At 45.2% G+C, this 55771-nt stretch carries 68 protein-coding genes and 1 pseudogene (2 of these 69 running past the window's edge); 58 read left to right on the top strand and 11 right to left on the bottom strand.

All coding sequences use genetic code 11. The annotated features are described in order from the left end of the window. Together yjiB and ACZ07B_RS10085 are read left to right on the top strand one after the other, a co-directional pair. On the top strand, positions 1 to 58 hold the final stretch of the coding sequence (gene yjiB / locus ACZ07B_RS10090) for a monooxygenase YjiB (RefSeq protein ID WP_015252307.1). 1133 nt of this gene lie to the left of the window's left edge; the window shows 58 of its 1191 coding nt (coding positions 1134-1191); its start codon lies off the left edge, out of view; its stop codon occupies positions 56 to 58. 22 nt (positions 59 to 80) lie between these two features. Next, positions 81 to 1259: a glycosyltransferase gene (locus ACZ07B_RS10085; protein ID WP_042974217.1), complete on the top strand. Its 1179-nt coding sequence runs from the start codon at positions 81 to 83 to the stop codon at positions 1257 to 1259. A 40-nt stretch (positions 1260 to 1299) separates the two neighbouring features. Here the strand turns inward: ACZ07B_RS10085 and ACZ07B_RS10080 are convergent, their stop codons facing one another. Next, positions 1300 to 1488 (bottom strand): hypothetical protein, encoded by a 189-nt coding sequence (locus tag ACZ07B_RS10080; RefSeq protein WP_003232781.1) that lies wholly within the window; start codon positions 1486 to 1488, stop codon positions 1300 to 1302. Positions 1489 to 1661: 173 nt separating this feature from the next. On the opposite strand from ACZ07B_RS10080, the gene ACZ07B_RS10075 reads away from it, so the two are divergent. Next, positions 1662 to 2477 (top strand): uroporphyrinogen-III synthase, encoded by an 816-nt coding sequence (locus ACZ07B_RS10075; RefSeq protein WP_217019715.1) that lies wholly within the window; start codon positions 1662 to 1664, stop codon positions 2475 to 2477. A 45-nt stretch (positions 2478 to 2522) separates the two neighbouring features. On the opposite strand, the gene ACZ07B_RS10070 is transcribed toward ACZ07B_RS10075, so the two are convergent. The 4 genes and pseudogenes from ACZ07B_RS10070 to ACZ07B_RS10055 all read right to left on the bottom strand — a co-directional run bounded on the left by ACZ07B_RS10070 (position 2523) and on the right by ACZ07B_RS10055 (position 4965). Then, complete coding sequence (locus ACZ07B_RS10070; protein ID WP_042974219.1) at positions 2523 to 3275, bottom strand: ABC transporter permease; 753 nt, start codon at positions 3273 to 3275, stop codon at positions 2523 to 2525. After that, positions 3275 to 4027 (bottom strand): ABC transporter ATP-binding protein, encoded by a 753-nt coding sequence (locus tag ACZ07B_RS10065; protein WP_042974221.1) that lies wholly within the window; start codon positions 4025 to 4027, stop codon positions 3275 to 3277. Before ACZ07B_RS10065 ends, ACZ07B_RS10070 begins: the two co-directional genes overlap by 1 nt. A gap of 119 nt (positions 4028 to 4146) precedes the next feature. Next, on the bottom strand, positions 4147 to 4461 hold the full coding sequence (locus tag ACZ07B_RS10060; protein WP_367949456.1) for a multidrug resistance efflux transporter family protein: 315 nt from the start codon (positions 4459 to 4461) through the stop codon (positions 4147 to 4149). Then, a pseudogene (locus ACZ07B_RS10055) lies at positions 4370 to 4965 on the bottom strand (multidrug resistance efflux transporter family protein). The gene ACZ07B_RS10060 and the pseudogene ACZ07B_RS10055 overlap by 92 nt, the downstream one beginning before the upstream one ends. A 279-nt stretch (positions 4966 to 5244) precedes the next feature. On the opposite strand from ACZ07B_RS10055, the gene ACZ07B_RS10050 reads away from it, so the two are divergent. From ACZ07B_RS10050 to ACZ07B_RS09990, 13 genes are all read left to right on the top strand, one after another. After that, positions 5245 to 5742, top strand: a complete 498-nt coding sequence (locus tag ACZ07B_RS10050; RefSeq protein ID WP_464877155.1) for a cupin domain-containing protein — start codon at positions 5245 to 5247, stop codon at positions 5740 to 5742. Positions 5743 to 6130: 388 nt separating this feature from the next. After that, positions 6131 to 6553 carry a helical membrane plugin domain-containing protein gene (locus ACZ07B_RS10045; RefSeq protein ID WP_003220510.1) on the top strand — a complete coding sequence of 141 codons (423 nt, stop codon included), beginning with the start codon at positions 6131 to 6133 and terminating at the stop codon, positions 6551 to 6553. A gap of 39 nt (positions 6554 to 6592) precedes the next feature. Then, positions 6593 to 7771: an NAD(P)/FAD-dependent oxidoreductase gene (locus ACZ07B_RS10040; RefSeq protein ID WP_015383407.1), complete on the top strand. Its 1179-nt coding sequence runs from the start codon at positions 6593 to 6595 to the stop codon at positions 7769 to 7771. Positions 7772 to 7969: 198 nt separating this feature from the next. Then, positions 7970 to 9391, top strand: a complete 1422-nt coding sequence (gene uxaC / locus ACZ07B_RS10035) for a glucuronate isomerase (RefSeq protein ID WP_212129785.1) — start codon at positions 7970 to 7972, stop codon at positions 9389 to 9391. Positions 9392 to 9458: 67 nt separating this feature from the next. Further along, entirely contained in the window at positions 9459 to 10838 is a 1380-nt protein-coding gene (locus ACZ07B_RS10030; RefSeq protein ID WP_038428817.1) for an MFS transporter, read from the top strand. A gap of 104 nt (positions 10839 to 10942) precedes the next feature. Further along, positions 10943 to 11956, top strand: a complete 1014-nt coding sequence (gene allD / locus ACZ07B_RS10025) for an ureidoglycolate dehydrogenase (RefSeq protein ID WP_217019714.1) — start codon at positions 10943 to 10945, stop codon at positions 11954 to 11956. A 5-nt stretch (positions 11957 to 11961) separates the two neighbouring features. Then, positions 11962 to 12981, top strand: coding sequence for a zinc-binding alcohol dehydrogenase family protein (locus tag ACZ07B_RS10020; RefSeq protein WP_464877154.1), 1020 nt, complete (start codon positions 11962 to 11964; stop codon positions 12979 to 12981). Between the two features lie 24 nt (positions 12982 to 13005). Beyond that, on the top strand, positions 13006 to 14085 hold the full coding sequence (gene uxuA, locus ACZ07B_RS10015) for a mannonate dehydratase (protein ID WP_464877153.1): 1080 nt from the start codon (positions 13006 to 13008) through the stop codon (positions 14083 to 14085). Continuing rightward, positions 14082 to 14918: an SDR family oxidoreductase gene (locus tag ACZ07B_RS10010; RefSeq protein WP_003232752.1), complete on the top strand. Its 837-nt coding sequence runs from the start codon at positions 14082 to 14084 to the stop codon at positions 14916 to 14918. The genes uxuA and ACZ07B_RS10010 overlap by 4 nt, the downstream gene beginning before the upstream one ends. Before the next feature lie 47 nt (positions 14919 to 14965). Beyond that, complete coding sequence (locus tag ACZ07B_RS10005) at positions 14966 to 16234, top strand: MFS transporter (protein ID WP_464877152.1); 1269 nt, start codon at positions 14966 to 14968, stop codon at positions 16232 to 16234. A gap of 87 nt (positions 16235 to 16321) precedes the next feature. Then, positions 16322 to 17323: a LacI family DNA-binding transcriptional regulator gene (locus ACZ07B_RS10000; protein ID WP_015383414.1), complete on the top strand. Its 1002-nt coding sequence runs from the start codon at positions 16322 to 16324 to the stop codon at positions 17321 to 17323. Between the two features lie 74 nt (positions 17324 to 17397). Further along, positions 17398 to 18840: a tagaturonate reductase gene (locus tag ACZ07B_RS09995; RefSeq protein WP_464877151.1), complete on the top strand. Its 1443-nt coding sequence runs from the start codon at positions 17398 to 17400 to the stop codon at positions 18838 to 18840. Then, positions 18837 to 20330 carry a UxaA family hydrolase gene (locus tag ACZ07B_RS09990; protein ID WP_217019711.1) on the top strand — a complete coding sequence of 498 codons (1494 nt, stop codon included), beginning with the start codon at positions 18837 to 18839 and terminating at the stop codon, positions 20328 to 20330. Before ACZ07B_RS09995 ends, ACZ07B_RS09990 begins: the two co-directional genes overlap by 4 nt. Positions 20331 to 20370: 40 nt before the next feature. Here ACZ07B_RS09990 and ACZ07B_RS09985 read toward each other — a convergent pair whose 3' ends face one another. Together ACZ07B_RS09985 and ACZ07B_RS09980 are read right to left on the bottom strand one after the other, a co-directional pair. Then, positions 20371 to 21135 (bottom strand): sulfite exporter TauE/SafE family protein, encoded by a 765-nt coding sequence (locus tag ACZ07B_RS09985; protein ID WP_014476525.1) that lies wholly within the window; start codon positions 21133 to 21135, stop codon positions 20371 to 20373. A 224-nt stretch (positions 21136 to 21359) separates the two neighbouring features. Further along, positions 21360 to 21824, bottom strand: a complete 465-nt coding sequence (locus ACZ07B_RS09980; RefSeq protein ID WP_014479541.1) for a DinB family protein — start codon at positions 21822 to 21824, stop codon at positions 21360 to 21362. Positions 21825 to 21972: 148 nt separating this feature from the next. Here ACZ07B_RS09980 and yjoB point away from each other — a divergent pair, with 148 nt between their 5' ends. The 3 genes from yjoB (at position 21973) to phrA (ending at position 24649) form a co-directional block, all read left to right on the top strand. Next, on the top strand, positions 21973 to 23244 hold the full coding sequence (yjoB, locus tag ACZ07B_RS09975; protein ID WP_076457808.1) for an ATPase YjoB: 1272 nt from the start codon (positions 21973 to 21975) through the stop codon (positions 23242 to 23244). A gap of 144 nt (positions 23245 to 23388) precedes the next feature. Beyond that, entirely contained in the window at positions 23389 to 24525 is a 1137-nt protein-coding gene (rapA, locus tag ACZ07B_RS09970) for a response regulator aspartate phosphatase RapA (protein ID WP_015252291.1), read from the top strand. Continuing rightward, positions 24515 to 24649 (top strand): phosphatase RapA inhibitor PhrA, encoded by a 135-nt coding sequence (phrA, locus tag ACZ07B_RS09965; protein ID WP_003245487.1) that lies wholly within the window; start codon positions 24515 to 24517, stop codon positions 24647 to 24649. Before rapA ends, phrA begins: the two co-directional genes overlap by 11 nt. A gap of 30 nt (positions 24650 to 24679) precedes the next feature. Here the strand turns inward: phrA and ACZ07B_RS09960 are convergent, their stop codons facing one another. Beyond that, entirely contained in the window at positions 24680 to 24937 is a 258-nt protein-coding gene (locus ACZ07B_RS09960) for a YciI family protein (RefSeq protein ID WP_024572656.1), read from the bottom strand. A 120-nt stretch (positions 24938 to 25057) separates the two neighbouring features. Here ACZ07B_RS09960 and ACZ07B_RS09955 point away from each other — a divergent pair, with 120 nt between their 5' ends. Further along, positions 25058 to 26011, top strand: a complete 954-nt coding sequence (locus ACZ07B_RS09955) for an N-acetylmuramoyl-L-alanine amidase (RefSeq protein WP_464877150.1) — start codon at positions 25058 to 25060, stop codon at positions 26009 to 26011. Positions 26012 to 26050: 39 nt separating this feature from the next. On the opposite strand, the gene ACZ07B_RS09950 is transcribed toward ACZ07B_RS09955, so the two are convergent. Further along, a complete protein-coding gene (locus tag ACZ07B_RS09950; RefSeq protein ID WP_464877149.1) occupies positions 26051 to 26428 on the bottom strand; it encodes a PH domain-containing protein in 378 nt (125 codons plus the stop codon). A gap of 104 nt (positions 26429 to 26532) precedes the next feature. Between ACZ07B_RS09950 and ACZ07B_RS09945 the strand changes: the two genes are divergently transcribed. Further along, positions 26533 to 27135 carry a poly-gamma-glutamate hydrolase family protein gene (locus ACZ07B_RS09945; protein WP_464877148.1) on the top strand — a complete coding sequence of 201 codons (603 nt, stop codon included), beginning with the start codon at positions 26533 to 26535 and terminating at the stop codon, positions 27133 to 27135. Between the two features lie 75 nt (positions 27136 to 27210). Continuing rightward, positions 27211 to 28047: a manganese catalase gene (locus ACZ07B_RS09940; RefSeq protein ID WP_003245071.1), complete on the top strand. Its 837-nt coding sequence runs from the start codon at positions 27211 to 27213 to the stop codon at positions 28045 to 28047. Positions 28048 to 28090: 43 nt separating this feature from the next. Here ACZ07B_RS09940 and ACZ07B_RS09935 read toward each other — a convergent pair whose 3' ends face one another. Continuing rightward, complete coding sequence (locus ACZ07B_RS09935; protein WP_015715727.1) at positions 28091 to 28687, bottom strand: ImmA/IrrE family metallo-endopeptidase; 597 nt, start codon at positions 28685 to 28687, stop codon at positions 28091 to 28093. 162 nt (positions 28688 to 28849) lie between these two features. Next, positions 28850 to 29191, bottom strand: coding sequence for an HTH-type transcriptional regulator Xre (xre, locus tag ACZ07B_RS09930; RefSeq protein WP_017695142.1), 342 nt, complete (start codon positions 29189 to 29191; stop codon positions 28850 to 28852). A 177-nt stretch (positions 29192 to 29368) separates the two neighbouring features. Between xre and ACZ07B_RS09925 the strand changes: the two genes are divergently transcribed. From ACZ07B_RS09925 to ACZ07B_RS09750, 36 genes are all read left to right on the top strand, one after another. After that, positions 29369 to 29548, top strand: a complete 180-nt coding sequence (locus tag ACZ07B_RS09925; protein ID WP_015715728.1) for a hypothetical protein — start codon at positions 29369 to 29371, stop codon at positions 29546 to 29548. Further along, complete coding sequence (locus tag ACZ07B_RS09920; protein WP_464877147.1) at positions 29535 to 30371, top strand: phage portal protein; 837 nt, start codon at positions 29535 to 29537, stop codon at positions 30369 to 30371. Before ACZ07B_RS09925 ends, ACZ07B_RS09920 begins: the two co-directional genes overlap by 14 nt. Beyond that, positions 30271 to 31071: an ATP-binding protein gene (locus ACZ07B_RS09915; protein WP_322839560.1), complete on the top strand. Its 801-nt coding sequence runs from the start codon at positions 30271 to 30273 to the stop codon at positions 31069 to 31071. The genes ACZ07B_RS09920 and ACZ07B_RS09915 overlap by 101 nt, the downstream gene beginning before the upstream one ends. Continuing rightward, positions 31071 to 31238 (top strand): hypothetical protein, encoded by a 168-nt coding sequence (locus ACZ07B_RS09910; RefSeq protein WP_003245588.1) that lies wholly within the window; start codon positions 31071 to 31073, stop codon positions 31236 to 31238. Before ACZ07B_RS09915 ends, ACZ07B_RS09910 begins: the two co-directional genes overlap by 1 nt. An 84-nt stretch (positions 31239 to 31322) precedes the next feature. Continuing rightward, the gene (xkdD, locus tag ACZ07B_RS09905) at positions 31323 to 31673 is read left to right on the top strand and encodes a phage-like element PBSX protein XkdD (protein WP_015252286.1); all 351 of its coding nucleotides are present in this window, start codon (positions 31323 to 31325) and stop codon (positions 31671 to 31673) included. Beyond that, positions 31670 to 31876, top strand: coding sequence for a phage-like element PBSX protein XtrA (gene xtrA, locus ACZ07B_RS09900; protein WP_071580556.1), 207 nt, complete (start codon positions 31670 to 31672; stop codon positions 31874 to 31876). The genes xkdD and xtrA overlap by 4 nt, the downstream gene beginning before the upstream one ends. Positions 31877 to 31991: 115 nt before the next feature. After that, positions 31992 to 32501, top strand: coding sequence for a sigma-70 family RNA polymerase sigma factor (locus ACZ07B_RS09895; protein ID WP_024572595.1), 510 nt, complete (start codon positions 31992 to 31994; stop codon positions 32499 to 32501). A 113-nt stretch (positions 32502 to 32614) separates the two neighbouring features. Then, positions 32615 to 33412, top strand: coding sequence for a phage terminase small subunit (xtmA, locus tag ACZ07B_RS09890; RefSeq protein WP_464877146.1), 798 nt, complete (start codon positions 32615 to 32617; stop codon positions 33410 to 33412). After that, entirely contained in the window at positions 33409 to 34710 is a 1302-nt protein-coding gene (locus tag ACZ07B_RS09885; protein ID WP_019712462.1) for a PBSX family phage terminase large subunit, read from the top strand. The genes xtmA and ACZ07B_RS09885 overlap by 4 nt, the downstream gene beginning before the upstream one ends. Positions 34711 to 34713: 3 nt before the next feature. Continuing rightward, the gene (locus tag ACZ07B_RS09880) at positions 34714 to 36201 is read left to right on the top strand and encodes a phage portal protein (RefSeq protein ID WP_029317667.1); all 1488 of its coding nucleotides are present in this window, start codon (positions 34714 to 34716) and stop codon (positions 36199 to 36201) included. A 19-nt stretch (positions 36202 to 36220) separates the two neighbouring features. Continuing rightward, complete coding sequence (locus tag ACZ07B_RS09875) at positions 36221 to 37048, top strand: XkdF-like putative serine protease domain-containing protein (RefSeq protein WP_076457805.1); 828 nt, start codon at positions 36221 to 36223, stop codon at positions 37046 to 37048. Between the two features lie 25 nt (positions 37049 to 37073). Further along, positions 37074 to 38009, top strand: a complete 936-nt coding sequence (locus ACZ07B_RS09870; protein WP_003232690.1) for a phage major capsid protein — start codon at positions 37074 to 37076, stop codon at positions 38007 to 38009. A gap of 21 nt (positions 38010 to 38030) precedes the next feature. Beyond that, on the top strand, positions 38031 to 38414 hold the full coding sequence (gene yqbG, locus ACZ07B_RS09865; protein WP_040083372.1) for a protein YqbG: 384 nt from the start codon (positions 38031 to 38033) through the stop codon (positions 38412 to 38414). Then, complete coding sequence (locus tag ACZ07B_RS09860; protein ID WP_327846487.1) at positions 38411 to 38767, top strand: YqbH/XkdH family protein; 357 nt, start codon at positions 38411 to 38413, stop codon at positions 38765 to 38767. Before yqbG ends, ACZ07B_RS09860 begins: the two co-directional genes overlap by 4 nt. Continuing rightward, the gene (locus ACZ07B_RS09855) at positions 38764 to 39249 is read left to right on the top strand and encodes an HK97 gp10 family phage protein (RefSeq protein ID WP_003245226.1); all 486 of its coding nucleotides are present in this window, start codon (positions 38764 to 38766) and stop codon (positions 39247 to 39249) included. Before ACZ07B_RS09860 ends, ACZ07B_RS09855 begins: the two co-directional genes overlap by 4 nt. 12 nt (positions 39250 to 39261) lie before the next feature. After that, positions 39262 to 39702, top strand: a complete 441-nt coding sequence (locus ACZ07B_RS09850) for a phage portal protein (protein ID WP_326211386.1) — start codon at positions 39262 to 39264, stop codon at positions 39700 to 39702. 3 nt (positions 39703 to 39705) lie between these two features. After that, a complete protein-coding gene (locus ACZ07B_RS09845; protein WP_015383435.1) occupies positions 39706 to 39921 on the top strand; it encodes a hypothetical protein in 216 nt (71 codons plus the stop codon). Further along, positions 39918 to 41318, top strand: a complete 1401-nt coding sequence (locus ACZ07B_RS09840) for a phage tail sheath family protein (RefSeq protein WP_003245369.1) — start codon at positions 39918 to 39920, stop codon at positions 41316 to 41318. The genes ACZ07B_RS09845 and ACZ07B_RS09840 overlap by 4 nt, the downstream gene beginning before the upstream one ends. Position 41319: 1 nt before the next feature. Beyond that, positions 41320 to 41763: a phage tail tube protein gene (locus ACZ07B_RS09835; RefSeq protein ID WP_003239114.1), complete on the top strand. Its 444-nt coding sequence runs from the start codon at positions 41320 to 41322 to the stop codon at positions 41761 to 41763. 84 nt (positions 41764 to 41847) lie between these two features. Beyond that, a complete protein-coding gene (locus ACZ07B_RS09830) occupies positions 41848 to 42294 on the top strand; it encodes a phage tail assembly chaperone (RefSeq protein ID WP_015715734.1) in 447 nt (148 codons plus the stop codon). 41 nt (positions 42295 to 42335) lie between these two features. Further along, the gene (locus ACZ07B_RS09825; protein ID WP_129138065.1) at positions 42336 to 42476 is read left to right on the top strand and encodes a hypothetical protein; all 141 of its coding nucleotides are present in this window, start codon (positions 42336 to 42338) and stop codon (positions 42474 to 42476) included. After that, positions 42477 to 47399, top strand: a complete 4923-nt coding sequence (locus tag ACZ07B_RS09820; protein WP_464877145.1) for a transglycosylase SLT domain-containing protein — start codon at positions 42477 to 42479, stop codon at positions 47397 to 47399. Further along, on the top strand, positions 47392 to 48051 hold the full coding sequence (locus ACZ07B_RS09815) for a LysM peptidoglycan-binding domain-containing protein (RefSeq protein ID WP_464877144.1): 660 nt from the start codon (positions 47392 to 47394) through the stop codon (positions 48049 to 48051). Before ACZ07B_RS09820 ends, ACZ07B_RS09815 begins: the two co-directional genes overlap by 8 nt. A gap of 19 nt (positions 48052 to 48070) precedes the next feature. Then, on the top strand, positions 48071 to 49048 hold the full coding sequence (locus ACZ07B_RS09810; protein ID WP_464877222.1) for an XkdQ/YqbQ family protein: 978 nt from the start codon (positions 48071 to 48073) through the stop codon (positions 49046 to 49048). Beyond that, the gene (locus ACZ07B_RS09805) at positions 49048 to 49314 is read left to right on the top strand and encodes a DUF2577 family protein (RefSeq protein ID WP_003244812.1); all 267 of its coding nucleotides are present in this window, start codon (positions 49048 to 49050) and stop codon (positions 49312 to 49314) included. Before ACZ07B_RS09810 ends, ACZ07B_RS09805 begins: the two co-directional genes overlap by 1 nt. A gap of 57 nt (positions 49315 to 49371) precedes the next feature. After that, the gene (locus ACZ07B_RS09800) at positions 49372 to 49797 is read left to right on the top strand and encodes a DUF2634 domain-containing protein (RefSeq protein WP_464877143.1); all 426 of its coding nucleotides are present in this window, start codon (positions 49372 to 49374) and stop codon (positions 49795 to 49797) included. After that, positions 49790 to 50836, top strand: coding sequence for a baseplate J/gp47 family protein (locus ACZ07B_RS09795; RefSeq protein WP_024573155.1), 1047 nt, complete (start codon positions 49790 to 49792; stop codon positions 50834 to 50836). The genes ACZ07B_RS09800 and ACZ07B_RS09795 overlap by 8 nt, the downstream gene beginning before the upstream one ends. Further along, positions 50820 to 51398: a YmfQ family protein gene (locus ACZ07B_RS09790; protein WP_042974283.1), complete on the top strand. Its 579-nt coding sequence runs from the start codon at positions 50820 to 50822 to the stop codon at positions 51396 to 51398. Before ACZ07B_RS09795 ends, ACZ07B_RS09790 begins: the two co-directional genes overlap by 17 nt. After that, a complete protein-coding gene (locus ACZ07B_RS09785) occupies positions 51395 to 51667 on the top strand; it encodes a hypothetical protein (protein ID WP_003232665.1) in 273 nt (90 codons plus the stop codon). Before ACZ07B_RS09790 ends, ACZ07B_RS09785 begins: the two co-directional genes overlap by 4 nt. Before the next feature lie 2 nt (positions 51668 to 51669). Further along, on the top strand, positions 51670 to 53751 hold the full coding sequence (locus tag ACZ07B_RS09780) for a terminase (protein ID WP_217019698.1): 2082 nt from the start codon (positions 51670 to 51672) through the stop codon (positions 53749 to 53751). Positions 53752 to 53764: 13 nt separating this feature from the next. Further along, complete coding sequence (locus ACZ07B_RS09775) at positions 53765 to 54094, top strand: XkdW family protein (protein WP_217019697.1); 330 nt, start codon at positions 53765 to 53767, stop codon at positions 54092 to 54094. After that, positions 54091 to 54255: an XkdX family protein gene (locus ACZ07B_RS09770; protein ID WP_014479563.1), complete on the top strand. Its 165-nt coding sequence runs from the start codon at positions 54091 to 54093 to the stop codon at positions 54253 to 54255. The genes ACZ07B_RS09775 and ACZ07B_RS09770 overlap by 4 nt, the downstream gene beginning before the upstream one ends. Positions 54256 to 54301: 46 nt before the next feature. Then, positions 54302 to 55141: a phage-like element PBSX protein XepA gene (gene xepA / locus ACZ07B_RS09765; RefSeq protein WP_217019696.1), complete on the top strand. Its 840-nt coding sequence runs from the start codon at positions 54302 to 54304 to the stop codon at positions 55139 to 55141. A gap of 52 nt (positions 55142 to 55193) precedes the next feature. Continuing rightward, a complete protein-coding gene (locus tag ACZ07B_RS09760; protein ID WP_003232655.1) occupies positions 55194 to 55463 on the top strand; it encodes a hemolysin XhlA family protein in 270 nt (89 codons plus the stop codon). 12 nt (positions 55464 to 55475) lie between these two features. After that, complete coding sequence (locus ACZ07B_RS09755; RefSeq protein WP_464877142.1) at positions 55476 to 55739, top strand: phage holin; 264 nt, start codon at positions 55476 to 55478, stop codon at positions 55737 to 55739. A gap of 12 nt (positions 55740 to 55751) precedes the next feature. Beyond that, on the top strand, positions 55752 to 55771 hold the beginning of the coding sequence (locus ACZ07B_RS09750; protein ID WP_217019694.1) for an N-acetylmuramoyl-L-alanine amidase. It continues 874 nt past the right edge of the window; only the first 20 of its 894 coding nucleotides appear in the window; its start codon is at positions 55752 to 55754; its stop codon lies beyond the right edge, outside the window.

Here is a 55771-nt window from a genome sequence, read left to right as displayed (position 1 = left end):
CACTCCGATTGAAAACAGTGTGATATACGGATTAAAGAGCTTCCGTGTGAAAATGTAATAGATAAGGAGACTGGAGATTCATGAAAAAGTACCATATTTCGATGATCAATATCCCGGCGTACGGACATGTCAATCCTACGCTTGCTTTAGTAGAGAAGCTTTGTGAGAAAGGGCACCGTGTCACGTACGCGACGACTGAGGAGTTTGCGCCCGCTGTTCAGCAAGCCGGTGGCGAAGCATTGATCTATCATACATCCTTGAATATTGATCCTAAGCAAATCAGGGAGATGATGGAAAAGAATGACGCGCCCCTCAGCCTTTTGAAAGAATCACTCAGCATTCTGCCGCAGCTTGAGGAGTTATATAAGGATGATCAGCCTGATCTGATCATCTATGACTTTGTTGCGCTGGCTGGTAAATTGTTTGCTGAAAAGCTTAATGTTCCGGTCATTAAGCTCTGTTCGTCATATGCCCAAAATGAATCCTTTCAGTTAGGAAATGAAGACATGCTGAAGAAAATAAAAGAAGCAGAGGCTGAATTTAAAGCCTACTTGGAGCAAGAGAAGTTGCCGGCTGTTTCATTTGAACAGTTAGCTGTGCCGGAAGCATTAAATATTGTCTTTATGCCGAAGTCTTTTCAGATTCAGCATGAGACGTTCGATGACCGTTTCTGTTTTGTCGGCCCCTCTCTCGGAGAACGAAAGGAACAAGAAGGCCTGTTTATTGACAAGGATGATCGCCCGCTTATGCTGATTTCTTTGGGTACGGCGTTTAACGCATGGCCGGAATTTTACAAGATGTGCATCAAGGCATTTCGGGATTCTTCATGGCAAGTGATCATGTCGGTTGGGAAAACGATTGATCCAGAAAGCTTGGAGGATATTCCTGCTAACTTTACCATTCGCCAAAGTGTGCCGCAGCTTGAGGTGTTAGAGAAAGCTGATTTGTTCATCTCTCATGGCGGGATGAACAGTACGATGGAAGCGATGAACGCAGGTGTGCCGCTTGTCGTCATTCCGCAAATGTATGAGCAAGAGCTCACTGCAAATCGGGTTGATGAATTAGGCCTTGGCGTTTATTTGCCGAAAGAGGAAGTGACTGTTTCCAGCCTGCAGGAAGCGGTTCAGGCTGTATCCAGTGATCAAGAGCTGCTCAGCCGCGTCAAGAATATGCAAAAAGATGTAAAAGAAGCTGGCGGAGCGGAGCGTGCGGCAGCTGAGATTGAAGCGTTTATGAAAAAATCCGCTGTCCCGCAGTAAAAACATAAAAACCGAAATCAATTTGATTTCGGTTTTCTGTTTAAATATTTTTTTTCATCCCGCATCTCCGGCATTCTCTAAGAAATTTTCCGCCTTTTACAGAGCTTTTGAACAGTGTGTAATCACAGTTGTCGCAGCGCCCGCTGCGGGCGTCCGGATATTCATTGAATTCGTAAACGATCGATGTATCGTAGCCTTTTGTTTCATATTCTTCTTTTTTTGTTTCCATGTCGATCCTCCGTTACAAGACGTGTCTGCTGTTTATCTTACAGCAAGCTTCCGGCGTATTCAATGGATTTTAGGGGTTTTGGTTTATCTTGATTTCTCCCTTGGTTTGCGCCAAAATAGCTTTATTAAGCTTATATACATAAAAAGCCTATGCAAAGAGGAGAGGAAACGGATATGGGAAAAGGGTTACTTGGAAAACGTGTGGCAATCGGTGGCTCACGAAAAACGGAAGAAATCAGTACAATCATTGAAAAACAGGGCGGAATACCTGTCATCCGGACTCTCCAAGGTACAGTTTACTTAGCAGAGGAGCAGGTGGAGCCGGATTTGCGGACGTTTGTGGAGGGAAAAAAAGCTGACTGGGTCATTTTCACGACAGGCATCGGGCTGGAGACTCTTGTTGATGTGGCAGAGAAAATTGGGCTGAAAGATGAGTTTCTGCAGGCCATTCGCCAAGCGAAAGCGGCATGCAGGGGATACAAAACGCTGTCTGTGTTGAAAAAGCTTGGGATCACACCGGAAGCTTCGGATGAAGACGGGACAACAAGAGGCTTAATCCGTTCTTTGGAGCCTCACGACTTTTCAGGAAAAACAGTCCTGGTGCAGCTTCATGGCGAAAAAGCGCCGGCTCTCATGGCATTTCTTGAAGAAAAAGGCGCGTCTGTCCTGCCGATTCTGCCTTATCAGCACATCCCGCCGGAGGAGGAAACGGTGGAGCGGTTATGCCGAGAGCTGATGAACGGTGAGATCGATGCCGTTTGTTTTACAACGGCCATTCAGGTTCGTTCCCTGTTTGATTTTGCTAAGGGGCGAGGTTATATCAATGAAGTGAAGAAGGTATTCGAAGAACGCGCCATCGCAGCTGCTGTCGGAAAAGTTACTGCTGAAGCACTGCGGGAAGAGGGCATTACGAGACTGCTTGCGCCAGAGATTGAGCGGATGGGTGCGATGATTGTTGAGCTGGCCAAGTATTATGAAGAAAAGGAATAACAAGTACAAAAAGCCGCTTTTCCCTCGGAAAGCGGCTTTTGCCTGTCATTCATTCTGCTTCAGCTGCTGATGAACGGTGAATAATGATGGGTATGTCAGCACGCTTAAGATTACACAAGTCAGCGCGGCTGAGGCCATCGTTGTAAACACGATTAAGAGCTGAAAGCGTACTGCCTGAATCGGGTCCGCGCCGGCTAGAATCTGGCCAGTCATCATGCCGGGAAGCTGGACAAGACCCAGTGTTTTCTGGCTTTCGAGCGTCGGGATCATACTCATTTTCATCGCTGAAGTAAGAATGCGCTGTATGGATTGCTTCGGTGTGCCGCCAAGTGACAATATTAATTGAATTTCTTCTTTGCGAACGCCGACTTCTGAGTTGAGCCGGTTTAGAAACAAACTTGAGAGCACCATCGAATTTCCAATGACCATCCCGCTGATCGGAATGACATATCGTGCCGTAAGCGGAATGATATGAAGAGACAGAAGAATTCCCTGCGTCACAATTTCTACGATTGCTAACGCGGCAAACACCCTCCAAAACGAACCGATTGCATTTTTCTTTCGCTTGATGACATTTTGCGCCGCCACCGCGAGCATTAACATCACCATCAGCAGGATAAAAACAGGATGGTCTCCGCGAAAAATCAGCGACAAAACATAACCGATGATAAGCAGCTGCACCGCGGCCCGGATGGTGGCGATGATCATGTCTTTTTCTACACCTGCTTTAAAGGATTTTGATAAAAACAAGGCGATCAAAACAAAGATCATCGTTAAAGAGAGAGAAAGGTAATCCATTACCTAGTGCCTCCCTTCAAAAATTCTTTCGCTGCTTCATGCTGCGGAGCGGAGAAAAATGTTTCGGTTTCAGCGATTTCAAGCAGCCGGCCATCTGCCATAAACCAAATGGTATCGGCTACTCGTTTTGCCTGCTCCATATTATGAGTGACCCACATGACTGTCCATTTTTTCTCTTGATGCTGACGTTTGATCAGTTCTTCAATCTCAAGAGCAGAAACCGGGTCCAAGGCCGACGTGATTTCGTCCAACAATAGAATGGAGGAAGGATTTGAGAGCGTTCTGGCCAGTGACAGTCTTTGCCGCTGCCCGCCCGATAAGTCTCTGGCGCTTCTGTCTAACAGCTCTGGCGGCAGCCCTGCAAGAGAAGCCAGCTTTTCAGGAGAGTACAGCTGGGATTGATGCAGCCTTTGTACAAGACTTAAATTGTCACGCACTGTCCCGTCGAGCACGGGAGCCGATTGAAACGCGAGGGCTGCCGTTCTCCTCAGTTCATTGACATTCCATTCTCTGACTTCCTTTCCGTATATGTTGACTTCGCCGCTGTCAGGCGTTCTCATTAAATTACACATAGAAAGGAGGGTGCTTTTGCCTGAGCCGGAAGGACCTAAAACGGCTACGAGTGCACCCTGTTGAATGTCACCGGTGACATCCTGCAGCACATCATAGGTTTGTCCATCTTGTTTATAGCTTTTTCTGACTGATCTGAAGGAGATGGCTGGTATGTTTTGTGTTTGATCGTTTGCTTCCATTACAATAATCACCTTTCAATATAAGTAGGCTGACATTATATTTAACTATAACGTGAAACAGATCCCTTTTGATAGCACAAATAAAGGAGAACAGGCTTTCACCCATTCTCCTGCAAATGCTACGCAGTCAGATTTGACTGTGCTTTCTTTTTCGGTTTTCTCGGCTGTGAAACGAAGGTATGTAACATCATCCCTGCTATTATAATGAATAAACCGGCAAATGATAAAAGAGATGGGAAAACGCCTGACAGCAGAACAATTTCACCCAGCAGCGCGAAAATCACTTCACCGGATTGAGTGGCTTCAACAGCTGCGAGTTTTTGAGGATTGTCTCTTACCATATCAGTGGCCCAGAAAAATAAAATCGTCGCAATGATGCCTGAGCTGATGGCAACGATAAGGATTGAACGGTTTGACTTGCTGTGGAAGGCCATCTGACCACCAGCCGTAAGCTGCTAATATAAGCCAGAATGGAAGGCTTGCCAATGTCATTCCAAGCACGCGCTGAAATGTATCAAGCCGGCCTCCGTATTCTTCGAGCATTCTTCGGTTTCCTAACGGATAGGCAAAAGCCGCAATGACAACCGGCAGCACACTGAAAAGCAGCATCCTCCCAGAAAGCGCTTCTGCATGCTGAAGCTGAATCAGAGCCGCTCCAATCAGGATGATCATAGAAGTGCCAAGTGAAACCAGGGAATCTTTTGCCGAACGAGCTGCGGACCGCCCGGCATATCTTGTTTGACATAAAACAAAGGAGATAAGAGCACCCCGGCTACAATTGTAATTTGCCAGGTTCCGGCTATGAGCCACCCCGGACCGTATGCAGCCGCAAATGTAATCGGCGCGTAAAAAAGCACGAAGCCGACGAAGCTCCATTTGATCCAATAAAACGGCTTTTTCCTCATCTCTAGTAAGAGAGGCGTGAATGTCCCTCTCATGATGACAATCAAACATAAAAACGGCACCATAAAAATAAAGCGCAGCGAAGAGCTCCAAAGCTAGCTGCCTCCGGATAACTCCATCGCTCTGTTTAATATAAAGGTAACGGCGAAAAAGAGTGAAGCCAATATTCCAATAACGATAGCTTTCATGATATCCCTCATTCTGGCATTATTTTTTTATACTATTCGGTATCATGCAGATCAATGGAATCATGAGAAAAACATCATGTTTTGCGAACCGCAATGTGTGGAAGACAAAAAAGGGAGGTGAAATTGATGGAAAGAGAGACACAGACATACTTATTTTCGGATGACGGCAGGATTCCGAATCACCCTGATTTTCCGCTCGTGGTGTATCAAAACGCGCTTAAGGACACCGGACTGGCAGAGCGGATCGTCACCCGGCATGGCTGGTCAAACAGCTGGTCAGGGAGTGTTTTTCCATACCATCATTATCACAGCAATACGCATGAAGTCCTGATTGCCCTTAGGGGAGAAGCTGTGATTCAGTTTGGGGGAGAAAAAGGGGCTGCCATCCCTTTCAAATCAGGCGACGCAGTCGTGATTCCAGCCGGAGTCGGACATAAAAAGCTCAGCTCAAGCCCCGATTTTACTGTCCTTGGCGCCTATCCCGGAGGCGTTCAGTATGATATGAAGACGGGGAAGCCGAATGAGCGGGAGGAAGCGGTCAAACAGATTAAGCAGGCGGCGTTGCCGGCGAATGATCCGATCACAGGAAAAAGAGATCCTCTATTGGAAATATGGGTAAAGTGAAGGGGAGAAATTGCTGGATTGTCAATAACTAGTGCCGCAGAAACGTTATGACATGAGCTCCATATAAATTAATTTCATAATCGAAGCAATTCACGTTCAAATTTTGTTCAAAAAGTGTTATCATATAGAAGGTAATCGAATTGGAGTTTTTTGTGTTTGCTATTTTCAGAGAGAGTAAAGGATTTTGACTTATTCAATTGTTTATTTTTAGATAAAAATAATACTGAATATGGCAAGATGAAAAACTGGGTAGTAAACATTTATTTTTGTAAATGATTGTGCACGAATTCACAATCCTTATTCTTATGCCTTAAAAGCGTGAGACAGGGAGAGGCACTACCCTTTCCAAAAAAATCAGCAAACTGCTTATAGTAAAGGAGAATTGGATATGCCAGAAACAATCGATCAAACAAATGCGTCTGTCAGCCAAAGCCAGCAAGATCTTATTGATCAGCTATTAAAGCCAGAAGTTCAAGAATCATTGACTGTTTTAGTTGACCAGCTTCCGAAGCTGACTGAGTTAGTGAATATTTTAACGAAGTCTTATGATTTCGCTCAGTCTGTAGCGACTGACGAAGTGTTAAAGAGCGACACAGTCGGTGCGATCACTGAAATTCTCGAGCCTGTAAAAGAAACAGCGAAAGAAGTAGCTGCGACTGCGATCGAAGCAAAAGACCGCGCGGAAGCAAGCAACGAAACAATTGGACTTTTCGGCCTTCTTCGCATGCTGAAAGATCCTCAAGCTCAAAAGCTGTTCCGTTTTGCTAACAGCTACCTTGAAGTCATGAACGAACGCGAAAACCAAAAATAATCTCAGATTCAAATTGATATAAAGGACGGAGGATATACGATGTCAAAACATATTGTCATTCTAGGCGCTGGTTATGGCGGAGTTCTTTCTGCTCTAACAGTTCGCAAACATTACACAAAAGAACAAGCACGCGTGACAGTGGTAAACAAATACCCTACTCACCAAATCATTACGGAATTACACCGCCTTGCTGCAGGCAACGTGTCTGAAAAAGCGGTTGCAATGCCATTAGAAAAACTTTTCAAAGGCAAAGACATTGATCTTAAAATTGCGGAAGTAAGCTCTTTCTCTGTTGATAAAAAAGAAGTTGCGCTTGCTGACGGTTCTACATTAACTTACGATGCGCTTGTTGTAGGTCTTGGTTCTGTAACGGCTTACTTCGGCATCCCAGGTCTTGAAGAAAACAGCATGGTATTGAAATCTGCTGCTGATGCGAACAAAGTCTTTCAACATGTTGAAGATCGTGTGCGCGAGTACTCTAAAACGAAAAACGAAGCAGATGCAACAATCCTTATCGGCGGCGGCGGCTTAACAGGTGTTGAGCTTGTTGGTGAGCTTGCTGACATCATGCCGAACCTTGCGAAAAAATACGGCGTAGACCATAAAGAAATCAAATTGAAACTTGTTGAAGCAGGTCCGAAAATCCTTCCTGTTCTTCCGGATGATCTTATCGAGCGTGCGACTGCAAGCCTTGAAAAACGCGGCGTTGAGTTCTTAACAGGTCTTCCTGTTACAAATGTAGAAGGAAACGTAATTGATCTGAAAGACGGATCTAAAGTTGTTGCCAACACATTTGTTTGGACTGGCGGCGTACAAGGTAACCCATTAGTCGGTGAATCAGGTCTAGAAGTGAACCGCGGACGCGCGACTGTAAATGACTTCCTGCAATCTACATCTCATGAAGATGTATTCGTTGCTGGAGACAGCGCAGTTTACTTCGGTGCAGACGGCCGTCCATACCCGCCAACTGCACAAATCGCATGGCAAATGGGTGAGCTGATCGGTTACAACCTATTCGCTTACCTGGAAGGCAAAACGCTTGAAACATTCAAGCCAGTAAACTCTGGTACACTTGCAAGCCTTGGACGCAAAGACGCGGTTGCCATCATTGGTGCAAATTCTACACCGCTTAAAGGTCTTCCTGCTTCCTTGATGAAAGAAGCAAGTAACGTACGCTACTTAACACACATTAAAGGACTTTTCAGCCTGGCTTACTAATCCTTTTTATGAATTTGACATTGCCAAAAGCGTTCCTTTCCGGGTGCTTTCTGGCAATGTCTTTTTTTTGTTTATATGCTAACGTTAACATTTCATTTTCAAAAAAGAGATTGATCCCAGAGGAATATAAAGGTAAAATAGATACAAATCAAAATGTTAACGTTAACATTTTGAAATAGAATGAAAGACGGTGAGGACATGGAACCCTTCATGGGCGAAAACTTTTTATTGAAAAATGAAACCGCTGTCAGCCTCTATCATAATTATGCGAAAGACATGCCAATTATTGATTACCACTGCCACTTAAGTCCGAAAGAAATCTATGAAAATAAGACATTTCAAAACATCACGGAAGCCTGGCTGTATGGTGACCATTATAAATGGCGCATCATGAGAGCCAATGGAATCGAGGAGACATACATCACCGGAGACGCGCCTGATGAGGAGAAATTTATGGCTTGGGCGAAAACCGTGCCGATGGCGATTGGCAATCCACTCTACAATTGGACTCACTTAGAATTGCAGCGTTTTTTTGGCATTTATGAGATTTTAAACGAGAAGTCCGGGCCGGCTATATGGAAACGGACAAATGAACTGCTCCAAGGGGATGGCTTCGGGGCAAGGGATTTAATCGTGAAATCAAATGTAAAGGTCGTGTGTACAACGGATGACCCTGTCGATTCTCTTGAATACCATTTATTATTAAAAGAAGACAAAGACTTTCCTGTCAGCGTGCTGCCCGGATTTCGGCCGGATAAAGGACTTGAGATCAATCGTGAAGGCTTTCCTGAGTGGGTGCAGGCGCTTGAAGATGCCGCCGCCATATCCATTACAACCTATGATGCGTTTTTAAAGGCGTTGGAAAAACGAGTGCGATTCTTCCACTCAGCCGGCGGCAGAGTTTCTGATCACGCGATAGATTCAATGGTATTTGCCGAAACAACAAAAGAAGAAGCTGGACGGATTTTTTCTGACAGATTACAAGGAACAGAGGTTTCTTATGAAGATGAGAAGAAATTTAAGACATATACGCTTCAGTTTCTTTGCGGTTTGTATGCGGAGCTCGATTGGGCGATGCAGTTTCATATCAACGCTTTAAGAAACACAAATACAAAAATGATGAAAAGGCTCGGACCTGATACAGGCTATGATTCAATGAACGATGAAGAAATTGCCAAGCCTTTATACAAGCTGCTGAACTCAGTTGAGATGAAGAACCAGCTGCCGAAAACGATTTTATATTCACTGAATCCAAATGATAACTATGTCATCGCCAGCATGATCAACAGTTTTCAGGACGGTATTACCCCGGGAAAAATACAATTCGGCACAGCCTGGTGGTTTAACGATACTAAAGACGGGATGCTCGACCAAATGAAAGCGTTATCAAATGTTGGCCTTTTCAGCCGTTTTATCGGCATGCTCACCGATTCCAGAAGCTTTCTTTCGTATACGCGCCACGAATATTTCAGGCGGATCGTCTGCAATTTGATTGGAGAATGGGTGGAAAACGGCGAAGTGCCGCGCGATATGGAACTTCTGGGAAGCATCGTTCAGGGGATTTGCTATGACAATGCGAAACACTACTTTCAATTTCAAGAAGAGAAAGCAAACGTGTAACAAAGTGTCCGCTCAGTATCGCTGAGCGGACCACTATCCGAAAATTCTTAAGGCACAGAGGTGGAACATGCGAACTGAACTGGCAAATAAGGTTGTGTCGGTCGAAACGGAAAAAAGGCTTTCATTGAAAGAGAAAATGTCCTATGGTTTTGGTGATTTTGGCAATGGTTTTATGTTTGATCTCGGCCAGATTTATTTATTGAAGTATTTCACTGATGTAGCGGGAATCCCCGCTGCGATGGCCGGCGGCATTTTTTTAGTCAGTAAGCTGTTTGCGGCGATAACAGATCCAATTGTCGGCTCATCAATCGATTATCGCAAAAATATCGGCAAACGGGGGAAATTCAGGCCTTATCTATTAATCGGCAGCATCGTGCTTGCGGTGCTTACTGTTCTTATTTTTCTGTCTCCCAATGTATCAACGACCGGAAAACTGATTTATGCATATGCATCCTATATGATTTGGGGCATCGGCTATTCGTTTGTGAATATTCCGTACGGCTCATTAGGGGCAGCGATGACTCAAAATTCTGAGGACCGGACCTCCATTTCGACGTTCCGCCAAATCGGATCACTTGGCGCCTTGTTTATCACAAGTGTTGCCGTGATGCCGCTGCTCATCAAGTTTGATAATCCGAAGGTCGGCTACCCGGTGGTCATGGGCTTGTTCGCCGCACTCGGTGTGCTTTGGTTTTATATTTGCTACCGCAACTGCAAAGAGCGCATTGTCATATCGGAAGCACCCAAAGAAAAATTAACACTCTCATCTGTCGTCAAAACATTTATTACAAATAAACCGCTGTTAACCCTTGTCCTGATGACGATTTTTTCAATTTCCGCATACAACATTAAATCCGCCATGCTCGTCTATTTCGCACAATATAACCTGGGCAATGTTGAATTAATGGCTTATATGAACTTTATAATTATCGGTTCTTCCTTTTTGGGCGTCGTATTCCTTCCAAAGCTCGTCAAGATGTTTGGAAAGAAACGAACGGCAATGATCGGCTTCGGCATCAGTGTGGCCGCGGATCTGATCAACTTTATGCTTCCATCTAACGTTTATGTGTTTACAATTCTCGCCAGTATCGCCTTTATTGGAATCAGTATCCCAAATGGCATCACGTGGGCTCTTGTCTCCGATATTATCGACTATGGCGAATGGAAATCCGGTGAACGGAAGGAAGCAACGACATATTCACTTTTCAATTTCTCCAGAAAGCTTGCTCAATCTTTGTCTGGCTTTCTCTCGGGGATCGGTTTGGGGATTATCGGCTATGTGCCGAATGCAGTCCAGACAGCACAGGCGCTGATTGGCATCAAAGCGCTGCTTCTTCTGTATCCGGCCATTGCTTTGGCATTAGCGATGATCATTATCGGCTTTCTTTATAAACTCACAGACCAGCAGCATGCTCAGATCGTTCAGGATCTTCATCAAAAGAACTGACAATATAATATAAAGAATATTTAAAATAATTTGTAAATAAAATGTGTTTGTAGGGGTTTCGCTAGGGGAGTGCCCAAAAAACTGAAAAGGAAGGAGGCACTTGTTTGAAAACGATAACAATTGCAGCTGAAGAAGCAAAGGGACTCGTTCGGCAAAAGCTGGCCGGTGCCGGTTTGAATGAACGAGATGCTGAAAAAGTAGCAGATGTTCTCGTGCACGCTGATTTGCGCAATGTACATTCGCATGGCGTGCTGCGCACAGAACACTATGTGAACAGGCTTTTAGCGGGAGGGATCAATCCTGGGGCACAGCCTGTTTTTAAAGAGACGGGGCCTGTGACCGGGGTGCTTGACGGAGACGATGGTTTCGGTCATGTGAATTGCGACATGGCGATGGACCATGCAATTGACATGGCGAAGAAAAACGGAGTCGGCATGGTCACGGCCGTAAACAGCAGTCATTGCGGAGCGCTAAGCTATTTTGTGCAAAAAGCGGCTGACGAAAAGCTGCTCGGAATGGCAATGACGCATACAGACAGTGTCGTTGTCCCATTTGGGGGGAGGACTCCTTTTTTAGGGACAAATCCGATTGCTTACGGTGTTCCGGCTAAGCATAAAAAACCGTTTATCTTAGATATGGCGACATCCAAAGTGGCTTTTGGGAAGATTCTGCAGGCCCGTGAAGAGGGCAAAGAAATTCCTGAAGGATGGGGAGTCGATGAAAACGGAGAAGCAGTAACTGATCCTGACAAGGTCGTCTCACTTTCAACATTCGGCGGCCCGAAAGGCTATGGACTATCGATTGTAGTGGATGTGTTTTCCGGATTGCTGGCGGGCGCGGCTTTTGGCCCTCATATTGCCAAAATGTACAGCGGCCTTGATCAAAAAAGAAAGCTGGGGCATTACGTTTGCGCGATCAATCCAGCCTTTTTTACTGACTGGGATACGTTTTTAGAGCAGATGGATGACATGATTGATGAACTGCAGCAATCACCGCCGGCTGTTGGATTCGAAAGAGTGTATGTGCCCGGCGAGATCGAGCAGCTGCATGAAGAAAGAAATAAGAAAAACGGAATTTCTATCGCCCGGAGCGTGTATGAATTCTTAAAAAGCAGGTGAGAAAAATGAAAGCGGTTCAAGTGCGAAAAGCGTATGATCTGGTGACAGCGGTGGTGAAGAAGCCAGTTCTTTCAAAGGATGATGAAGTGCTCGTGAAAGTTAAGCGAGTCGGCATTTGCGGTTCAGACATGCACATTTATCATGGAACGAATCCGCTTGCTACCCTCCCGAGAGTCATCGGACACGAGGTAACGGGACAAGTGGAGGAAGTTGGTGCGAAAGTACAGAGCCTAAAACCCGGTGATCATGTGGTAATTGAGCCGATTTCTTATTGCGGATCGTGCTATGCCTGCCGCAAAGGGCGGCCGAATGTTTGCGCCAAGCTTTCTGTATTTGGCGTACATGAGGACGGAGGCATGCGGGAATATATTGTGCTTCCGGAAAGGCAGCTTCACGCGGTCTCAAAGGACTTGCCTTGGGAGGAAGCAGTCATGGCCGAGCCTTATACGATAGGCGCCCAGGCGGTGTGGAGAGGCCAGGTGGAAAAAGGTGATACCGTCCTGATCCAGGGAGCGGGGCCCATCGGGATCTGTGTGTTGAAAATGGCAAAGCTGGCGGGCGCTGCTGTCATGATGACTGACTTGAACGACGAGCGGCTGGCATTTGCGAAAGAAAACGGCGCCGATGCTGTTGTAAATGTCCAAGCAGAAAATGTTGCCGAGCGGGTCCATGAATGGACTGGGAATGAAGGAGCAAACGTGGTCATTGATGCTGTTTGCCTGCCGGAGACTTTTGCACTTTCAATTGAGGCTGTGTCACCGGCGGGACATGTGGTTGTGCTTGGATTTGATGAAAGAGCGGCTCAGATTTCTCAGCTGCCGATTACAAAAAAAGAAGTCACGATAACCGGATCGCGATTGCAGACCAATCAGTTTCCAAAAGTGGTAGAGCTTTTGAATAGAGGCCAGTTAGTGCATAACGGGCTGGTGACCCATACATTTTCAGTTGATGACGTTCATCATGCATTTCAGTTTATTAAGGAGCATCCAGATCAGGTGCGAAAAGCCGTCATCACGTTTGATTAAATGACTGAATCCGGAGGTGCGAGCATGAATATGACATTCCGATGGTATGGAAGAGGCAACGATACAGTCACACTTGAACACGTGAAGCAAATTCCCGGTGTCAAAGGCATCGTTTGGGCTCTCCATCAAAAGCCTGTCGGCGACGTGTGGGAAAAAGAAGAAATCAGAGCCGAGACCGAATATATTCAATCCTATGGTTTTCATGCTGAAGTTGTAGAAAGCGTGAATGTTCACGAAGCAATTAAACTTGGGAACGAAGAACGCGGCCGGTATATTGAAAACTACAAGCAAACGATCCGCAACCTTGCCGGATTTGGCGTGAAAGTGATTTGCTATAATTTTATGCCGGTTTTTGACTGGACACGCACGGACATGTTCCGGCCGCTAGAAGATGGATCGACCGCTCTGTTTTTTGAAAAGGCCAAGGTGGAAAGCCTTGATCCTCAAGAGCTGATTCGGACGGTGGAGGATGCATCTGACATGACACTGCCGGGGTGGGAGCCCGAAAAATTAGCTCGGATCAAAGAGCTTTTTGCTGCCTACAGAACGGTCGATGAAGAAAAGCTATGGGACAATTTATCATTCTTTTTGCAGGAAATTCTTCCTGTTGCTGAGGCCTATGGTGTTCAAATGGCCATTCATCCGGATGACCCGCCGTGGTCGATTTTCGGACTGCCGCGCATTATCACAGGAGAGGCAAGCTATAAGAAGCTGCGGGCGATATCAGATTCACCGTCTAATTGTATCACCCTTTGTACAGGTTCAATGGGAGCCAATCCCGCTAACGACATGGTGGAGATCGCTAAAACGTATGCCGGCATCGCTCCATTTTCACATATTCGCAATGTGAAAATTTATGAGAATGGTGATTTTATTGAAACATCTCATTTAACAAAGGATGGTTCGATCAACATTCAAGGCGTGATGGAAGAACTGCATAATCAGGATTACGAAGGATATGTCAGACCGGATCATGGGCGCCATCTTTGGGGCGAGCAATGCCGCCCGGGATATGGCTTATACGATCGGGCACTTGGCATCATGTATTTGAACGGGCTGTGGGACGCCTATGAAGCAATGGCAAAAAAAGAGGTGGACGTATGATCCCGCTGCATGAGAACCTGACTGGTAAAACGGCTGTCATCACTGGCGGCAGCGGCGTGCTTTGCTCTGCGATGGCACGGGAGCTAGCCCGTCATGGCATGAAGGTGGCGATATTGAATCGGACGGCTGAAAAAGGCCAAGCGGTCGTGAAGGAGATAACGGCGGCTGGCGGCACAGCGTGCGCTGTTGCTGCGGATGTGCTGGACAGGATGTCACTGGAGCGGGCAAAGGAAGACATCCTTGGCCAATTTGGCGCTGTTGATCTGTTAATTAACGGGGCTGGCGGCAATCATCCTGACGCGATAACCGATGTGGAGACATATGAAGAAGCGGGAGAAGGCCAATCCTTTTTTGATATGGATGAGAGGGGCTTTCTAACTGTATTCTCCACCAATTTCACCGGTGCGTTTCTGGCCTCGCAAGTGTTTGGAAAAGAGCTGCTGAAAGCCGATTCACCGGCGATCATCAACCTTTCTTCCATGAGTGCTTATTCACCTATGACGAAGGTTCCGGCATACAGTGCCGCGAAAGCATCCATCAATAATTTTACGATGTGGATGGCTGTTCATTTTGCCGAAACCGGGCTGCGGGTCAATGCGATTGCCCCAGGCTTCTTTCTGACAAAACAAAATCATGATCTGCTGATCAACCAAGACGGAACGTTCACCAGCCGATCTCACAAAATTATTGCGGGAACACCGATGAAGCGCTTCGGAAAACCCGAGGATTTGCTCGGTACGCTTCTTTGGCTGGCGGATGAATCCTATTCCGGTTTTGTCACTGGGATCACCGTTCCTGTCGATGGAGGATTTATGGCTTATTCAGGTGTGTAACGAAAGCGGTGCAACAGAAACTGAACCAACATAGGGGTGAGGTTGAGATGTTTTCAAAAGATAAGCTTCCCGTTATCCTTTTTTTGTTCCTGGCAGGGGTGATTAATTACCTGGATCGCTCGGCGCTTTCCATTGCAGCTCCTTTTATTCAGGATGATCTCACATTGTCTGCCACGCAAATGGGCTTGATTTTCAGCAGTTTTTCGATTGGTTATGCGATTTTTAACTTTCTTGGGGGCGTGGCATCCGACCGCTATGGGGCAAAGCTGACCTTGTTTGTCGCGATGGTTGTTTGGTCGCTGTTTAGCGGAGCAGTCGCCCTCGCTTTTGGCTTTGTCAGTCTGCTGATTATACGCATTCTCTTCGGAATGGGAGAAGGCCCGCTTTCGGCGACCATCAACAAGATGGTGAACAACTGGTTTCCGCCGACCCAGCGGGCGTCTGTTATCGGTGTAACCAACAGCGGCACGCCGCTCGGGGGAGCCATTTCCGGCCCGATAGTCGGCATGATCGCAGTGGCGTTCAGCTGGAAGGTATCCTTCGTTCTCATTATGATTATTGGATTGATATGGGCAGTGCTCTGGTTCAAGTTTGTCAAAGAAAAGCCGCAAGAGACGATCAAGGAAGCACCGGCAATAAAAGCAGAAACGTCTCCCAGAGAAAAAATTCCGCTCACCTTTTATCTGAAGCAAAAAACGGTCCTGTTCACGGCGTTCGCTTTTTTCGCTTACAACTACATCCTCTTCTTCTTTTTGACGTGGTTTCCGAGCTATCTTGTCGACGAGCGGGGATTAAGTGTTGAATCGATGAGTGTCATCACGGTCATACCGTGGATTTTAGGCTTTATCGGGCTGGCTGCAGGGGGATTTGTTTCTGACTATGTGTACAAAAAAACGGCCCGAAAAGGTGTGCTGTTCTCGCGCAAGGTTGTGCTTGTCACGTGTTTGTTTTCATCAGCTGTCCTGATTGGTTTTGCCGGGCTTGTGGCAACGACTGCGGGGGCTGTCACTCTTGTCGCTCTGTCAGTGTTCTTTCTTTATTTGACCGGTGCTATCTATTGGGCTGTCATTCAAGATGTGGTTGATCAAAACAATGTCGGTTCTGTTGGCGGCTTCATGCATTTCCTCGCCAACACGGCAGGAATTATCGGCCCGGCTTTAACCGGATTTATTGTTGACCAAACAGGCACGTTTTCTGGAGCATTTTTGCTTGCCGGAGGGCTGGCTGTCTTCGCTTCACTTGCTGTGATTCGTTTTGTCCGTCCAATCATCGGCAAGACAGCGGGAACAGAAGCGGAAAACCCTGTGTCTTATTAATCTGGAAATACAGTGGGAGAGGCGGTATGTTTGATGATACAATATACAGTAAATAATCGCAGCCGGTATGATAAGGAAGGGAATTAGATGGTAACCATAAAAGATATCGCAAAACTCGCAAACGTATCCCACACTACTGTTTCCAGAGCACTCAACAACAGCCCTTACATCAAAGAACATACGAAGAAAAAAATATTAGAGCTAGCAGAGCAGCTCAACTATACACCAAATGTAAATGCGAAAAGTCTCGCGATGCAAAAGTCGCATACGATCGGGCTTTTCTTTACAAGCATTACAAACGGAACCTCACACAGCTTCTTTGCAGACACAATTAAAGGCGTCAATCAAGCCATAAGTGAGGATTACAATCTGTATGTGCGCGGCATTGATGATCTGAAAAACTATGACTCCGTTACACCGATGAGATATGACGGCATCATTTTAATGAGCCAAAGTGACATTGATAATTCTTTTATTTACCATATTCGCGAAAAAAACATTCCGCTTGTCGTGCTGAATCGTGATATTGATGATCGTACCATCACGAATATTTTGTCCAATGACAAGGAAGGCTCTCAAGAAGCTGTAGAATACTTCATTCAGTCCGGACATCAAGACATCGCCATCATCGAGGGGATCGAAGGCTTTAAATCCTCCCAGCAGCGAAAGGAAGGCTACTTATCTGCACTGATTCAACATCATATTCCGATCAAGCATGAATACAGTGTCAAAGGACAGTACGATATGGAAAGCGGCTTTCAAGCGATGGAGCGGTTGCTGGCACTGCCGAATCCTCCAACCGCTGTTTTTTGTTCGAATGATGACATGGCAATCGGAGCGATGAATGCGATATTCGCAAAGGGCCTGCGCGTCCCTGATGATATTTCGGTGATCGGGTTTGATGATATTGGTTTTTCACAGTACATCACGCCAAGGCTTTCAACAGTAAAGCGCCCAGTGGAGAAAATCAGCGTGCTTGGCGCGCAAAAACTCTTGTCTCTGATCAGCAAGCCCGAAACAAAAGCAGAAAAAATCTTGGAAAACACAGAATTTATGGTGCGTGATTCAGTCAGACGATTGACGACGTGATGTCCCGTTTTTCAGCGGGCATTCTTTATACAGAAAAATGTTAACGTGTGCATAAAAAGAGGGAGGGAATAAGGGTGCAGAAGCTGAATAAAAATGTGTACGATCACTATACTCAGTATCCAGAAAAAATTCTCCAATTCGGAGAAGGAAACTTTCTTCGGGGATTTATCGATTGGCAGATTGATCAATTGAATCAACACACTGATTTTAATGGGAGTGTGGCGGTTGTTCAGCCAAGGGGTTCAGAAAAAATCAAACGATTAAATGAGCAAGATGGATTATATACGCTTTTTTTACAAGGAATGAAAGATGGAGAAGCGGTAAACGAGCATATGATTATCAACTCAATCAGCCGGGGAATTGACCTGTTTTCTGATTATGAAGCATACAAAGAATTGGCATCAAGCGAAAGGCTTCGGTTTATCATCTCCAACACCACTGAGGCTGGGATTGTATGTGATGAAAAAGATCGTTTAGAGGATAGGCCGCAAAAAACATTCCCTGGGAAATTAACTGCATTTCTCTACTTCCGCTATCAGGCTTTTAAAGGAGATCAGACAAAAGGGTGTGTCCTACTCCCATGTGAGCTGATTGAGAACAACGGTGAAAAGCTGAAGGAAACGGTTCTTCATTATGCAGGTCTGTGGAAGCTTGAGGAAGGATTTACACAGTGGATTCATGAGGCCAATACGTTTTGTAATAGTTTAGTAGACCGGATTGTTCCGGGTTTTCCCGTCGACAGCATTGATGAGATCACGGCAGATCTTGGCTATCAGGATGATTTGATAGTTGTGGGAGAGCAATATTATTTATGGGTTATCGAGGGGCCTGATTGGATTGGAAAAGAACTTCCCTTTGCGGCTGCAGGGCTGCATACAAAGATCGTCAGCGACCTCACCCCATACCGGACTAAAAAAGTAAGAATTTTAAATGGCGCTCATACAGCAATGACGCCAGTGGCTTTATTATACGGCTTGAAGACTGTTAGGGATGCAGTCGAGCATCCGGAAGTGGGGCGATTTATAAGAGAGCTGATTGATGACGAAATTCTTCCTGTTTTAAAAATGGAAGGTCTTTCTCAGTATGCTGACGATGTGCTGAACCGTTTTAAAAACCCGTATATTAAGCATTACCTGGAAAGCATTGCATTGAACTCCGTTTCCAAATTCAAAACGAGAAATCTGCCGACTCTTAAGGAATATGCTGAACAAAAGGGACAGCTTCCTGAACGCTTGGTGTTTTCTTTCAGCGCTCTTCTGTATTTTTATCATGATAATGAGACATTGCAGGATGATCCGGCAGTGCTTCAATTTTTCAAAGAGGTTTGGTGTCAGGAGGATGGCGACATGCTTCGGATTGCATCAAGAGTGTTAGGCGAACAGCGGCTGTGGGGGGCAGATCTCAATGAGATACCGAAGCTGACTGATAGAATCGCTGTTTACTTGAATCATATTCATGAGCTGGGCATGCAGCGGGCTCTTGAACAATACTGCATACAAGGGGGAGAGGTACGTTGAAGTCGTTTATAAAGATTCATAAGCAAGATAATGTCCTTCTTGCTCTGCGGGATATTCAAAAGGGAGAGAGGCTGCATGCGGACGGTGTGTCGGTTGAAGTAAAGGATGATATAAAAAGAGGCCACAAGATTGCATTGCAGCCTATTAAAGAAAATGACAGCATCATCAAGTACGGGTTTCCAATCGGTCATGCATCACAAGATATCTCGATCGGAGAGCATATTCATGTCCATAATACGAAAACAAACCTGTCTGATATCCAATCATACAGCTATACACCGAGATTTGATGAAAATCCGTATTCTAATGAGAACCGGACGTTTAAAGGTTTTAGAAGAGAAAACGGAGATGCGGGTGTACGGAATGAATTGTGGATTGTCCCAACTGTCGGCTGTGTCAATGGAATAGCAGAAAAAATGCTGCAGCGTTTTGTCAGAGAAACAGGGGATATCGCTCCATTTGATAACGTACTGGTGTTAAAGCATCAATACGGATGCTCGCAGCTTGGCGACGATCATGAAAATACGAAGCAAATCCTGCTGAATGCCATTCGCCATCCAAATGCCGGCGGCGTCTTGGTGTTAGGGCTTGGCTGTGAAAACAATGAGCTGGCAAGAATGAAGGAAGCACTGCAAGATGTGAACCTGGAGCGGGTGAAGTTTCTGGAATCCCAGTCGGTGACCGACGAAATGGAGGCAGGTGTTGCTTTGCTGAAGGAAATTCATGAAGCGGCCAAAGGAGATAAGAGAGAAGACATTCCGCTGTCTGAACTGAAGATCGGGCTGAAATGCGGAGGTTCGGACGGTTTTTCCGGCATAACCGCAAACCCGCTGCTTGGACGTTTTTCAGATTATCTCATTGCACAGGGAGGGAGTACTGTGCTGACGGAAGTACCGGAAATGTTCGGCGCAGAAACCATCCTGATGCAGCGGGCTGCCAATGAAGAAGTGTTTCATAAGATAGTCGATTTAATCAATGATTTCAAACAATACTTTATTAAACATGATCAGCCGGTGTACGAAAATCCTTCACCGGGCAACAAAGCGGGCGGCATTTCTACACTTGAGGATAAATCGCTGGGCTGTACGCAAAAAGCGGGGATTTCTCCTGTCACGGATGTCTTGAAATACGGGGAAGTGCTCAAGACAAAAGGGCTGACGCTTTTGAGCGCGCCAGGCAATGATTTGATCGCCTCCTCCGCATTGGCGGCTGCCGGCTGCCAAATTGTCCTCTTTACAACGGGAAGAGGCACGCCGTTTGGCACCTTTGTCCCGACGGTGAAAGTAGCGACAAACACCGAGCTGTATGAGGCGAAGCCGCATTGGATTGATTTTAACGCAGGCCTTTTAGCAGAGGATGATGTTCATGAGGAATATGTGCTGCGTGAGTTTATCCACTATATGATTGAGGTGGCAAGCGGCCGGCTTGTGAACCATGAAAAAAATGATTTCAGAGAACTCGCCATTTTTAAATCGGGTGTGACGCTATAATAAGAAAAGGCTATCCTTCAAGCGCGGATAGCCTTTTTCATTAAATCAATTTTAAACCGCTGACTAAAATAATGGACGCCATAATAAATTGCAGTGGACGCGGGGAGAATCGAGGCGAAAGATGGCTTCCGATCAGCACGCCGGGAATTGAACCAATGAGCAGATTAGCTGCCAGCATGTAATCCACGCTTCCGAAGCTTGCGTTCAAAATGCCTGCTGCCGTAACAAGAAGAAATGCATGCGCGATATCGGTTCCGACAATCTGTGACGCTTTCATGTTAAATAAGTAAATCATGGCGATTGCAAATAATGAGCCGGAACCGATTGATGTTAATCCGACGATAAACCCAAACACCACACCAATAAGAATTGTCAGCGCCCTCTTATTTTCAAGCGGCATCAGCTGCCAGCGGTTGGGGCGAAGTTTTCTATCCAAAAACAAACGAACGATGATTGAAATGGCAACCAGCGTTAACACATATCCTAGAGCATGCTTAATAATTTCTTCCTGATGCTGGTGAAAGGCGGGGAACAAATGCAATATGCCAATGGCTAGCGAAGCACTCGGAATACTGCCGATGGCTAAGTATTTTACCAATTTAAAGTTAATCGTTTTCTGCCGCCAATGGGAGGCAACGCCAAACAGCTTTGTGATCGAGTTATATACAAGATCCGTACCGACCGCGATGGAAGGATTAATTCCAAGCACAATTAAAAGGGGAGTTAATAAGGCCGCTCCACCCACTCCCGTCAATCCGACTAAGGCTCCGACAAACAAACCCATCAATATGATGCTTACACTCATGATAAAGGCCTCCTGAAAACCCGACTATTTTTATCAGATTATATATGATTAGGACGCGTTAATCAATTAAATTTTTTGAATTTTTGCACGTCAGCTGCTTGGAATTTTGGTATGCTCAATATCTCTATTCATTTGCCCTATAATGAGTGTCTGGACGAAATCGAGAAGTACTAAAGGCGCAAAAAAAAGATACCTCTTAACAGGTATCTTTTTTCTTGTTTACGCTACATGCGCTGCTGATAGAAAGGAAGCTCAGTGTGGCCCATTTCTCGCACATACACGAACAGGTTGCCTTTATGGTGAATTTCATGCTCCATTGCAAGCTGAAGCAGCGCGCGGCCTGTGACTTTTCTGCCGAAAGCGGATGTCAGATCAATTTCTCTGTCCAGCTGCTCTTCAGTCAGCTGTTCAAGGATAGCGGCCGTTTTTTCTGTATATGTTTTTGCCAGAACATTGAGATCTGTTTCTGTTTCTTCCTGCTTGTTTTGAAATGGTGAGGCATTGCCTTCCTTAATGACATTTGCGAACAAGTGGAAAGACGTAAGAATGTGTTTGACCAGCTCTTCTGCTGACATTGATGTTTCTGCCGGTTTGTAGCTGTAATGGTCTTTGCTGATTTTTTCGGCAAGCTCATTGGTCACGTTTCGATGGGATAAAAAATGGCTGACAATTTGATTGGATTGGCTCATTATGATCTCCTCCATATGTAAAAATAAATGGTGCAATGAAATCCTATATCAACGGTTATGAATTCACAAGTAATATGCTGTGGGATGAAACAAAATGCTATGTCAATCGTATATATAACGTTCACAAAACATGAAATGGAGTATAAACATGACTAACATACCTTTCATTTATCAGTACGAAGAAAAAGAGAATGAAAGAGCTGCGGCGGGCTACGGCACTTTCGGTTACCTTATCACACGGATTGAAGAAACGCTTTATGATCAATACGGTGTATTCTATGAGCTCTATGCCAGTGATGATCCAAATACGGAATACTGGGAGCTTCTTGTAGAAGATGTCCGCAGCGGTTCATTGGAGCCTGAGCATGTGGCATATATATTTGAAAAGCTTGAAAAGAAAACCTTTGCTTACGATGAAGATGAGAAAGAACCGGATTATACCGTCCATAAGTCTATAAGAAACAGTGTATACGCGTATCCTGAAAAGGGAGTTGCTTTTGCCAGAATTCCATATTTTCAAGATGGGAGCATTATGAGTTTTGATTGTCTGTTTGCGGTTAACGATGAAAAGATGCGTGCATTTCTGGAGGGAGTCAGACCGCGTCTTTGGGAAAAAAGCAAGCGAAAAGTGACCGTGTTTACGGATGGAGATGGAGGGACTTCAAGAGAGCAGGAAGCCATTGTCAGAGAGGTTCAGCGGAGTCAAGTCATCATGAATCCGCTATTGAAAAAAGAGATATACAGATCAATTGATCAGTTTTTTCATAGTGATAAATCGTTTTATCAAACATATGACATCCCTTACAAGCGCGGCATTCTGTTATATGGACCTCCTGGAAACGGAAAGACGACGTTAGTGAAGTCGATCGCAGGCAGTATCGATGCACCTGTTGCTTATTGGCAAATTACTGAATTTACGTCGAGTGAGACAATAGAAGAAGTCTTTCAGGCAGCGAGACGCCTCGCTCCTGCAGTTCTGGTCATCGAGGATATAGATTCGATGCCGGAAGATGTGCGGTCCTTTTTTCTCAATACGCTGGACGGCGCGACATCAAAAGAGGGGCTATTTCTCATCGGTACGACAAACTATCCCGAAGAGATCGATCCAGGTTTGATGAATCGTGCAGGGCGATTTGACCGTGCCTATGAAATCGGGCTTCCGGATGAAGAGCTGCGGCTGGAATATATGAAAATGAGAGGCTTTGGCATCTTTTTGAGTGAAGGAGAAATAAAAAACGCCGCAAAACTTACAGAAGGCTTTTCCTTTGCACAGCTGGGAGAATTATATGTATCTTCAGCCCTTCAATGGCACCAAGAAGGGAATCACCATATTGAAACCGCGGTGAAAGACATGACAGGAGAGCAAAGAAAAAGCCAGCGGGGAAGCTGGATGGAAAGAAACAAAGTCGGTTTTCACTAAAAGAAAGCACGGGTGTTTGAAAAACCCGTGCTTTTTTGTTGCGGTTAGCCGAAATTCGACAATTGCGGTTATTTTGCGTTCTTCTTTTTCTTGTAAATATGATAAAATATGACATATCTCGGGTAATTCAAAAGGGGGGATTAATTGAGGATGAAGCAGACGATTCCGTCCTCTTATGTCGGGCTTAAAATTAATGAATGGTATACTCATATCCGGCAGTTCCACGTCGCTGAAGCCGAACGGGTCAAGCTCGAAGTAGAAAGAGAAATTGAGGATATGGAAGAAGACCAAGATTTGCTGCTGTATTATTCTTTAATGGAGTTCAGGCACCGTGTCATGCTGGATTACATTAAGCCTTTTGGAGAGGACACGTCGCAGCTAGAGTTTTCAGAATTATTAGAAGACATCGAAGGGAATCAGTACAAGCTGACAGGGCTTCTCGAATATTACTTTAACTTTTTTCGAGGAATGTATGAATTTAAGCAGAAGATGTTTGTCAGTGCCATGATGTATTATAAACGGGCAGAAAAGAATCTTGCCCTCGTCTCGGATGATATTGAGAAAGCAGAGTTTGCTTTTAAAATGGCTGAGATTTTTTACAATTTAAAACAAACCTATGTTTCGATGAGCTACGCCGTTCAGGCATTAGAAACATACCAAATGTATGAAACGTACACCGTCCGCAGAATCCAATGTGAATTCGTTATTGCAGGTAATTATGATGATATGCAGTATCCAGAAAGAGCATTGCCCCACTTAGAACTGGCTTTAGATCTTGCAAAGAAAGAAGGCAATCCCCGCCTGATCAGTTCCGCCCTATATAATCTCGGAAACTGCTATGAGAAAATGGGTGAACTGCAAAAGGCAGCCGAATACTTTGAGAAATCTGTTTCTATTTGCAAGTCGGAAAAGTTCGATAATCTTCCGCATTCTATCTACTCTTTAACACAAGTTCTGTATAAACAAAAAAATGACGCCGAAGCGCAAAAAAAGTATCGTGAAGGATTGGAAATCGCCCGTCAATACAGTGATGAATTATTTGTGGAGCTTTTTCAATTTTTACATGCGTTATACGGAAAAAACATTGACACAGAATCGGTCTCACACACCTTTCAATTTCTTGAAGAACATATGCTGTATCCTTATATTGAAGAGCTGGCGCATGATGCTGCCCAATTCTATATAGAAAACGGACAGCCCGAAAAAGCACTTTCATTTTATGAGAAAATGGTGCACGCACAAAAACAAATCCAGAGAGGAGATTGTTTATATGAAATCTAAATGGATGTCAGGTTTGTTGCTCGTTGCGGTCGGGTTCAGCTTTACTCAGGTGATGGTTCATGCAGGTGAAACAGCAAACACAGAAGGGAAAACATTTCATATTGCGGCACGCAATCAAACATGATGCATAAAAAAAGACCCTTAGGGGTCTTTTTTATTTCTTCAGCTTCCATTCTTTTATCGTCAGCTCAGAAGATCCACTTGCCACCAGCGGATCCGCATGCCCGATTTCCGCTGCCTCTTCCAGTGAACCTGCTTCGATGACATACGCTCCGCCTGTGGCGTCGCTGAATGGCCCAAACATTTTTAAACGCTTTTCTGCCTGTAAACGATCCAGAAATTCATAGTGCCCAGCCACATGCTCCTGATTAAATTTCTCCGTTCTCATTGTCAGCATTAAATATGTATACATATTCAGACCCTCCATGAACTTCAGTTTAACACATTTATCCATATTACGGTGATAGATGATATGAGCTTTTCGTCCTACGAATGCCACCTATTTATGAAAAAAGAAAAGGAGAGATGATAGGTGAGCATTCCAGTAAAGAAAAATTTGGTTTCTGAGGCGAAATACGCGTTGAAGTGTCCTAATGCAATGTCCGCTGAATACATTACCATTCACAACACGGCAAACGATGCGTCAGCGGCCAATGAAATCAGCTATATGATCGGGAACACAAGCTCGACAAGCTTTCATTTTGCAGTCGATGATAAAGAGGTGATTCAAGGTCTGCCGCTTAACCGAAACGCCTGGCACACAGGTGACGGCACAAACGGTCCGGGAAACCGCAAATCAATCGGCATTGAGATTTGCTACAGCAAATCGGGAGGCCCGAAGTATGAGGCAGCTGAAGCCTTGGCGATTTCATTTGTTGCACAGCTGTTGAAGGAGCGCGGCTGGGGCATCGATCGGGTGAGAAAGCATCAGGACTGGAACGGAAAGTATTGCCCGCACCGCATTTTATCAGAGGGCCGCTGGGATCAAGTGAAGGCGGCAATTGAAAAGGAATTAAATGGTGGCGTATCAGCGAAAAAAGTTGCAGTCTCTTCTTCGGCGTCTGAATATCATGTAAAAAAAGGCGACACACTGTCAGGGATTGCCGCATCACACGGGGTCAGTGTGAAAACGCTGCAAAGTATAAATCATATCACTGACCCGAACCACATCAAAATCGGACAGGTGATCAAACTGCCTCAGACGGCATCTGCTTCTAAAAGCCATGCCGCATCCTCATATCCGCTCCCATCCGGCGTGATCAAAGTGACAAGCCCGCTGACGAAAGGGACAAAAGTAAAGCAGGTGCAGACCGCTTTAGCCGCTCTTTATTTTTATCCTGATAAAGGAGCGAAAAATCACGGCGTTGACGGTGTTTATGGCCCGAAAACAGCAAATGCAGTGAAGCGTTTTCAGTCTGTCAGCGGTTTAACGGCTGATGGGATTTATGGTCCGAAAACGAAAGCGAAGATGGAGGAAAAGCTGTAAATGAAAAGACGGAAGCTGTGAAGCTTCCGTCTTTTCGCCTTACATACAAACTGCGGCAAGCACCTTTTGAATATCATAAATGCTTTCATCTTTTTTAAACTGCTTTGAGACGGCGGGAAGTTCCGCGCCAGAGATCCAAATTTTCAGCTCTGAATCAAGATCAAAGCGGCCGGCGGTTTCCACGCTGAATCTGGAAATGCTTTTGTACGGAATCGATTGATATTCCGTTTTCTTGCCTGTGATTCCCTGTTTATCCACAAGGATAAGCCGCTTGTCAGTAAAGACAATCAAATCGCGAACCAGCTTAAACGCAGCTTCAACCTTCTCACCCTCCAGCAAAATATGGGCAAGCTCTTCTTTCACAGCAGCCGTTGACAGTGTTGACGCATTGCCGAGTAATCCATCAATAAACCCCATCATATACCTCCTCTGCGTATTCTATCAAATCATACTATAAAAAAGGTTTTCATTCATAGATGAGTAGAGTAAACTGGTGCTGACTGGTAAAGGGGGCGTTCAAAATGGAAGATATGTATGACAGCTTTGCAGCCCTTTCTGCTTCTGAGTCGGAGTACCGGATTATTTATGAGGAGAAAAACGGAAGTGAGCTTATTGTCCTCGGTCCTCACGGCGGCAGAATTGAGCCTGGCGTCAGTGAACTGGTGCGGGCATTTTCGGATCGATGTTCCATCTATTTGTTTGAGGGTCTAAAGCAGCGAAACAACCGTTCCTTGCATCTCACTAGCATTCGTTTTGATGAGCCGCTGGCTTTAGAAAAAGTGAATGACCACCATTACGCATTAGCGTTTCACGGGTATTATGATCCGAAAATCCCGCATACATTGGTCGGGGGGGCGGATCGTAAAAAAGCCAAGCTCATTTGTGAGCGTCTGAATGAAGCGGGTTTTAGCGCCGAGCTCACTAATGAGAAAGACCGCCTGGCAGGTGTACACCCAAACAATATTGTCAATCGGACGAAAAGAGAAATGGGACTGCAATTGGAGGTAAGCACGGCACAGCGAAACACGCTATTCCGCAATTTTGGGTGCCGTGATAAAAGCTACATACAAAACGATTTGTTTGATCGATATGTGGAAGCCGTCAAGCTTGGCTTTTATAAATAAAACTAGACGGGACCTGCACGGTCGGCCTATTCCTTCATACGCTGGGGTTGTGCGAAAGTGTAGGAGGAATGATTCATGTTTTATCATATAAAAGAGCTTCAATATCAAGCAAAGCCAGCTCATCCCGATCCGGTTTATGCGAAAAAACTTCAAGAGGTGCTCGGCGGCCAATTCGGTGAAATTAGCGTCATGATGCAGTATTTGTTTCAAGGGTTTAACTGCAGGGCGGATGCTAAGTATAAAGATTTGTTATATGATGTGGGGACCGAAGAGATTGGGCACGTAGAAATGCTGGCAACGATGATTTCCAGACTTCTGGACAATGCACCCGCGGATGTACAGGAGGATGCTTATAAAAGCAATCCCGCTATTGCAGCAGTCATGTCAGGGATGAATCCTCAGCACGCGATTGTGTCCGGATTGGGGGCGATGGCATCAGATAGTGAGGGCTATCCGTGGAATGCAAAATACATTATCTCAAGCGGAAACCTGCTGGCCGATTTTCGCGCTAACTTAAATGCGGAGGCCCAAGGACGCCTTCAGGTGACACGGCTTTATGCCATGACCGATGATCCAGGGGTAAGAGATATGCTGTCATTTTTGATTGCAAGGGATACCTATCATCAAAATATGTGGTATGCAGCCATTAAAGAGCTGGAGGAAAGAGAACGGGATATTGTCGTCCCGACGACGTTTCCGCGTGAGCTCGAAAAGCAGGAAGTCTCCTATGACCTGTTTAACTTTTCCAGGGGAGATGAAAGCTCACAAGGAAGATGGGCACATGGGGAAGCCTTTGACGGCCGGGGTGAATTCAGGTATATCCCGGCTCCGATTGCGTTCGCATCTGCGCCTCATCTTAAACCGGCGCCCATGTGGCTGCATAATACAGTTCCCCCAATGTCGAAATGTTAGGTTCTCTTCTGGGCTGAGGAATATATCCTCAGCCCTTATTTGATCAAATGTTTTTGCCAATATGATATAACGCTTTTTCCTCAGCGACCTGCAAGTGCTGCTGATCGCCTTCCTCGTACGCATGTGGCCGCTTGTGAGATAATAAATAAGCGAGCCGCTTCTGAAATTGAATACCTGCTTTACGCCGTTCAAACATGTCAAGCCTTTTATCAGCAAATTCCTTTGTTACCCGGAATACCGCCGCAATTGTGGCGAGTGCCTGGCTTCTCCATTGCGGCAGTTCCATCTGCAACAGCATAAAGGTTGGCACACAGAAGTGGTACATAAATTGATTTGCCTGGAATTCCTGAAGCTCTCTGAAGAGCTTGTTCATCTGAAAATGATTGCCTGCATGCTTTAACACGTGGCACAGCTCATGGCCAAAATCCTCCCATTGCTCTTCCCGTGACTTTTTTTGGTTCAATACGATACTGTACATGCCGTCGTATTTCACCATCATGCTCCCCATATCCTCAAAATGCACCCAAATATCCAGATCCTTTGCGATTTTCAGCATGTCAATGTGATGAGGAGATGTGATGCCCAGCCGGCCGTATAAATTTTTAACGTATTCCTCCAGATGTGATAAGTAATCGCCCAATTGAATACTCCCTTTCGAACATTTGTTCTGTTTTTAGCGAGAAAGAAAAGCCCGTATAGGACTGGAAAGTAGTGTAGAAATCTTTCCCTTTTCTTTAAAAAATAAACACTTTTTTCTTTATATCGGTCTACTTTTTATATGTTTTAGAGAACAGAGAACGATTTATTTATTTTTCGGTTTGCGGTTTTTCTCTTTTTCTTTTAAATAGTTGATAAATTCGATGGCCTGCTGTTTGCTTTCTGGGGAAAAATCCTGCATATCGCGGTATGCAAGCTGCAGGTCCGGATCTGAGAACACATCGTCATCGGATTTTTTGTCTTTTCCCGTTAATAAGTAATCAGTCGTTACTTGAAAGTAATCAGCCAGCTTTTGGAGTGTGTCGTAATCAGGTTCGCTTCGCCCATTTTCATAGTGGGAATATCGTGCCCGTGACACACCGATGTGTGATGCGATTTCTTCCTGTGTCCTTTTCCCTCTGAGACTCTTCAATCTGCCGCCTATCATACTATGACCTCTCTTTTTTAAACTCCCTAAGTTACTTATGATTATAGATACAATATGTATCAAAATAAAGTTATGATAAAAAAAGTATCAAAAATAACTTGATGATACAGAACGTATCGTTTATACTTGGTAACAGCTGATACAAAATGTATCAAAAAAGATCAGGAGAGTGATCACATGTATCCGATCCAAATCGTTTTTAGTGAAAATCCCATAGATCAGCGCCATCTCGGACAATCCGGCGGCACCATTTCGTTTACCGCATGCGGCCTTCCGGTGTTTCACTTTGAAACGCAGGAACAGTTTCAAGCGTACATGATGTTAAAAGGAGAAGCGGCGTCCAATGAAAAACGATAAAAGCTATCCTTTTCCGACGTATTCAGGGTTATTGAATTCAGAACATTATGACAAAATTGGCCCGGCGCTATGGCTGTTTCTCTGGTTTATCAGCTCAACAACAAAAGAAATCGAAAAAGACGGCATAAGCTGGGGCATCGTACTCGGCCATAAGCCGTTAAAAGCGAGAGAAATGGCGGCAGTCTTCGGCGTAAGTGAAAAAACCGTCAGAAGATGGCTGGAGCTTCTCGAAAAACATGATTACATAAAGGCCGTCCGTGCGCCATACGGACTGATGATTTCGGTAAAGCATTCCAAAAAATTCAGCTTCAGATCGGACAATACTGTACACGGGAGTCTAAAAGAACGGCCATTTTCGCCGCAGACACCGGACACAAACGACCGTACAGATATAGATAAAACAAACAAATATACTGCTGCTGATGATGCAGTGGATCACATTGCGAAGCGGTTTACACAATTACGGTCGGCTCAAGAAGGACGCACCGTGTATCCTTCCTCAAGAGATTATCAAGCCATCGCCCGCATTGTTGCCATCGGCGTTCCTGTCACGCAAACAATCAAATGGCTTGAAGAATGCTTTCAGGCTTTTGAAAACAGGCGGACCGCCGCTTCTGAAACAATCAAGGCTTTTCGCTACTGCTCGAAATTCATTGAAGATCGATTTTTCGCGCAGCAAGCCAAAAAGAATGCCGCAATTCAGCATGAGAGGATGAAAAAACATGACAAAACGAACAATCGAACAGATTTTGGACGAGCTGAGAAGAGGGAGACGTCCATTACTGGCGGACAAACCGGCCGAATCAGACGCAAGCAGGTATGATTGCCTGCGCTGCAAGGATCAGGGAGGTTATCTCGTCAGGCAGAATGGCCTGGAAGTCTGGACGATGTGCAGCTGCATGGCAGAACGAAAAGTGAAGCGGCTGCTGGGTGCAAGTGAGATTACCCACGCTTTCAGACAGCTCGGCTTCAAGGAATTCCGCACGGAGGGAAAGCCGCAGGCCATAAAAGACGCATTTGAGTGTACAAAAGAGTATGTTGCCGATTATGAACAAATCAAGGATTGCCGAAAAAACAGCATTGCTCTTTTAGGACAGCCTGGATCAGGGAAAACACACCTTTTGACTGCCGCTGCCAACGAATTAATGAGAACATGCTATGTGCCTGTCATTTATTTTCCGTTCGTGGAAGGCTTTACTGATCTGAAAAATGATTTTGCCCTATTAGAAGCGAAGCTGAACCGGATGAAGCAGGCGGATGTGCTGTTCATTGATGATCTGTTTAAACCGGTTAACGGCAAACCCCGCGCTACAGATTGGCAATTAGAGCAAATGTATTCGGTACTCAATTATCGCTACTTAAATCATAAACCGATTTTGCTTTCGAGCGAGCTGACAATTGAAGCACTTGTACGGGTCGATGAAGCGCTCGGCACGAGAATCTATGAGATGTGCAGTGACTATTTAGTGATTATCAAAGGAGCAGCCTACGAGCTTAACCATAGATTGGAGGGCATCAGATAATGTGTAAGCTTTGTCAAACAAAGAAAGTCATTGTGGAACATACCGGTATTGGAGTCGTTTTTCATCCATGTCCGAACTGCCGGTCCGGCACTGATTTAACGCCTGTCATTCAAAAGCTGGAGCAAATGCTGACAGCGGGAAAAGCGAGGCTGAATATCTATGATTAAACAGCTGACTGCACTAATCGCTTTGCTGTTTCGGGCAAAGCGAACAGAAAAAAACATTGAACAATGGTATAAGGACGACGGGAAGTGAAAGTGTTGGCAAAGACAAAACAGGCAGAGAAAAGCCCTGCGCCGTGGCGTGCTGTCCCGTGCGGGGATACGAAACCGATCTATATTTATTCAGCTTACAGTGAAGAAGAAAAAGAAAGATTCCCATATTCAAATGGACGGCTGATTGCAGCTGTATTTGACCTCAGCTCTTATTCGCAAAAAAGCAATGCCGCTTTGATGGCCGCAGCGCCTGAATTGCTGGAAGCGTCTAAAGCAGCACTTGATTTTCTGAAAGGGAATTCTATTCATTCAAAGGAGCGCATCATTCAGCTATTAGAAAAAGCTGAAGCAAGCGCTGCACCGAAAAGGGGAGGAAATAAAACATGATTCATCCTAAAAAACTGCTGCATATTGATTCCATCACGCTGGAGAGCCAGCTGGAGGACGGGAAAATCCGTGTCATTATTGTGGACGGCATCAAGCAAGAAGCATGGATCACAGAAGCGCCCGAGCATGGAAAAACGCTTGTCGAAACAAGAAAGGGCGATCTTGCCCGAGTGGAATTTGAAATCGGCTACAAATTAAATTAAAGCGAAAACAGAATACGTCCAAGACGGAAAGCCTGCGGACACTGATCAACTGCACAGCATTTGTGCGTTGATTGGTGTCCGTTTTTTATTTGCCAAAAATGAGGAGGATCATAGAATGCAAGACTTACTATTTGAATATAAACGAACGCTCAAACAAACAAGAAACCAATATAAACCGCTCGCTGAGGCAGATGAATCCGTGCTCTCAGCTGAAGAGCTGAAGGATAAAAAAATCATTAGAAATATGATTACTGATCTTGAATATGTAACAGAGTGGCTTGAAAAAGGAAGGCAGCCCGGCATCAGACGGGCGATTGACCGGCGTGATGCCTACCAGCGGCTGATGATCAAGGACCCGAGGATCATCGAATCATTTTCCAGCGCTATGATGTTTGAGCCGGACGGACAGGTATCAGAAGAAGACAGAGAGAGAATTCGAGAAGCATTAGCCCTGTTAACGGACAGAGAAAAGGAAATGTTTTTGCTGCATAAGGTAGAATGTTTTTCTTATGAACGGATCGCCGATCTTCTCGGCGTGAAAAAATCGACAGTGCAAACGACGATCAAACGGGCAATCGTAAAGATGCAAAGACAGCAGGAAGAAATGAATCGATCACTTGCATGAAAGCTTGTCATACGTTTGCCACCTATAAGTGAATAGCATGACACATAAGCGGCTGGCTGATCAGCCGCTTTTATGAATAGACAACCATCTGGAGGTGGCGGTGATGCCGTAGCATGAAAATACAACAGCGCGAACAAGCATTAGCAATCTATCAACAACATCAAGGAAAGATCACAAATCGGGCGATTGCGGACACAATCGGTGTTTCCGCGAAAACAATCGGCATCTGGAAAAAACAAGACAAATGGAAAGAGGCCCTGTTTTCTGCGTCCAAAAACGAACAAAAACAGCGACCTATAAACAACGACGAATTAAATGAACGCCAGCGGCTGTTTTGCCTGTATTACGTCAAAAGCTTCAATGCCACACAGTCAGCAATCAAAGCGGGCTATTCTCCGGACAGCGCTCATGTGACGGGCAGTCGGCTCTTAAAAAACGAAAAGGTCGCTGCTGAAATCAGACGCATAAAAAAAGAAATGGTCAATGAGATGTTTATTGAAGCGATGGATGTGCTGCAAGTTTATATCAAGATCGCGTTTGCGGATATTACGGACTATGTGACCTTTGGAAAAAAAGAGGTCCAGGCTGTCGGGAAATCGGGTCCGCTGTTTGATGAAGATGATAACCCGATTATGAAGGAAATCAGCTTTGTCGATGTCAAAGACTCCGGGCTCGTTGATGGCACCATTGTAACGGAAGCAAAGCTTGGCAAAGAAGGCATTGCCATCAAGCTTGCAGATAAAATGAAGGCACTTGAGAAGCTATCCTTATATTTTGATTTGTTTCCAGATCAATTTAAACAAAAAATTGAAAATGAGAAATTGAAGCTTGCCAAACAAAAAGCGGAGAAAACAGATGACAGCCAAGAGCCGATTGAAATTATGATCAAACGAAAAGAGGGCAAGTCATGATTGTAAAAGAAATCAACCCTCATTTCGAAGATTATGTGTTCAATTGGGAGCAGACGTACCAGTTTCTCGTCGGCGGCTACGGCTCATCCAAAAGCTATCATACCGCATTGAAAATCGTGCTAAAGCTGCTGAAGGAAAAACGGACGGCCCTTGTGATCCGGGAGGTGTTCGATACCCATCGAGATTCGACCTTCGCCTTGTTTCAAGAGGTGATCGAAGAGCTCGGTCTCACAAAGGCTGTGGCATCTCTTTCTTCCCCGCTGCAGCTGCGATTTCACAATGGCAGCCGGATCATGTTCAAAGGAATGGACAATCCGGCAAAATTAAAATCGGTTCATAACATTTCATTAATATGGATTGAAGAGTGCTCAGAGGTGAAATATGAGGGGTTCAAGGAGTTAATCGGACGTCTTCGCCATCCTGAGCTGAAGCTTCATATGATCTGTACCACCAATCCCGTCGGCACCTCCAATTGGACGTATAGGCATTTTTTTCGGGATGAACGCAAGAAACGGTTTGTGCTGGATGACAGCGAACTTTACGAAAAGCGGACGATTGTAAAGGGAGATACGTATTACCATCATTCCACCGCTAACGACAATCTTTTTCTCCCGGAAAGCTATCTGAAACAGCTTGACGGACTCAAAGAGTATGATCCCGACCTGTACCGGATTGCCCGCAAAGGACGATTCGGCGTCAACGGGATCAGGGTGCTGCCGCAGTTCGAGGTACTCCCGCATGATCAAGTGAAAAAATGTATCGCAGCCATCAGCAAGCCAATCTTTCGTACAGGCATGGATTTTGGATTCGAGGAATCCTATAATGCCGTCGTCCGGCTTGCTGTAGATCCTGAAAAAAAATACCTCTACATTTATTGGGAGTATTATCAAAATAAAATGACAGATGATAGGACGGCTGAGGAGCTGCGTGAGTTTATTGAGACACAGGAATTGATCAAAGCCGACTCGGCTGAGCCGAAAAGCATCCAATATTTCCGCCAGCAGGGCTTTCGGATGGTTGGAGCCAGAAAGTTTCCCGGCTCCAGGCTTCAATATACCAAAAAGGTAAAACGGTTCAAAAAAATCTTCTGTTCGGACCGCTGTGAAAATGTCATCTATGAGCTCAAGACACTTACGTATGCCAAAGATAAAAACGGAGCTCTGATTGAGGATGAATTCACAATTGACCCGCATACGCTTTCTGCCATTTGGTATGCGCTTGATGATTATGAGGTTGCTGATATGAAAGAGACAGCACACAAACGAATCCGGCCGAACCGAGAAAGGAGGAGGTCATAAATCATGCACAATCAAACAGTCAGAGCAACTGTATTTAAAGCCAATGCCGCCGCTCCTCAGACAAAGCAAATCTATGAAGATGACTTTTCTGAGCTGTACGGAGAGGACATTATCGCTCCGCCCTACAATATCATCGAGCTCAAAACCATTGCCGAATACTCGACCATTCTTCAGCAATGCATTGATGCGTACAGAGTGAATATTACAGGCTTTGGATTCGATGTTGAGTACACATTTGATGTCAACGCAAGTGATGTCGATCAGGCAAAAAAGAAAAGAGCGGAAAAAGACTGGGCCAGACTCGAAGCCTTTTATAAATGTCTTCACTTTGATGAATCAGCTGAAATGATTTTAGGCTATGCCATCGAAGACAGAGAAAAAACAGGCAACGGATTTATGGAAGTGCTTCGCGACGGGGCGGGAAAACCTGCCGGCATCGAATATTTAGATGTGAAATATATGCGTGTATGCGGAGCTGGCGAGCCTGTTGAGGTCTCATTTATATATGAAGAAAACGGGAAAATGAAAAGGATCAAAAGGCAAAAACGCTTCCGAAAATATGTGCAGATGATCAATGGAAAGAAAGTATTTTTTAAAGAATACGGCGATCCGCGAAAAATGGATATGCGCACAGGTGAATATGTAAACACATTGGCAGAGAAGTATCAAGCAAATGAAGCCATTCACCTCAAAATCGGAAGCGGCGTATACGGTGTACCCCGCTGGATCGGCAATATTGTCAATTTATACGGAGCCCGAAAAGCAGAAGAGCTCAATTTTATGTATTTTAAGCAGGGGCGTCACGTCCCCGCTGCGATTACAGTGGAAAACGGGATGCTGTCTGAAGCTTCTTACCGGGAGCTGCAGGAATACATGAATGATCTTGAAGGCGTGGAAAACGCCCATAAATTTCTCCTGATCGAAGCGGAAGGAATCGCAAAAGAAAAGGATCTCCATGGAGGCGAGGATATTACGCCGGTTTCCGTGGAAATCAAATCCTTGGCGGAAATTCTCCAAAACGACGCCCTGTTTCTTGAATACGATGAAAAAAGCAGAAATAAGCTGCGTTCCGCGTTCCGCCTTCCGCCGCTGTATACAGGCGAGGCCCAGGAATACAACCGGGCGACAGCTGATACTGCTAGAAAAATTACGGAGGAGCAGGTTTTTCAGCCGGAGCGAAAAACGCTCGTGAATAAACTGAATACGCTGCTTTTGCCGGAGCTGAATATCCATGACGTCAGGCTGACATTAAAAGGACCGGACTTTCGTGATCCGCTTGAGATTGCGAAGGTGCTCGGTCCTTTTATTACAGCAGGAGCAGTCTCGCCGAATGATTTACGCGACCTTGCCGGACGGGTGCTTGGCAAAACACTGGAGGAGTGGCCGGAGGACATTTATAAACGGCCTGCAGGACAGGATGCGGAAAAGACGAACCTGACTGCGCTCATGCAGGAGTTGAAAGAAAGCATCGAAGATATCAAAACGTCCTGAAGGGAGGTGAATCAAGCAGGTGGCGCGAGAATTAAGAAATGCCAAAATCAGCTTTGTCAGTTATGTGGACAAGGCGGCTAACCAGACAGAATTTTTCTTTACGAAGTCAGCCAAACCTCCGTCATTTGAAAAAAAGGTTCGGCTGTTTACAAAAAGTGAGCAGGATGAACAAAAGCTCGTGTACGGAATCGTGTATGAGCCTGATGTTCCTGATGCCCACGGCGATTTTATGACCGCCGAGGAAATTGAAAAAGCGGCGCACGGTTTTCTCGCGGAGGCACGGGAGATTGATATCAATCACAGCTTTGAGGGCGGAACCGGCGTCGTGGTCGAGTCCTATGTGGCGCCCGATGATTTTATGATCGGGTCAAAGCGGATTACAAAGGGCTCATGGGTGCTCGTGACAAGAGCGTCTGACGAGGTGTGGGAACAGATTAAGGCTGGAATCATCACCGGCTACAGCATGGCGGGCACTGCAGATGTGTATGAAGAAGAACCGGTCGAAAAAGCAGGGTTCTTCAGTGTATTCAAGCAAATGCTTGCTGACAAAACAGGGAAGGAGACTGAAGAAATGAGAAAAGAAGACATGAGAGAATCATTCGAGCATGCGCTTTACCCTCTGCTCAAACGGCTTGAGCGGATTGAAAAAAACACAGACACGGAGGAAAAGCCGGAGCAGACGGGTGATGACGAGCGTCTGAAAAAGCTCGTTGAAGACATGCTTGCCCCGCTGATCGAACGCATCGAGGCTTTGGAAAAAGCGCGAGGCGCGTCTAAGCAGACAGCGGACGATACGGGCGGCAATACAGAGCAAGTCAAAAAATCAATCTGGAGCGGACTGCTGTAAAACCAGTCAAGGAGGAGGAAATCAATTGAGAAATCAAGAGATCATTCGGAAAGCGGAAATGTCGCTTTCTGCTTTAAAAAGCGGCGGGCTTATGAACCCTGCGCAAGCATCGGCTTTTATCCGCATGGTGCAAAACACGCCGACCATTTTTAGTGAATCCCGCGTGATTCAAATGGAAAATGACTCGCAAAAATTTGAGAAAATCGGCTTCGGCCAGCGTATTCTGCGGGCTGCGCAAGAAGGAAAAGCACTGTCAAACGACGAGCTGACAGTTCCAACGACAAGCACTGTCCAGCTGAACACGAAGGAAGTCATTGCGGAAATTAACATTACGTATGACACACTTGAAAACAATATTGAAAAAGACGGCCTGCAGCAGACAATCATGCAAATTTTAGCAGAGCGCGCAGCAGTTGATATTGAAGAGCTGATCGTTAACGGCGATACAGCATCAGCTGATCCGTATCTGGCACAGCTGGACGGCATCCGCAAACAGGCAGTTTCCCATATCGTTGACATGAACGGTGAAGAACTGTCCAGAGCGACATTCAAGAAAGGCTTAAAGGCAGTTCCGCCAAAATATTTGCGCATCCCTCAGGAATTCAGATTCTATACGTCTCACGGCTTAGAAGTTGAATGGAAGGACCGCGTGGCAGATCGCCAGACAAACCTTGGGGACCAGGCTGTGCAGGGTGGCTTGTCAACAGCATTCGGCGTACCGGTCAAAGGGGTATCCAATATTCAGCCGTACACAGTCGGTGAGGGAGACGCGCAATATGACGCTTCTGACATCATTCTCACACATCCGAAAAATATCATTCTCGGCTTCTCCCGCAATATCCGAATTGAAGTCGACAAAGACATCCGCTCCCGTAAATTCATTATTGTCTTAACGGCCAAGCTGGACAGCAAGTTCGAGGAAGAGGATGCCTGCGCGAAATTAATTAACGTAAAAGAATAATAGAAACGAGGTGGTCAGCTCATGCTCATTGAACCGACTGACGTAGCCTCCTATTCGGTCTATGATCGGGTGAAAAACAGGCCGGAAGAGCTGCTGGCGCAGGATATCATCGAGGCGGAAGCAGAAGCGGCTCTCATCACGGGTCACCGCTTTGAAGACAGCTTGTATGATCCGCTGCCCGGCAAGGTGAAGTTGGCTTTAGTAAAGCTTGCCCAGTATTTTGCGCTTGTCAACAGCGATGAATCTGCCTCATCAAGCTATCAGTCTGAGAAAATGGGGGATTATTCCTACACGGTTTCCGGAGAAGGCGGGATTCAGCGGCCTGAGGTGTATCATTTGCTCGAAGAGTTTATCACGCCGGGCTACGTCCCTGAATCCTCCAGACTGAAGGTGAGATCTTTATGAGCTACAGGCAGATGCTCATTCACCGTTGCGACATTTATCATGAAGCAGCGCAAGCGCCGTCTGCAGGCCGATTTGGGATTCCGGCAGACAGGCTGCAGCCGATGATTTCATATCCGGATACACCCGATGAACAAGATGTCCCTTGTTATTTTACCGAAAAAACGCAGCAGCTGATTCAGGAGAAGCCGGATCAAACTGTATATCATAGCTTTCTCGTCCATTTTCCGTTGTCAGCGGACATCCGCGTGAACGATAAAATCATTTGGGAGAATCATAAATATATACTAAAGCTGCCGAAAAGGATCAGACATCATCATTGGGAGGTCGTCGCAGTCAGGGATGAAAGCCTATGAAAATAGCGGGATTGAAACAGCTGAACACGGCATTAAAAGAAGCGGCTTCAGGCGGTTTTTCCAGACAGGCGTCCCGGTGGCTTGAGGAGTGCGGGCAAGATTTTCTGGAGATCGTCCAATCTGAACTCATCAGCACACAAACGATTGATACAGAAAAACTGCTCAGTTCCTTTGAGAAAGGCGCAGAGGACAATCTCTGGATTGTGCAAAGCGGCGGGCTTTCGCTTGAGGTGGGGACACAGCTTGATTACGCCTCATTTCTTAATGACGGCCATTGGACGTCAAAACAAGATGTGAGATGGGTGCCGGGGCGTTTTCAAGGCTCACGGTTTATTTATGATCCAGCGGCTTCAACGGGAATGGCGCTCAAGAGAAAATGGATACCGGGCACGGGCTACTGGGATCATGCACTGCTTTTATATGAACAGCTGTTTGAAAAATCGCTGGAAAGCAAACTGCGCCAGTGGCTGAAGAAGCTGTAAAGGAGGAGCAGGATGAACAGTGAAACAGGATCGATCATGGCGTTTTTGTACAGCCGGTGGTCTGTTCCCATTTATGAACGCGAGCTTCCTGATCACTTTCAGGTGCCGTCGTTATACGTCCCGCCACCATCTGTTTTCGAGGAAACAGATACGGTCTCCACATTTAAAAAAACCTACAGTCTCAATGTAAAACTGTTTCATCTGGACTCCGTTCAGGCGCTGGGTGAAGCGGACAGGCTCGCGGATGCCATCAGAGAAGCGAGAAATATGATTCCGCTGCTGAGTGAATCCGGCGAGAAGACGGGGGATATGGTTCGCATCTCCCAAATCGAGACAAGGGTAGGGGACAGGGGCGAGGCGGCCATGGTGATCAGGTGGAGCAGCCGATATTATTATCACAAAACAGAACAGCATGTCTTACAGGATATCGACATGAACAGCGGGGTGAAATAAACGGTGAAGGACAAACAACAGAAGAAGGCTGTACATACAAAGAGCCGGGAAGCTCTATTTGATACAGCGGATTTGATTAAGCACGCGAAGGAACTGTTCGGCGTTAAGCCGGATATTCTTCAGGGGGCTTTATTTGGCGTGGATCAACCACGTATGACGAAATCAGAAGCCAACCAATTGATTCAAACATTTCTAACCAAGGAGGTCATGTCATCATGAATGGCGGAACATTTACAACAGGCAAAGAAAAAGAACGTGCAGGCATTTATTTTAACTTTAAAACGACGGCACAGGAGCGGGTATCACTCAGTGAACGGGGAACAGTCGCACTTCCGGTCGCATCAAGCTGGGGCGAAGCGAAAACGTTCGTCTCCATTTCCAGCGTTGAAGACCTAAACAAAAAAGTGGGCCTCAGCATTGATGACCCGTCTTTATTGCTGCTGCGTGAAGCAAAGAAAAATGCGAAAACGGTATTAATGTACCGTCTAACCGAAGGTGTCCGAGCGTCTGCTGATATTGCTGAAGGCGTCAAAGCAACTGCAGTATATGGCGGAACAAAAGGAAATGACATTATCATCCGCATCAATCAAAATGTGCTGGATGCTAATTCTTTCGATGTGACAACATATATGGACGAATCAGAGGTTGATAAACAGACTGTCAAAAAGGCTGAAGAATTAACAGCTAACGGCTATGTCACTTTTACCGGAACAGGCGATCTTTCTTCAACGATTCCTCTCACTGGATCAGAAGGAGACACTGCAGCTGAGACGCTGAATGCATCCGCGGGCATCCGTTTATCCGGCGGTACGGATAAAGCCCCTGTCAACTCCGACTATACAGATTTCTTAGCCGCGGCTGAAACGGAGAGCTTTGATGTGATTGCGCTGCCTGTTGCAGAAGGTGACCAGTTAAAGGCGACGTTTGCTGCTTTCATTAAACGCCTGCGCGACGGCCAAGGACAAAAAGTGCAAGGCGTCACAGCCAATTATGCCGGTGATTATGAAGGCATCATCAACGTAACTGAGGGTGTGCTGCTTGAAGATGGCACGGAAGTTACACCGGACAAAGCAACAGCTTGGGTAGCTGGAGCGAGTGCAGGAGCAACCTTTAACCAATCACTCACATTTGTAGAATACGAAGGCGCCGTTGATGTGTTACACCGCCTCGACCACGATACGATTGTTGAACGTCTGGGCAAAGGTGAATTTTTATTCACATTCGACGCCCGTGACAAATCCGTCAGCGTAGAAAAGGACATTAACTCACTCGTGACGTTCACAGCTGAGAAAAACAAGAAATTTGCGAAGAACAAAATCGTTCGTGTCCTGGATGCTGTGAATAATGATTTAACACGCGAGCTGAAAGCCTTAATTAAATCAAGAAAAGGCAGCGGAAGCGATATCCCGGCATCTGAAGACGGACTGCAGTATGTAAAAACGATGATCACGCAATACATGACAACGCTTCAGGATGCGGGCGGCATCACTGGCTTTGATTCCGATGAAGATATCACAATTTCAATGAATGAAGATCGTGACGGCTTCTTGATTGACCTGGCTGTTCAGCCTGTCGACGCAGCAGAAAAATTCTACTTTAATGTGGAGGTAAACTAATATGGCATTAAAAGCACAAAACACAATCTCAGGAAAAGAAGGCCGCTTATTTCTCGATGGTGAGGAAATGGCGCACATCAAAACATTTGAAGCAAACGTTGAGAAAAACAAATCCGAAGTCAACATTATGGGCCGCCGCATGACAGGCCATAAAACAACAGGGGCAAACGGAACTGGAACAGCAACGTTTTATAAAGTCACATCAAAATTCGTGATCCTGATGATGGACTATGTCAAAAAAGGCAGCGACCCATACTTCACACTCCAAGCCGTGCTGGATGATCAATCCTCAGGCCGGGGCACAGAGCGAGTCACGCTGTACGACGTCAACTTTGACTCTGCCAAAATCGCAAGCCTTGATGTCGATTCAGAAGCGTTAGAGGAAGAAGTTCCATTTACATTCGAAGACTTCGACGTCCCTGAAAAGCTGTCTGACACGTTTTAATAAAAGGCGCATACGCAGACCTTTCTCAGAAAGGTCTGTTTTTTTACAGGATCAAACTAAACAATAGACAAGGGAGTTTTTTACATGAGCGAGAAGAACGAAAACGTATATGATCTTTCCTTTTTTATGCCGGGAAAAACAATTGAAGCTGAGGAAATCAAAGTGCCAATCTCAAAGCGTTTTGTTGATAAAAAAGGGAACATCGTGCCATTTATTTTTAAAGCGATCACGACGGAGCGCATTGATGAATTGGAGAAAGAAACAACAACGTATAAAAATGTCAAAGGCAGAGGCCGTGTAAAAGATTTAGACAGCCAACGCTTTTATGCCCGAATCGCAGTTGAATCAACCGTTTATCCGGACTTCCGTTCAAAAGAGCTTCGAGAAGCTTACAAAACGGCTGACCCGGTAGAAGTTGCGAAACGCGTGCTCTCAGTTGGAGGCGAGTATGCGAACTGGTTAAACAAAGCGATTGAGATTAATGGATTTGAAGATGAATTAGAGGATCTGGAAGAAGAAGCAAAAAACTAATCAAGGATGGGCATAAAGAAGCCGTGTATCTCTACTATGCGATGCACGAGCTTCACTATTCCCCATCAGATTTATTGGCGCTCTACGAAGCGCCCAGAAACTATAAAGCGCTGTTGTATGGAATGATCGGATATAAGCTCGATCTCCTTGAAAAACAAGCAAAGAAAGGAGGGGCATCGTAATTGGCAAAGCTGACAGCAAGGTTTGAAATGGAAGACCGTGTAAGTAAAAAGTTAAGAAAGATCCAGAATGGGTTTAGAGCACTTGAAAAGTATAGAAAAATGGTGCAGCGAAAAAGCGCTATTGATGTTCGAAAAGAAAGCAAAACTGTATTAAGGACAATTGATCGCATACAAAAATCATTAAAGAAAAAGCTTGGCGCCCAAATGATCTCCATTTCAACTGAGGATAAAGCCAGCAGTGTCATTCAGCAGGTTAATGTTCAATTGCAGAGATTGCCGTCATCTGTATCTATAAAAATAGATGCTAGTGACCAAGCAACCGAAAAGTTTGAACGATTAAGAGAGCTCGTGGCAGGTTTTAAAGGCTTTACGATTATGCTGAGTGCAGAAGATCAAGTGTTGCCGGCTGTGCAAAAAATACAGCGCTATATGGAAACTGCACTTAAAAATGGTTACTCTGTTACGATACGCGTGATTGATCACGTCATGAAAACAGTCGGTCGTATTTCTGCTGGTATTGATGCCTTAACAGGAAAAGACAACAAACTTGAGCTCGCTATTAATGACAGGGTGTCAAATAAGCTGGATTCATTGCAGAAAAGAATTGACAGCATGGGAAGCTCAGGTCCCTCCGAGAAAGGAGCGCCTTCATCAGGAGGAAATACAGGAGATATTGCGAGCATGTTTGATCCAGAAACGATTTTGACAGCACTGGACAAATTTGCTGCTTCTTTCATGGAAAAGGTGGATGAAATCGCCACAAAGTTCAGCCCGGAAACAATCTTAACAGAGCTGGATAAATTTACGACATCGTTCATGAATAAGGTGGATGAAGTCGCCACAAAGTTTAGTCCAGAGACAATTTTGTCGCAGCTGGATAAGTTCACAACATCGTTCATGAGTAAAGTGGACGCAATTGCAACGAAGTTCAGTCCAGAAACGATTCTGGCACAGTTGGATAAGTTTACAACATCGTTCATGAGTAAAGTGGACGGAATTGCGACGAAATTCAGTCCAGAAACGATTTTGTCACAGCTGGATAAATTTACAACATCGTTCATGAGTAAAGTGGATGCAATCGCAAGTAAATTCAGTCCAGAAACGATTTTGTCGCAGCTGGATAAATTCACAACATCGTTCATGAGTAAAGTGGACGCAATTGCGACGAAATTCAGTCCAGAAACGATTTTGTCGCAGCTGGATAAATTCACAACATCGTTCATGAGTAAAGTGGATGCAATCGCAAGTAAATTCAGTCCAGAAACGATTTTTAAGCAGCTTGACAAGTTTACAGATTCCTTTATGAAAAAAGTGGATGCAACCGCAAGTAAATTCAGTCCAGAAGCGATTTTTAAGCAGCTTGACAAGTTTACAGATTCCTTTATGAAAAAAGTGGATGAAATCGCAAGCAAATTCAGTCCAGAAGCGATTTTTAAGCAGCTTGATAAGTTTACAGATTCCTTCATGAAAAAAGTGGATGATATCGTAAGTAAATTCAGCCCGGAAACAATCTTTAACGAGCTTGACAAGTTTACAGATTCCTTCATGAAAAAAGTGGACGATGTCGTAAGTAAATTCAGCCCGGAAACGATTTTAAACGAGCTTGACAAGTTTACAGATTCCTTTATGAAAAAAGCAGATGATGTCGCCAGCAAATTCAGTCCAGACGCCATTATTACTAAAGCGGAAGACTTTGTAACAAATATTGTTGACAAAATTTCAGAGAAATTTAATTTCCTGAACCCGGATAAAATCGCTAATAAAGCAGAAAAGTTTGTTGATAACATTGTTTCAAAAATCGCCAAGAAATTCGAGAAATTCAGCCCTGATAAAATTATTGAAAAAGTGGGAGAGTTTTTTGAAAAAATTATAAAAGGCATTGCTGAGAAGCTGGGGAATCTGGATATTGGCGGGTTGTTTGGCGGCAAATCCAGCGGAAGCAAAGGCAAACAAAAAGCTTCAAAAGCCAATACAAAGAACTCAACTTCTAACAATTCAAACCGCACTAAAAAACCTTCTATGAACCAAAAATCTTCAGGTTCAAAATCGAAAAAGTCAGGCGGCAAATGGGGCGGGGCTTGTGGTTGCTGCTGTGCCGGAATCAGTACAGGCAAAAGCAAAAAAGTCAAAAATAGAAACGGTTCATCAACAAAAGGGAATAAAACAAATCCTGTGAATACACCTAAATCTGCTAAAGGAGCAGCAGGCAAAGGTTTTTCAGGCCTTCTGAAAACATTGGGTGAATCAAAAGGCTTAAAAGGCGGACTAAAGGGCTTAAAAGGAGCTGCAAAAGGAATACCGGGATTAGGCGAAATACTGTCCCTTACTGACTTAGCCGGTATCAATAAGAATAATGCTGGTGAAAAAGTAGGTTCAGCCGGCGGAGGTTTAGCAGGAGCCGCTGCAGGAGCGGCTATTGGAAGCGTTGTGCCGGGAGTCGGGACTGCTATTGGCGGTGTTGTAGGAGGAATTGCCGGTACTTTCGGCGGTGAAAGTTTAGGTAAGGCAATTGATGCCGGCGCTCTAGAAGATACATGGAACAGCATCACAGAGGGTGCGCAAAATGCCTGGTCAGCCATTCAGGATACTTGGGGAACTGTATCAACATGGTTTATGGATAATGTCTGGACGCCAGTGTCAACCGCAGTTGTGGGTGTAGCAACAAGCATATGGTCCAACATCGTGAATGCTTGGACAACGATCCAAACGATATTCAGTACTGTATCAACATGGTTTATGGACAATGTCTGGACGCCGGTTTCATCAGCAGTTGTGGGTGTAGCAACAGCAATATGGTCTAAAATCGTAAATGCATGGACGACGATTAAAAATGTGTTCAGTACAGTTGCTTCATGGTTTATGAGTAATGTGTGGGGGCCAGTCAAATCTGCTGTAATAGGAGCGGCAACTACAATCTGGGATAAAATGACCGGTGCTTGGAATAAGATTAAGAGTGTTTTCAGTACGGTATCGGGATGGTTCATGGATACAGTTTGGAACCCGGTCAAAAATACAGTCTCAGATGTAGGCAAGGGAATCTCAGATGCTTTCAAAAAAGCGATAGACACCGTTAAGAACATTTGGAAAGGCCTGAGCGGCTGGTTTAAAAAGAATATTCAAGAACCTCTTACAAAGGTGGGAGAAGCGATTTCAGATGCTTTTTCTAAAGCGTTCGGCTGGGTGAAGCAAATCTGGGATAAAGCTGGCGGCGTAGCTAGTAAAGTAATTAATTTTGTAACCGGCGGCGGTGATCCGAATAAAGGTAAGGATCCGGATAAAAATGCCACAGGCGGCTACATCACCAAACCAACCATCTCGTGGATCGGTGAAGCCGGCAAGGAATTCGTTATCCCGGTTGATAACAACCGAGGCCGGGGGAAGATGCTTCTTTCACAAGCGGCGTCTAAGCTGGGTATGCAAGTTGTAGACGATATGGGAGCAGCTTCGTCTTCTGGCGGAAGTCCAGCATCTGTTTCAGGAGGAGCAGCTGTCAGTCCTCTATCAGGCTCAGCCTCCCCAGCAATGAACACTGCAAATCTTACAGGCCAAGCATCCACACTCGGACAGCAATTTTCAGAAGGCTTTGGTAAAGGCATCAGCGATCAGCCGGTCAAAATGGAAGACTGGAAAAAGAAAAACATCAATACGCCATTTACACAAATGATTTCTGCTTCACCAAATTACGGTAAACAAATGGTAAGCGGGTATGCCAAGGGCCAAAACGGCACTGCAACCGGAACGGACGGCTTTTTGCAATCAAAAGTTAAAACGCCGTACCAAGCTACTGTAAATAAATCGTCATCATGGGGGACAGGTACGGTCAAAGGCTTTGCGCAAGGACAGAACTCGACCCAAACAGGGACAGCGCAGTATGTAAGCTCACATGTTGACAAGCCGTTCCTGCGTTCCAAAGACACATCCAACAGCTGGGGTTCAGGCTTGATCGGTAACTTTGTGACAGGCATGAATTCTAAATCCAGTGAAGTAAAACAAGCAGCAAAGGATATGGCCAAGAGAGTGGAGCAGGCTTTCCGTGAGGAGCTAGATATCCATTCACCTTCCCGTGTCATGATGAGCTTGGGGCGTTTTGCTTCAATTGGTGTTGTCAAAGGCCTTGGCTCAGTAGATGTAAAGAAATATGCTGAAAAACAAGCCGGATCACTGGCGGCTGCCTATTCCGGAATGGGAGCCATGGGCGGGAACGTAAAACAATGGATTATGGCTGCTCTCATGGCCACCAAGACACCGATGAGCTGGCTTCCGGGACTCATGACGATTGCGCAGCATGAATCCGGAGGCAATCCGAATGCAATTAACTTGTGGGACAGCAACGCAAAAGCGGGGCATCCGTCGCAAGGGCTGATGCAGACGATCCCAAGCACCTTTAATGACCATAAAGCACCGGGGATGGGTAACATTAAAAACCCGATTCACAACGCAGCTGCTGCGATCGGCTACATTAAAAGCAGATATGGATCAATCAACAATGTGCCGGGTATTAAAAGCCTGAATCATGGCGGACCGTATGTCGGTTACGCAAACGGCGGGCTGATTACAAAAGAACAAATTGCCCGTGTCGGAGAAGGAAACAAGCGGGAATGGATCATTCCGGAGGAGCGAGGCATCCGCGGCCGCTACCTCCTTCAGAGAGCTGCGCAAGCTCTTGGTATGGAAGTGACAGATCCGTCTCAATCCCAGCAGTCTGAGCTTTCTTCAGGACAAGTTTCAGCAGTTACATCCGGTACACGGCAAACGATACAAACAGCCGGAACGAAAGAAATAAAGATTGAGTTTAACGGCGATCAGCATTTCCATAATGGACAGGATGCGGATGGCCTGGTTGCGAAAATCAAGCAGGCATTACTTGATGAATTACAAAAAGACATTAACACCGGAACAAAGGGGGTCGTGGCTTTTGACTAAGTCTATCTATGAATTTTGGATATCACAGGGGAAAGAAAAGCTGCGATTCCCGGTTCTTCCTGAAGCGATTGATATAGCGAATAGTGTACAAAATGACTCAGTAAAGATAACGGGATTGGGTGAACTAACGTTTATTGAAGAACCCGGAGCAAAAGAAATTTCATTTTCTTCTTTTTTTCCAAAAAAGTATACGCCGATAGCTGAATATCAAAATCTCCCGTCTCCGGAAAATGCCATTGCGAAAATTGAAAAATGGATGAAGGCAAAAAAGCCTGTTCAATTTTTAATTACGGGAACAAAAATTAATATGACATGCAGTATTGAAAGCCTTAAATATAGTGAGGGAGACAATGAAATAGGTGATCGGGATTTTGATATTGTGCTAAAAGAATACAAAACCGCTTCCCCGCGGAAAATCAAGCAGAAGAAAAAAACAAAGGCAAAACGTCCGTCGAAGGCTGCGCCGAAGACGTACACAGTGAAAAAGGGAGACACGCTATGGGACATTGCAGGCAGATTTTACGGGAACAGTACTCAATGGGGCAAAGTTTGGAACGCCAATAAAACAGCAATGATCAAACGAAGCAAACGGAACATCAGGCAGCCGGGCCACTGGATTTTTCCCGGCCAAAAATTAAAGATACCGCAATGAAACAGGTGATGTATGTATGATGATAGAACTGTTCGTCATTAAAGACACAGAGTGGCTTGAGCTGGTTGCTGAAAGCGTATCGCTTGAGGGCCATCGTTATCAGGCGCCGCGCTCCATTGAAGCGACCATCGTCACCAAACAGGGCGACCAGACGTATTACAGTGTCTCAGAAGGAGATACGGTCTTGTTTAAATGGAAGGGAAAAGAGCTGTTTCGGGGCATTGTTTTTGCAAGAACCCCGGACGAGCATACGCTTGCCTTCAGCGCTTATGACATGCTTCAGTACCTGGTCAAAAACCAGGATATGTACGTGTTTTTCAATCAGCGGGCCGACCAGATCATCAGAAGGATTGCTAGTGACTTCCAGATACCGACAACCTCGATCACAAACACAGGCCATACGATCAAAAGTCTTGTCATTAAAAATGATACGACATTGTATGACATCATATTAAAAGCGCTGAAACAGACGAAAAGCCAGACAGGACGACATTACCAGCTGTATTCGGAAAAAGGAAAGCTCGGTCTGCGCGCTTGGCCAGATCCGTCAGAGGTATGGGTGCTTGAAACGGGCGTCAATATCACAGGCTACCAATACAGCACTTCTATAAACGACACTGCTACTCGGGTGGTGCTTCGCCGGCAAAAGGACAATAAGACATATAAAGCCTCTGCTAAGGACAGTTCAGGCTTAAATAAATACGGTGTGCTTCAATATACGGAAACGGTCACGGATGACATCAACCAGGCACAGCTTCAGCAGCGGGCAGATGTACGCCTTGCTGAAAAAAAGGGCGTGAAAAAAGAACTGAAAAATATTCAGGCAGTGGGCATCCCGGAAGTGCAGAGCGGCTTGCCCGTCTATATTTCGATTCCAGAGGCCGGCATCAAGAAAACCTATTGGGTAGATACGGACCGGCATGAATTTAAAGGAACGAAACATACGATGACGATCGATGTTGTCGAAAAGAATACGATGCCGGAAGGAGTTTCCTGATGAGATTAAGTGAGGCTATAAAACATTTGGCAGTCGGCGCAGTTGACGCTGAGTCTCCGGTAGAACTGCTCCCGGCTGAAGTCGTTTCGGTTTCTCCTGTGGAAATCAAATTAAAAGAAAACAGCAAACTGATCATACCGGAAGACGCCATCATTATCCCAAAACGAATGCAGTCCGGAGGAGACGATGCACTCGAGCCGGGGGATCGCCTCATGACCGCGGCTCTGACTGGCGGGCAATCGTTTTTTATTTTAGATAAGGTATAGACAAAACCGCTTCAGTACGAAGGGGTTTTTATTTAGCATGTAAAAGGAGTGGGCATCATGGCCCTGACACCAGAAGTGGAGTTTGAAGATATTGAAGTTGAGAGCGAAGTCATTGAAACCTCGCAAACGTACAAAATAGATTTTGAAAACGGAAGAATTACGAATGAGCTGATTACCGGGCTTGAAGCGATCAGGCAGTTCGTGTATATCGCCTTACAGACAGAACGCTATGCATATTCCATATACAGCCATAATGTCGGAAACGAGCTTCAGGACGTGCTGACAGATCATGAGACGACTGATGCGTATAAAAAGATGGAGATTCCGAGACTGATAGAAGAGGCGCTGGTTTATGATGACCGGATATCGGCTGTAACAGATTTTGAGATTGAAAAACAAGGCGACGCGTTTCATGTGTCCTTCGTGGTGGAGACGGATGAAGGAACGCTTGAGATTGAGGAGGTGATTGGCGAACATGTTTGAAGATCAGACTTTTGAAGCGATTATGGAGCGTATGCTGAACAGCATTTCCGCAGATATTGACACAAGAGAAGGCAGCGTCATTTATAATGCGTTAGCCCCGGCGGCGGCCGAGCTTGCGAAGTCTTATATATGGCTGGATACTGTGCTTGAGCTAGTTTTTTCTGATACCGCACAAGGCGAATTTTTAGACAGGCGTGCAGCGGAAGCGGGAATTGAACGGACAGCCGCGACAAAGGCGGTCAGAGCGGGAGAGTTTACATCTGGAGTTACTATTCCTGTCGGCTCCCGCTTTTACGTGGATAATCTTTATTTTCAATATACGGCAGACGGGACGCTCATCTGTGAAACACCTGGTGAAGCGGGAAACGCCAATCTGACCGGACGCAATTTACTGTCATTGGATACCATTCCCGGTTTAGAAACGGCCATTGTCAAAGAAATCCTGATTCCGGGGCGCGAGGAAGAGGGAGATGACAGCTTGCGAGAACGGTATTTTACAAGGGTTCGGCGTGAGGCCGTCAGTGCCAATAAAATGCATTATAAAGAGTGGGCTGAGGAAGTGGACGGTGTGGGAAAGGCAAAGATCTTCCCGCTTTGGAACGGTGAAGGCACGGTCAAAATTGTCGTCACCAATGCGAATCTTGAGCCCGCTTCTCCTATTTTAATTCAAAAAGTGAAAGATTATATCGACCCTGAACCAGGACAGGGAGAGGGACAGGCGCCAATCGGAGCCGTTGTCACGGTGGAAAGCGCGGTCTGGAAGGAAGTTGAGATTTCTGCCGAAGTGCTGCCTGAGATCAATCACTCAATTGATGAAGTGAAGTCGGAAATTGAGGAAGGTGTTTTAAACCTCTTTAAAAAAATGGCGTTTGAAGACAACGTTATCCGCCTTTCTCAAATTAACAATATCGTCTATAATTCACCATCAGTCAGTGACTACTCCAATATTCAAATCAACGGCACGTCTGAAAATCTGGTGCTGAGCAACGTGGAAATTCCTAAGCTTGGGCAGGTGAAGATTATTGAGCAAACAAGATGACATGACAGCTTATCTGCCGCCGTTTCTCACCAGCCTTAAAGAAATGGCCGAGCTGCTGAAAGCGGAAGCGCCTGAGTTTGATAAACAGAATAACAGCATATTTGATCTGACGGATCAGTTATTCGTACCGACGGCGACATGGGGGCTCAGCCGCTGGGAAAAGATTTTAAACGTACCGCGTGAATCAGGCGACACAGATGAGATCAGACGATTGCGGCTCATTTCCAAAATGTCGAACATCCCGCCAATCACATATAGGGCCATTGAGCAGGCGGTAAACCGTTTCTTGAAAAACCCGTCTGCACAGGTCCGCCTGCTTCCCGGTGAATACCGCTTTAACGTGGATATCAATGTTGATGACCTTCAGCACATGAATGAGCTGATCGAAGCCATAGAAAACATGAAACCCGCTCATTTGGCGTATACGCTCAGAGGCGGATTGAATGAGACGCTGCAAATCAAAGATACAGTCATCCTGAATCACCGCAGATACCGAACGGCCAGTGAACTCAAGGTCGGTTATTCTGTCACTCTTAACAACAATGAGGTGGTTTTAACTTGATTTCAACCATATACAGAGAACGTACAGCGGCTGATCTAAAAAGCAGAATCGATCACGTGCTGCTCAACGGCCAAAAAACAGAAATAGTAGAGCTCGCCATTGACGGTGCGACCGTCACCGTTCTGACAAAACGTGAGGAAGACATTAAGCATATCGAAACGGTACAAATTTTTGACGAGCTGGGCAACGTCATTACAGAGAGAAAGACTGACCTGGACGTCAGCGAAAACAGAACACTCGATTTCAGATTTACTTTTGAGGTGGTGTAAACATGGCATACGAAGAAAAAACAGACTGGCTTCCGGACGACCCCATCAACGAAGATGACGTCAACCGCTGGGAAAAAGGCATAAAAGACGCCCACACAGACCTGGCCGCCCACAAAAACGACATGAACAACCCCCACAACACAACAAAGGCGCAAATCGGGCTGGGGAATGTGGACAATGTGCAGCAGGCGGCGAAGAAGGATTTTGACAAGCATATTTCAGATGAAATCATACACATTTCATCTAGTGAGAGGACTAAGTGGAACAACGCACAATTAACTAAGCTAACTGATGAAAAAGGAAAATATCTAGCAAGCATCCAAAACGGTCTGGATTTTCACAAGATTGTTGAAGAATTGGATCAAACCTTTTTCTTTTATACTGATAAGACGGGAATCAATACCCCACCGTTTGCCACTAGAGGATTGTATATTGGCTACAAATCTTATGGAGAAGCTTTGGCAATGGATTATGAAGGAGGTACATGGCGAAAAAGCCTGAATGATTCCGGCTGGACTGATTGGGTTCAATTAGAAACTTCAGAAGGCGCTCAATTTAAGGTGAGGAGCCATGAAGAAAAAACTGAAATACATGTAAATAAAAGCGATAAAGACAAATGGAATTTGGGACAGTTATTTAAAGTAACTGCCGATAATGGGACACAAAAGATTAACCTGTCATCTGGATCTTTTTATGATTCGCTCAAAGATGTTGGGACTGTTACTTTCTATGGAACAAATGCGGTCACAGATAACCCGTCAAACACAAGTCTTCGAGGTATGCAATTGGTCGGTCAGCTAGGAATAGGCATGGGGTATGCTGTGGATGTGGGAGGTAATGCTTGGTGGTTTTTCTATAACGCTAACGATAGTGCGATCAATTGGTATCAAATTGAGTCTATAACGGGAGCGCAGTCAAAGATAGATGAACATGCCAATAAAACAGATATCCATGTAACAACATCCGATAAAGACAAATGGAATAATGCACAGCTATATAAATTAACTGATACTCAGGGCTGCCGGACTAAAATCCCAGATGGAACTGACTTATTAACGCTGCCCTCTGGCTTTTATTATGCAGTAGGGAATGTCATAATAAACAATCCTGTTTTGGGAGATGGATCATGGTATAACTATGATGTTATTGAAACAGGAGGTGGCGGCCGAAAAACAATTTTTGCATCTAGAAGTTTCGACGGAACCTTTTGGATGGCAACGATTCATACAGATGGCGTGTTTAAAGGATGGAATAAGATCGAGACCGAGGCAAGTGCACAAACTAAAGCAGATAAAGCCTTAGATGATGCTAAAAACTATGTTGATGCAAATTATTCTAATCAAAAATTAACTGTTTTAACAGGAACAAATGTAATCCAAGATGCGAGAATAAGCGGAAATGATTACCCAGCTGGTATCACATTCATGGATATAGGAGCTAATAACGCTACCGGTTACCCACTTACCTATGGCATTGTAAAAAATGAAAAGCATAGTAATTATCGCTTTACTCAGTATTTTTATGGAAATGCAGACACAACTAGTGGAAGCTATGATCATGTTGGGACTTGGATCCGCCATTGGTGGGCTGGTACAGGCTGGACAGCTTGGCATAAAATTTCTGGATTTGCACATGCCAATATTCGGGCCAACAGCATACAATATTTAAATAAAGCTAACCATACAAAAATTCAGTTTAAACGCAAAATAAAAGATAGTCATAATGCTTTTGACACAAATAATAGTAGATTCGTTGCTCCTAACGATGGAATGTTTCTAGTAGGAGTTGGGCTGTATATGATAAATACACCGGCTTACATCAATTTTCATCTGAAACTCTATCTAAATGGATCATTGTATAAACCAATTGACCATAAGAGAGGGGACTTTGTTGATAAGCAAAATGAAATGTACCTTGGATTAAATGGTAATGTAACCGTTCCTATGAACAAAGGTGACTATATAGAGATCTATTGTTATTGCAATTATAGCGGTGATGATAGAAGAGGTGTATCCGATTTTAACGAGCTATACAACTATATAGACGTCCAAGAACTTGGAGGACTTAACTATCCTACAGTATAAGATAGGAGGCAAAATGATGATCGCAGAAGCAATCATGTTTAAATACCCCAATGCAGATCCAACAAAAGATTTTATCGTTCAGAATGACGGGGAAGGGTCTTATATAGCTGAATGGAACCTGCGCTCGCCCATCCCAACACAAAAAGAACTCGAAACCTGGTGGGAAGAGCTGCAAAAAAACCCGCCGTACGAGCCGCCTGATCAGGTGGAGCTTCTCGCTCAAGAATTGTCACAAGAAAAGCTGGCACGCAAGCAGCTTGAAGAACTGAACAAAACTTTGGGAAGCGAGCTGGCAGATATAAAGCTTTCAATACTTTCTTTGAAAGGGGATTATGCTGAATGAATTATTGGGTGCTAGCCCTTTATTATGAGTGGGCGACAGCAGATATGGTAAAACAAGCATTAGCATATAAAGACTGTTCAATTGAGGATCTGGCAGAGGGTGTGAACAAAAAGCTGATCACAGCTGACCAGTATAAAGAAATTACCGGTAAAGCCATGTAGTAAGGCTTTTTTATTTTGCCTGTTTTTAGATCAAAGGAGGATGAAGATGGTGAAGTATCAATATGAATTTCCTCTCGATAGGACTGGAAAAGCTGGCGCTGTAAAGCCCTATCGAGGAGGAAAAAATGATTTTGTGACACCTGTTTCGAATTTGTCAGGCGTAGCGGAGATTTTAACAAATGCTTCCTTAAAGGCGACTGAGGCATATAGTCAGCTCGGGCAGGACAGGCTTGGCGCAGTTCTGATTTCGAAAGTGAAGGGCTGGGCGTATGCAGATCGTGAAGGTACGCTCTTTATAGAAGAAAGCGACAACAACAATGTTTGGGCAACGACAGCAGCAGTTAATGTCGCAGCAGGCGTCCTGACAGCGACGGACTGGGTATATCTTTCTAAACGCTATTACCGTTTCCGCTATGTGAACGGGAATCTTCAGCAATCTGAGTTTGTATTATACCAATCAGTCGGTGCGGGTGAGATGGATGTGCGTGTCAATGAAAAAACGCCTTTACAGATTGACTTTGCGGAGAATCAAACACACGATGGACGGCTGAAAGTCGAGGCTCGCAAAACATTTGACTTTGTCTTTCATGAAAATGCAGAGTCCGCCGGCGAGGGGGCTGCTTTACCTGTTGACGGTGCCGCGCATTTACTCGTTGAAGTCTACGGCACAGCAGAAATGAGCGAAGTCAAATTTTGGGGCAAATCGGTGTCAGGACAGAAACTGCCGATCAGAGGCGTGAAAACTGATGATGCTACCACTGCCTCCAGTACATTAGGAAAAGCTGAGGCATGGGCCTTTGATATTAAAGGGTTTAAGGAGATCATCATGGAGATTATCAGTATCACCGGCGGTACTCTTTCGGTAAAAGGGACCGCGGTTTCATAATAGTCTCGGCCCTCGGAAGGGAGGTGATCTGCATGTGAAGGAGGAGTGAGAGATGCAGCAAGAGGCAGACGTGAATGTGTTTCAGCAGGATTTAGCAGACATGAAAGGCGAGCACAAAGCACTTGAGCAGAGGGTTTCCGCATTAGAACGCGTGTCTGACCGGCAAGACCAGCAAATCATGACGCTGAACGAAAAATTAAACAAAATTGAAGAAAACACCACGTGGATTAAACGCACCATCACAGGTGCCATCATTACAGCAGTGTCTACAGGCATCATTGGCGGAGCCATCGCCATTATGTACAGCCTGCTGCAGCATTAAAGGGGGATTTTTATGAACACGTTTGACAAGGGCACGGTCATCAGGACGGTGCTTCTTTTAATTGCTTTAATCAACCAGACCATGCTGATGCTCGACAAATCACCATTGGACATTCAGGAGGAGCAGGTCAATCAGCTCGCTGACGCTCTTTATTCAGCCGGTTCCATCGCATTTACAATTGGAACGACACTTGCCGCTTGGTTTAAAAACAACTATGTAACAGAAAAAGGGAAAAAACAGCGCGACTTGTTAAGGGACAATAATCTGACGAAATAAGGAGAGATGAAAATGGTTAACATTATTCAAGA

This window comes from Bacillus sp. 9.4 (assembly GCF_055486415.1).
This window is presented reverse-complemented; position numbering and strand designations above follow the sequence as displayed.

Bases quoted from the DNA above. Each gene is read 5' to 3' on its own strand.
- ACZ07B_RS10085 (WP_042974217.1), top strand. From the start codon at position 81: ATGAAAAAGTACCATATTTCGATGATCAATATCCCGGCGTACGGACAT.
- ACZ07B_RS10080 (WP_003232781.1), bottom strand. From the start codon at position 1,488: ATGGAAACAAAAAAAGAAGAATATGAAACAAAAGGCTACGATACATCG.
- ACZ07B_RS10075 (WP_217019715.1), top strand. From the start codon at position 1,662: ATGGGAAAAGGGTTACTTGGAAAACGTGTGGCAATCGGTGGCTCACGA.
- ACZ07B_RS10070 (WP_042974219.1), bottom strand. From the start codon at position 3,275: ATGGATTACCTTTCTCTCTCTTTAACGATGATCTTTGTTTTGATCGCC.
- ACZ07B_RS10065 (WP_042974221.1), bottom strand. From the start codon at position 4,027: ATGGAAGCAAACGATCAAACACAAAACATACCAGCCATCTCCTTCAGA.
- ACZ07B_RS10060 (WP_367949456.1), bottom strand. From the start codon at position 4,461: ATGGCCTTCCACAGCAAGTCAAACCGTTCAATCCTTATCGTTGCCATC.
- ACZ07B_RS10050 (WP_464877155.1), top strand. From the start codon at position 5,245: ATGGAAAGAGAGACACAGACATACTTATTTTCGGATGACGGCAGGATT.
- ACZ07B_RS10045 (WP_003220510.1), top strand. From the start codon at position 6,131: ATGCCAGAAACAATCGATCAAACAAATGCGTCTGTCAGCCAAAGCCAG.
- ACZ07B_RS10040 (WP_015383407.1), top strand. From the start codon at position 6,593: ATGTCAAAACATATTGTCATTCTAGGCGCTGGTTATGGCGGAGTTCTT.
- uxaC (WP_212129785.1), top strand. From the start codon at position 7,970: ATGGAACCCTTCATGGGCGAAAACTTTTTATTGAAAAATGAAACCGCT.
- ACZ07B_RS10030 (WP_038428817.1), top strand. From the start codon at position 9,459: ATGCGAACTGAACTGGCAAATAAGGTTGTGTCGGTCGAAACGGAAAAA.
- ACZ07B_RS10020 (WP_464877154.1), top strand. From the start codon at position 11,962: ATGAAAGCGGTTCAAGTGCGAAAAGCGTATGATCTGGTGACAGCGGTG.
- uxuA (WP_464877153.1), top strand. From the start codon at position 13,006: ATGAATATGACATTCCGATGGTATGGAAGAGGCAACGATACAGTCACA.
- ACZ07B_RS10010 (WP_003232752.1), top strand. From the start codon at position 14,082: ATGATCCCGCTGCATGAGAACCTGACTGGTAAAACGGCTGTCATCACT.
- ACZ07B_RS10005 (WP_464877152.1), top strand. From the start codon at position 14,966: ATGTTTTCAAAAGATAAGCTTCCCGTTATCCTTTTTTTGTTCCTGGCA.
- ACZ07B_RS10000 (WP_015383414.1), top strand. From the start codon at position 16,322: ATGGTAACCATAAAAGATATCGCAAAACTCGCAAACGTATCCCACACT.
- ACZ07B_RS09985 (WP_014476525.1), bottom strand. From the start codon at position 21,135: ATGAGTGTAAGCATCATATTGATGGGTTTGTTTGTCGGAGCCTTAGTC.
- ACZ07B_RS09980 (WP_014479541.1), bottom strand. From the start codon at position 21,824: ATGAGCCAATCCAATCAAATTGTCAGCCATTTTTTATCCCATCGAAAC.
- yjoB (WP_076457808.1), top strand. From the start codon at position 21,973: ATGACTAACATACCTTTCATTTATCAGTACGAAGAAAAAGAGAATGAA.
- phrA (WP_003245487.1), top strand. From the start codon at position 24,515: ATGAAATCTAAATGGATGTCAGGTTTGTTGCTCGTTGCGGTCGGGTTC.
- ACZ07B_RS09960 (WP_024572656.1), bottom strand. From the start codon at position 24,937: ATGTATACATATTTAATGCTGACAATGAGAACGGAGAAATTTAATCAG.
- ACZ07B_RS09950 (WP_464877149.1), bottom strand. From the start codon at position 26,428: ATGGGGTTTATTGATGGATTACTCGGCAATGCGTCAACACTGTCAACG.
- ACZ07B_RS09945 (WP_464877148.1), top strand. From the start codon at position 26,533: ATGGAAGATATGTATGACAGCTTTGCAGCCCTTTCTGCTTCTGAGTCG.
- ACZ07B_RS09940 (WP_003245071.1), top strand. From the start codon at position 27,211: ATGTTTTATCATATAAAAGAGCTTCAATATCAAGCAAAGCCAGCTCAT.
- xre (WP_017695142.1), bottom strand. From the start codon at position 29,191: ATGATAGGCGGCAGATTGAAGAGTCTCAGAGGGAAAAGGACACAGGAA.
- ACZ07B_RS09925 (WP_015715728.1), top strand. From the start codon at position 29,369: ATGTATCCGATCCAAATCGTTTTTAGTGAAAATCCCATAGATCAGCGC.
- ACZ07B_RS09920 (WP_464877147.1), top strand. From the start codon at position 29,535: ATGAAAAACGATAAAAGCTATCCTTTTCCGACGTATTCAGGGTTATTG.
- ACZ07B_RS09915 (WP_322839560.1), top strand. From the start codon at position 30,271: ATGACAAAACGAACAATCGAACAGATTTTGGACGAGCTGAGAAGAGGG.
- ACZ07B_RS09910 (WP_003245588.1), top strand. From the start codon at position 31,071: ATGTGTAAGCTTTGTCAAACAAAGAAAGTCATTGTGGAACATACCGGT.
- xtrA (WP_071580556.1), top strand. From the start codon at position 31,670: ATGATTCATCCTAAAAAACTGCTGCATATTGATTCCATCACGCTGGAG.
- ACZ07B_RS09895 (WP_024572595.1), top strand. From the start codon at position 31,992: ATGCAAGACTTACTATTTGAATATAAACGAACGCTCAAACAAACAAGA.
- xtmA (WP_464877146.1), top strand. From the start codon at position 32,615: ATGAAAATACAACAGCGCGAACAAGCATTAGCAATCTATCAACAACAT.
- ACZ07B_RS09885 (WP_019712462.1), top strand. From the start codon at position 33,409: ATGATTGTAAAAGAAATCAACCCTCATTTCGAAGATTATGTGTTCAAT.
- ACZ07B_RS09880 (WP_029317667.1), top strand. From the start codon at position 34,714: ATGCACAATCAAACAGTCAGAGCAACTGTATTTAAAGCCAATGCCGCC.
- yqbG (WP_040083372.1), top strand. From the start codon at position 38,031: ATGCTCATTGAACCGACTGACGTAGCCTCCTATTCGGTCTATGATCGG.
- ACZ07B_RS09860 (WP_327846487.1), top strand. From the start codon at position 38,411: ATGAGCTACAGGCAGATGCTCATTCACCGTTGCGACATTTATCATGAA.
- ACZ07B_RS09855 (WP_003245226.1), top strand. From the start codon at position 38,764: ATGAAAATAGCGGGATTGAAACAGCTGAACACGGCATTAAAAGAAGCG.
- ACZ07B_RS09850 (WP_326211386.1), top strand. From the start codon at position 39,262: ATGAACAGTGAAACAGGATCGATCATGGCGTTTTTGTACAGCCGGTGG.
- ACZ07B_RS09840 (WP_003245369.1), top strand. From the start codon at position 39,918: ATGAATGGCGGAACATTTACAACAGGCAAAGAAAAAGAACGTGCAGGC.
- ACZ07B_RS09835 (WP_003239114.1), top strand. From the start codon at position 41,320: ATGGCATTAAAAGCACAAAACACAATCTCAGGAAAAGAAGGCCGCTTA.
- ACZ07B_RS09830 (WP_015715734.1), top strand. From the start codon at position 41,848: ATGAGCGAGAAGAACGAAAACGTATATGATCTTTCCTTTTTTATGCCG.
- ACZ07B_RS09825 (WP_129138065.1), top strand. From the start codon at position 42,336: ATGCACGAGCTTCACTATTCCCCATCAGATTTATTGGCGCTCTACGAA.
- ACZ07B_RS09810 (WP_464877222.1), top strand. From the start codon at position 48,071: ATGATAGAACTGTTCGTCATTAAAGACACAGAGTGGCTTGAGCTGGTT.
- ACZ07B_RS09805 (WP_003244812.1), top strand. From the start codon at position 49,048: ATGAGATTAAGTGAGGCTATAAAACATTTGGCAGTCGGCGCAGTTGAC.
- ACZ07B_RS09800 (WP_464877143.1), top strand. From the start codon at position 49,372: ATGGCCCTGACACCAGAAGTGGAGTTTGAAGATATTGAAGTTGAGAGC.
- ACZ07B_RS09795 (WP_024573155.1), top strand. From the start codon at position 49,790: ATGTTTGAAGATCAGACTTTTGAAGCGATTATGGAGCGTATGCTGAAC.
- ACZ07B_RS09780 (WP_217019698.1), top strand. From the start codon at position 51,670: ATGGCATACGAAGAAAAAACAGACTGGCTTCCGGACGACCCCATCAAC.
- ACZ07B_RS09775 (WP_217019697.1), top strand. From the start codon at position 53,765: ATGATGATCGCAGAAGCAATCATGTTTAAATACCCCAATGCAGATCCA.
- ACZ07B_RS09770 (WP_014479563.1), top strand. From the start codon at position 54,091: ATGAATTATTGGGTGCTAGCCCTTTATTATGAGTGGGCGACAGCAGAT.
- xepA (WP_217019696.1), top strand. From the start codon at position 54,302: ATGGTGAAGTATCAATATGAATTTCCTCTCGATAGGACTGGAAAAGCT.
- ACZ07B_RS09760 (WP_003232655.1), top strand. From the start codon at position 55,194: ATGCAGCAAGAGGCAGACGTGAATGTGTTTCAGCAGGATTTAGCAGAC.
- ACZ07B_RS09755 (WP_464877142.1), top strand. From the start codon at position 55,476: ATGAACACGTTTGACAAGGGCACGGTCATCAGGACGGTGCTTCTTTTA.